Annotated in this window: 51 protein-coding genes (2 of these 51 cut by a window edge); 29 read left to right on the top strand and 22 right to left on the bottom strand. The window is 72.9% G+C overall.

Going from position 1 to position 57334, the window contains the following annotated elements:
* Together A4R25_RS18320 and A4R25_RS18315 are read right to left on the bottom strand one after the other, a co-directional pair.
* Positions 1-1101, bottom strand: the 5' portion of a protein-coding gene (locus A4R25_RS18320) for an NADP-dependent succinic semialdehyde dehydrogenase (RefSeq protein WP_064447512.1). It extends 312 nt beyond the left edge of the window; only the first 1101 of its 1413 coding nucleotides appear in the window; the start codon lies at positions 1099-1101; its stop codon lies off the left edge, out of view.
* 12 nt (positions 1102-1113) lie between these two features.
* Complete coding sequence (locus A4R25_RS18315; RefSeq protein WP_043325060.1) at positions 1114-1377, bottom strand: DUF6343 family protein; 264 nt, start codon at positions 1375-1377, stop codon at positions 1114-1116.
* 163 nt (positions 1378-1540) lie between these two features.
* On the opposite strand from A4R25_RS18315, the gene A4R25_RS18310 reads away from it, so the two are divergent.
* Together A4R25_RS18310 and A4R25_RS18305 are read left to right on the top strand one after the other, a co-directional pair.
* Entirely contained in the window at positions 1541-2134 is a 594-nt protein-coding gene (locus A4R25_RS18310; RefSeq protein ID WP_043325061.1) for an antibiotic biosynthesis monooxygenase, read from the top strand.
* Between the two features lie 100 nt (positions 2135-2234).
* Positions 2235-3077 carry a GDSL-type esterase/lipase family protein gene (locus tag A4R25_RS18305; RefSeq protein ID WP_043325062.1) on the top strand — a complete coding sequence of 281 codons (843 nt, stop codon included), beginning with the start codon at positions 2235-2237 and terminating at the stop codon, positions 3075-3077.
* A gap of 44 nt (positions 3078-3121) precedes the next feature.
* Here the strand turns inward: A4R25_RS18305 and A4R25_RS18300 are convergent, their stop codons facing one another.
* The 3 genes from A4R25_RS18300 to A4R25_RS18295 all read right to left on the bottom strand — a co-directional run bounded on the left by A4R25_RS18300 (position 3122) and on the right by A4R25_RS18295 (position 4987).
* The gene (locus A4R25_RS18300) at positions 3122-3862 is read right to left on the bottom strand and encodes an EcsC family protein (RefSeq protein WP_064447511.1); all 741 of its coding nucleotides are present in this window, start codon (positions 3860-3862) and stop codon (positions 3122-3124) included.
* Between the two features lie 39 nt (positions 3863-3901).
* A complete protein-coding gene (locus A4R25_RS31500) occupies positions 3902-4048 on the bottom strand; it encodes a hypothetical protein (RefSeq protein ID WP_166456378.1) in 147 nt (48 codons plus the stop codon).
* A gap of 93 nt (positions 4049-4141) precedes the next feature.
* Positions 4142-4987, bottom strand: coding sequence for a hypothetical protein (locus A4R25_RS18295; RefSeq protein ID WP_064447510.1), 846 nt, complete (start codon positions 4985-4987; stop codon positions 4142-4144).
* Positions 4988-5380: 393 nt separating this feature from the next.
* Between A4R25_RS18295 and A4R25_RS18290 the strand changes: the two genes are divergently transcribed.
* Genes A4R25_RS18290 through A4R25_RS18280 form a run of 3 tightly spaced genes read left to right on the top strand, consistent with a single transcriptional unit; the run spans position 5381 to position 7476 of the window.
* Positions 5381-6301, top strand: a complete 921-nt coding sequence (locus tag A4R25_RS18290) for a proteasome assembly chaperone family protein (protein WP_043325065.1) — start codon at positions 5381-5383, stop codon at positions 6299-6301.
* 37 nt (positions 6302-6338) lie between these two features.
* Positions 6339-7136 carry an exodeoxyribonuclease III gene (locus A4R25_RS18285; protein ID WP_043325066.1) on the top strand — a complete coding sequence of 266 codons (798 nt, stop codon included), beginning with the start codon at positions 6339-6341 and terminating at the stop codon, positions 7134-7136.
* A 25-nt stretch (positions 7137-7161) separates the two neighbouring features.
* Positions 7162-7476 carry an antibiotic biosynthesis monooxygenase gene (locus tag A4R25_RS18280; protein ID WP_043325067.1) on the top strand — a complete coding sequence of 105 codons (315 nt, stop codon included), beginning with the start codon at positions 7162-7164 and terminating at the stop codon, positions 7474-7476.
* 103 nt (positions 7477-7579) lie between these two features.
* Here the strand turns inward: A4R25_RS18280 and A4R25_RS18275 are convergent, their stop codons facing one another.
* Positions 7580-8329, bottom strand: coding sequence for a class F sortase (locus tag A4R25_RS18275; protein WP_370446798.1), 750 nt, complete (start codon positions 8327-8329; stop codon positions 7580-7582).
* A 293-nt stretch (positions 8330-8622) separates the two neighbouring features.
* Positions 8623-9204 (bottom strand): hypothetical protein, encoded by a 582-nt coding sequence (locus A4R25_RS18270; protein ID WP_043325069.1) that lies wholly within the window; start codon positions 9202-9204, stop codon positions 8623-8625.
* Between the two features lie 79 nt (positions 9205-9283).
* Between A4R25_RS18270 and trmB the strand changes: the two genes are divergently transcribed.
* The 4 genes from trmB (at position 9284) to A4R25_RS18250 (ending at position 14829) form a co-directional block, all read left to right on the top strand.
* Positions 9284-9970, top strand: coding sequence for a tRNA (guanosine(46)-N7)-methyltransferase TrmB (trmB, locus tag A4R25_RS18265; protein WP_064447508.1), 687 nt, complete (start codon positions 9284-9286; stop codon positions 9968-9970).
* A gap of 61 nt (positions 9971-10031) precedes the next feature.
* Complete coding sequence (locus tag A4R25_RS18260) at positions 10032-12536, top strand: RNA helicase (protein ID WP_064447507.1); 2505 nt, start codon at positions 10032-10034, stop codon at positions 12534-12536.
* A 119-nt stretch (positions 12537-12655) separates the two neighbouring features.
* Positions 12656-13303: a hypothetical protein gene (locus A4R25_RS18255; protein WP_043325072.1), complete on the top strand. Its 648-nt coding sequence runs from the start codon at positions 12656-12658 to the stop codon at positions 13301-13303.
* 266 nt (positions 13304-13569) lie between these two features.
* Positions 13570-14829, top strand: coding sequence for an Nramp family divalent metal transporter (locus A4R25_RS18250; protein WP_064447506.1), 1260 nt, complete (start codon positions 13570-13572; stop codon positions 14827-14829).
* Between the two features lie 56 nt (positions 14830-14885).
* On the opposite strand, the gene A4R25_RS18245 is transcribed toward A4R25_RS18250, so the two are convergent.
* From A4R25_RS18245 to A4R25_RS18230, 4 genes are all read right to left on the bottom strand, one after another.
* Entirely contained in the window at positions 14886-15830 is a 945-nt protein-coding gene (locus A4R25_RS18245) for an ABC transporter substrate-binding protein (RefSeq protein WP_043325074.1), read from the bottom strand.
* Positions 15831-15862: 32 nt separating this feature from the next.
* Positions 15863-16705 carry an ABC transporter ATP-binding protein gene (locus A4R25_RS18240; RefSeq protein ID WP_064447505.1) on the bottom strand — a complete coding sequence of 281 codons (843 nt, stop codon included), beginning with the start codon at positions 16703-16705 and terminating at the stop codon, positions 15863-15865.
* Positions 16702-17694: an iron chelate uptake ABC transporter family permease subunit gene (locus A4R25_RS18235; protein ID WP_231915569.1), complete on the bottom strand. Its 993-nt coding sequence runs from the start codon at positions 17692-17694 to the stop codon at positions 16702-16704. Before A4R25_RS18235 ends, A4R25_RS18240 begins: the two co-directional genes overlap by 4 nt.
* 149 nt (positions 17695-17843) lie before the next feature.
* Positions 17844-18890, bottom strand: coding sequence for an iron ABC transporter permease (locus A4R25_RS18230; RefSeq protein ID WP_064447503.1), 1047 nt, complete (start codon positions 18888-18890; stop codon positions 17844-17846).
* A gap of 102 nt (positions 18891-18992) precedes the next feature.
* On the opposite strand from A4R25_RS18230, the gene A4R25_RS18225 reads away from it, so the two are divergent.
* The gene (locus A4R25_RS18225) at positions 18993-19352 is read left to right on the top strand and encodes a YciI family protein (protein ID WP_013285335.1); all 360 of its coding nucleotides are present in this window, start codon (positions 18993-18995) and stop codon (positions 19350-19352) included.
* A 35-nt stretch (positions 19353-19387) separates the two neighbouring features.
* Here the strand turns inward: A4R25_RS18225 and A4R25_RS18220 are convergent, their stop codons facing one another.
* Complete coding sequence (locus A4R25_RS18220) at positions 19388-19855, bottom strand: cytidine deaminase (protein ID WP_231915568.1); 468 nt, start codon at positions 19853-19855, stop codon at positions 19388-19390.
* A gap of 142 nt (positions 19856-19997) precedes the next feature.
* Here A4R25_RS18220 and hrpA point away from each other — a divergent pair, with 142 nt between their 5' ends.
* A complete protein-coding gene (gene hrpA / locus A4R25_RS18215) occupies positions 19998-23993 on the top strand; it encodes an ATP-dependent RNA helicase HrpA (RefSeq protein ID WP_064447501.1) in 3996 nt (1331 codons plus the stop codon).
* A gap of 36 nt (positions 23994-24029) precedes the next feature.
* Here hrpA and A4R25_RS18210 read toward each other — a convergent pair whose 3' ends face one another.
* Entirely contained in the window at positions 24030-25685 is a 1656-nt protein-coding gene (locus A4R25_RS18210; RefSeq protein WP_064447500.1) for a D-glucuronyl C5-epimerase family protein, read from the bottom strand.
* 101 nt (positions 25686-25786) lie between these two features.
* A complete protein-coding gene (locus tag A4R25_RS18205) occupies positions 25787-26725 on the bottom strand; it encodes a LysR family transcriptional regulator (RefSeq protein WP_043325079.1) in 939 nt (312 codons plus the stop codon).
* 35 nt (positions 26726-26760) lie between these two features.
* Here A4R25_RS18205 and A4R25_RS18200 point away from each other — a divergent pair, with 35 nt between their 5' ends.
* The 8 genes from A4R25_RS18200 to A4R25_RS18165 all read left to right on the top strand — a co-directional run bounded on the left by A4R25_RS18200 (position 26761) and on the right by A4R25_RS18165 (position 35103).
* Positions 26761-27492 (top strand): succinate dehydrogenase cytochrome b subunit, encoded by a 732-nt coding sequence (locus tag A4R25_RS18200; RefSeq protein WP_176722908.1) that lies wholly within the window; start codon positions 26761-26763, stop codon positions 27490-27492.
* A 1-nt stretch (position 27493) separates the two neighbouring features.
* Positions 27494-29431, top strand: a complete 1938-nt coding sequence (locus A4R25_RS18195; protein WP_043325081.1) for a fumarate reductase/succinate dehydrogenase flavoprotein subunit — start codon at positions 27494-27496, stop codon at positions 29429-29431.
* On the top strand, positions 29428-30180 hold the full coding sequence (locus tag A4R25_RS18190; protein WP_030499798.1) for a succinate dehydrogenase/fumarate reductase iron-sulfur subunit: 753 nt from the start codon (positions 29428-29430) through the stop codon (positions 30178-30180). Before A4R25_RS18195 ends, A4R25_RS18190 begins: the two co-directional genes overlap by 4 nt.
* A gap of 143 nt (positions 30181-30323) precedes the next feature.
* Positions 30324-31508 (top strand): zinc-dependent alcohol dehydrogenase, encoded by a 1185-nt coding sequence (locus tag A4R25_RS18185; RefSeq protein WP_064447499.1) that lies wholly within the window; start codon positions 30324-30326, stop codon positions 31506-31508.
* Positions 31505-32446 (top strand): SDR family NAD(P)-dependent oxidoreductase, encoded by a 942-nt coding sequence (locus tag A4R25_RS18180; RefSeq protein ID WP_064447498.1) that lies wholly within the window; start codon positions 31505-31507, stop codon positions 32444-32446. Before A4R25_RS18185 ends, A4R25_RS18180 begins: the two co-directional genes overlap by 4 nt.
* A gap of 83 nt (positions 32447-32529) precedes the next feature.
* Positions 32530-33675, top strand: coding sequence for an MBL fold metallo-hydrolase (locus A4R25_RS18175; RefSeq protein WP_064447497.1), 1146 nt, complete (start codon positions 32530-32532; stop codon positions 33673-33675).
* A 109-nt stretch (positions 33676-33784) separates the two neighbouring features.
* Positions 33785-34462 (top strand): sugar transferase, encoded by a 678-nt coding sequence (locus A4R25_RS18170; RefSeq protein WP_064447496.1) that lies wholly within the window; start codon positions 33785-33787, stop codon positions 34460-34462.
* Positions 34459-35103: a NeuD/PglB/VioB family sugar acetyltransferase gene (locus A4R25_RS18165; RefSeq protein ID WP_064447495.1), complete on the top strand. Its 645-nt coding sequence runs from the start codon at positions 34459-34461 to the stop codon at positions 35101-35103. The genes A4R25_RS18170 and A4R25_RS18165 overlap by 4 nt, the downstream gene beginning before the upstream one ends.
* Before the next feature lie 7 nt (positions 35104-35110).
* Here A4R25_RS18165 and A4R25_RS18160 read toward each other — a convergent pair whose 3' ends face one another.
* Both A4R25_RS18160 and A4R25_RS18155 read right to left on the bottom strand, forming a co-directional pair.
* Positions 35111-36622 carry a deoxyguanosinetriphosphate triphosphohydrolase family protein gene (locus A4R25_RS18160; RefSeq protein WP_064447548.1) on the bottom strand — a complete coding sequence of 504 codons (1512 nt, stop codon included), beginning with the start codon at positions 36620-36622 and terminating at the stop codon, positions 35111-35113.
* A 48-nt stretch (positions 36623-36670) separates the two neighbouring features.
* On the bottom strand, positions 36671-38125 hold the full coding sequence (locus A4R25_RS18155) for a D-glucuronyl C5-epimerase family protein (RefSeq protein WP_069089936.1): 1455 nt from the start codon (positions 38123-38125) through the stop codon (positions 36671-36673).
* 210 nt (positions 38126-38335) lie between these two features.
* Between A4R25_RS18155 and A4R25_RS18150 the strand changes: the two genes are divergently transcribed.
* Together A4R25_RS18150 and A4R25_RS18145 are read left to right on the top strand one after the other, a co-directional pair.
* The gene (locus tag A4R25_RS18150; protein ID WP_064447547.1) at positions 38336-40846 is read left to right on the top strand and encodes a Tex family protein; all 2511 of its coding nucleotides are present in this window, start codon (positions 38336-38338) and stop codon (positions 40844-40846) included.
* Between the two features lie 431 nt (positions 40847-41277).
* Positions 41278-41712, top strand: coding sequence for a hypothetical protein (locus A4R25_RS18145; protein WP_043325086.1), 435 nt, complete (start codon positions 41278-41280; stop codon positions 41710-41712).
* Here A4R25_RS18145 and A4R25_RS18140 read toward each other — a convergent pair.
* The gene (locus A4R25_RS18140) at positions 41675-42685 is read right to left on the bottom strand and encodes a DUF389 domain-containing protein (RefSeq protein ID WP_043325087.1); all 1011 of its coding nucleotides are present in this window, start codon (positions 42683-42685) and stop codon (positions 41675-41677) included. The genes A4R25_RS18145 and A4R25_RS18140 overlap by 38 nt on opposite strands.
* Positions 42686-42801: 116 nt before the next feature.
* Between A4R25_RS18140 and A4R25_RS18135 the strand changes: the two genes are divergently transcribed.
* The 4 genes from A4R25_RS18135 (at position 42802) to A4R25_RS18120 (ending at position 46861) form a co-directional block, all read left to right on the top strand.
* Positions 42802-44238: a D-glucuronyl C5-epimerase family protein gene (locus tag A4R25_RS18135; RefSeq protein WP_197494925.1), complete on the top strand. Its 1437-nt coding sequence runs from the start codon at positions 42802-42804 to the stop codon at positions 44236-44238.
* A gap of 142 nt (positions 44239-44380) precedes the next feature.
* Positions 44381-45082: a sugar transferase gene (locus tag A4R25_RS18130; RefSeq protein ID WP_051611081.1), complete on the top strand. Its 702-nt coding sequence runs from the start codon at positions 44381-44383 to the stop codon at positions 45080-45082.
* Positions 45079-46218, top strand: a complete 1140-nt coding sequence (locus tag A4R25_RS18125; RefSeq protein WP_043325088.1) for a DegT/DnrJ/EryC1/StrS aminotransferase family protein — start codon at positions 45079-45081, stop codon at positions 46216-46218. Before A4R25_RS18130 ends, A4R25_RS18125 begins: the two co-directional genes overlap by 4 nt.
* Before the next feature lie 4 nt (positions 46219-46222).
* Positions 46223-46861, top strand: a complete 639-nt coding sequence (locus A4R25_RS18120) for an acetyltransferase (RefSeq protein WP_043325089.1) — start codon at positions 46223-46225, stop codon at positions 46859-46861.
* A 49-nt stretch (positions 46862-46910) separates the two neighbouring features.
* Here the strand turns inward: A4R25_RS18120 and wecB are convergent, their stop codons facing one another.
* Complete coding sequence (wecB, locus tag A4R25_RS18115) at positions 46911-48023, bottom strand: non-hydrolyzing UDP-N-acetylglucosamine 2-epimerase (protein WP_231915574.1); 1113 nt, start codon at positions 48021-48023, stop codon at positions 46911-46913.
* A 223-nt stretch (positions 48024-48246) separates the two neighbouring features.
* On the opposite strand from wecB, the gene A4R25_RS18110 reads away from it, so the two are divergent.
* From A4R25_RS18110 to A4R25_RS18100, 3 genes are read left to right on the top strand one after another with little or no spacing between them, the layout of a single operon-like run.
* Positions 48247-49296, top strand: a complete 1050-nt coding sequence (locus A4R25_RS18110; RefSeq protein ID WP_043325091.1) for a polysaccharide biosynthesis protein — start codon at positions 48247-48249, stop codon at positions 49294-49296.
* On the top strand, positions 49293-50597 hold the full coding sequence (locus A4R25_RS18105; protein WP_051611083.1) for a glycosyltransferase family 4 protein: 1305 nt from the start codon (positions 49293-49295) through the stop codon (positions 50595-50597). Before A4R25_RS18110 ends, A4R25_RS18105 begins: the two co-directional genes overlap by 4 nt.
* Positions 50594-51499 (top strand): SDR family oxidoreductase, encoded by a 906-nt coding sequence (locus A4R25_RS18100; protein ID WP_051611085.1) that lies wholly within the window; start codon positions 50594-50596, stop codon positions 51497-51499. The genes A4R25_RS18105 and A4R25_RS18100 overlap by 4 nt, the downstream gene beginning before the upstream one ends.
* A 40-nt stretch (positions 51500-51539) precedes the next feature.
* Here the strand turns inward: A4R25_RS18100 and A4R25_RS18095 are convergent, their stop codons facing one another.
* From A4R25_RS18095 to A4R25_RS18085, 3 genes are all read right to left on the bottom strand, one after another.
* The gene (locus A4R25_RS18095; protein ID WP_051611087.1) at positions 51540-52841 is read right to left on the bottom strand and encodes a glycosyltransferase; all 1302 of its coding nucleotides are present in this window, start codon (positions 52839-52841) and stop codon (positions 51540-51542) included.
* A gap of 95 nt (positions 52842-52936) precedes the next feature.
* On the bottom strand, positions 52937-54301 hold the full coding sequence (locus A4R25_RS18090; protein ID WP_064447492.1) for a lipopolysaccharide biosynthesis protein: 1365 nt from the start codon (positions 54299-54301) through the stop codon (positions 52937-52939).
* Positions 54302-54304: 3 nt separating this feature from the next.
* Positions 54305-55714 (bottom strand): O-antigen polymerase, encoded by a 1410-nt coding sequence (locus A4R25_RS18085; RefSeq protein ID WP_043325093.1) that lies wholly within the window; start codon positions 55712-55714, stop codon positions 54305-54307.
* 197 nt (positions 55715-55911) lie between these two features.
* On the opposite strand from A4R25_RS18085, the gene A4R25_RS18080 reads away from it, so the two are divergent.
* Positions 55912-56841, top strand: a complete 930-nt coding sequence (locus A4R25_RS18080; RefSeq protein ID WP_064447491.1) for an NAD(+)/NADH kinase — start codon at positions 55912-55914, stop codon at positions 56839-56841.
* 3 nt (positions 56842-56844) lie between these two features.
* Here A4R25_RS18080 and pgm read toward each other — a convergent pair whose 3' ends face one another.
* Positions 56845-57334 carry the end of a phosphoglucomutase (alpha-D-glucose-1,6-bisphosphate-dependent) gene (gene pgm / locus A4R25_RS18075; protein WP_064447490.1) on the bottom strand. 1154 nt of this gene lie beyond the right edge of the window, so 490 of the gene's 1644 nt are visible here — the last part of the coding sequence; its start codon lies beyond the right edge, outside the window — the gene reads right to left on this strand; its stop codon occupies positions 56845-56847.

Here is a 57334-nt window from a genome sequence, read left to right as displayed (position 1 = left end):
GACCGGCCCGAACACCTCCTCGGACCACATCCGCATCTCCGGGCGCAGGTCGGTGACCACAGTCGGCGGGTAGTACCAGCCGTCCCCGGCCGGCTTCTCACCGCCGCAGAGCACCGTCGCGCCCTGGTCCACCGCGTCGGTGACCTGGGCGTGCACCTCGTCGCGGCCACGCTCGCTGGCCAGCGGGCCGACGTCGGTGCCGTCGTCCATCGGGTCGCCGACGCGCAGCGCCGCCATCCGGGCGGCGAACTTCTCGGCGAACGCGTCGAACACGTCGGTGTGCACGATGAACCGCTTCGCGGCGATGCAGGACTGACCGTTGTTCTGGCAGCGGGCGGTGGTGGCCACCTCGGCGGCGGTGTCCAGGTCGGCCGAGGGCATCACCACGAACGGGTCGCTGCCGCCCAGCTCCAGCACCGTCTTCTTGATCTCCCGGCCGGCGATCTGGGCGATGGACCGGCCGGCCGGCTCGCTGCCGGTGAGCGTGGCGGCGCGTACCCGGGGGTCGCTGAGGATCCGGTCGACCGCGTCGGAGCCGACCAGCAGCGTGGTGAACGCGCCCTCGGGGAACCCGGCCCGCCGGAACAGGTCCTCCAGGTAGAGCGCGGTCTGCGGCACGTTCGAGGCGTGCTTGAGCAGGCCGGTGTTGCCGGCCATCAGGGCCGGGGCGGCGAAGCGCATGACCTGCCACAGCGGGAAGTTCCACGGCATCACCGCGAGCACCGGGCCGATCGGCTGGTAGCGCACGTACGCCCGCCTGGCCTTGACCGCGGCGGCGTCGGCGGGCTCGTCGGCGAGCATCGCCGGCGCGTTGTCGGCGTAGAAGCGGCAGGCGGTGGCGCACTTGGTGACCTCCGCCTTGGCTGCGGCGTACGTCTTGCCCATCTCGGTGGTCATCAGCCGGGCCGTCTCGTCGCGCTCGGCGTCGAGCCGGTCGGCGGCGGCGGTGAGCCACCGGGCCCGCTGCGCGATGGTGGTCTCACGCAACTGCCGGAAGGCCAGGTCGGCCCGCTCGATCGCGGCGTCGATCTGCTCGTCCGACATCGCGTCGTACGTCTTGAGCACCTGTCCGGTGGCGGGATTGGTGGTGGCGATGGGCATGTCGTCCTCCTGTCACTCGAACAGCGAGTGCCGCACGCCCGGCTCCTCCCGGCGGCGCGCGGCGCGGCGGCGCTGGATCACGACCAGGTCGACCACCGCCACCACGGCGAGCAGCGCGCAGACCACGCCCAGCCAGGCGATGCCGGCGGCGAACGCGAGCACCGCGAAGACGGTCATCACGACCAGACCGAACGTCGCCAGCACGAGCCGCAGGTTCAGGGCGCTGTTCGCGTGGCCGACCGTGCCGCGGGCGCGCCGGGGTTGTGATCGGGTCATTCCTGGGGCCTACCCCGGCACGGGCGGGGATAACCGGCCGGGCGGGAACGCCGGTGATCCGGGACACCCGGCGGGCGGTCGCCGGATGCGCGCTGCGGGCGGGTGCGTTACTTCGGGGTGCCGGTTTCCGGCGGAGATCCCGCGGGCCGGTGGAGAGGATGGCATGACCACGACGCAGGCCGTACCCGTGACCGTCGCCGTGTCCCGGCGCGCCGACCCCGCGCGTACCGACGAGGTGGTGGCGTGGATGCGGGCCGGTACGGCGCTCGCGGAGAGCTTCCCGGGCTTCCTCGGCGCCGGTTTCGTCCGCAGCGCCCCCGGTTCCGGCGAGTGGCACGTGATGTACCGCTTCGCCGACGCGGACACGCTGCGCGGGTGGGAGGACTCGCCGCAGCGGCGCTGGTGGCTCAGCTCGGCGCAGGGCATCGTCGAGCACACCCGGGTCGAGCGGCGCACCGGCATCGAGGGCTGGTTCGACCCGCCGGTGGACCACGTGGTCGAGACGTTCGGCGAGCCGGAGCCGGCCGCGCCGCCGCGCTGGAAGCAGGCGGTCACGATCTGGCTGGCGTTCTTCCCGCTGAGCCTGGCCGCCACGCTGCTGACCGCCCGGTTCCTCGCCGACGTGCCGCTGGCCGGGCGGACGCTGCTGATGACGCTCGTGCTCACCCCGCTGATGACCTACCTGGTGCTGCCCCGGATCACCCGCCTGCTGCACCGGTGGCTGCACGGCCGGCCTGCGCCGACCCGACAGATGTGAACGACAGTGGTCTATGCCTGATAGCCGACAGAACCGCTTCCGGGACCCCGCCGGGGCATAGGGTCGACGCGCCCGTTGCCGCCGCCCGACGGGGGAACCCATGCCTCGACGCTGGATCGCCGCCCTGGCCTGCCTGGCGGCGCTCGTCGCGCTCGCCTGTGACGGCTCCGGCGAGGCGTCGCCCCGGCCCTCCGGCACACCCCGCCCCGGCGAGCCCCGGGTCCTCACGGCGCTCGGGGACTCGGTCAGCACCGGCTACGGCTCCTGCCTGGTGCTGGTGAGCTGCGAACGCAACTCCTGGTCGACCGGGGACGGCCTGCGGGTGGAGAGCATCTACCGGCGGCTGCGCGCCGACGCGCCGGGCCTGCGGGCGTACAACCGGGCCGCGCCCGGGGCCCGCGCGTCCGCGCTGACCGGCCAGGCCCGGTCCGCGGTACGCGACAAGGCCGACCTGGTCACCGTGCTGATCGGCGCGAACGACGCCTGCCGGGGCGACGTCGACGACATGACGCCCGTCGCCACGTTCCGCGACCAGGTCGACGCGGCGCTGGGCGTGTTGCGCGAGGGCCGGCCGAAGGCCCGGGTGCTGATGGTCAGCATCCCGGACCTGCACCGGCTCTGGCAGATCGGGCACACCGAGCCCCGCGCCGTGCGGGCCTGGTCGCGTGGCGTCTGCCCGGCGCTGCTCGCAGACGCCACGTCGACCGCGCCCGCCGCGGTGGCCCGCCGGGCCCGCGTCCGGGACCGGATCGAGGCGTACGACGGTCAGCTCCGTGCCGCCTGCCGGGCGTACGGGTCACGCTGCCGCTGGGACGGCGGCGCGGTGCACCGTCACCGCTTCACGCTGGACCAGGTGAACGCGCTGGACTGGTTCCACCCGAACGCGGCCGGGCAGGGCCGGCTGGCCGAGGTGGCCTGGAACGCGTCCGGCTGGGCGAGCTGACCGGCGCGGGCCGCCCGGACGGACGGGCCCGGGGCCGAGGAGGGTCAGGGCTGACGCGGGCCGGGAAGCGGCCGGGGACCACCGGCCCGGTAGAGGGCGCGCGTACGGTCGGCCAGTTCCTTCGTGGCCGACGAGTTGGCCCAGGTGCCGAGCACGATCGCGGCGCCCGGCACGACCTTGGCGAACATCCGCTTGGCGGCGCGTACCCCGGCCATCCGGGCCAGCCGGACACCGAGCTGGAGCATCACCCGGCCCAGCGCCCGATCGGCGGCGGAGCCGAACAACGCGCCGGCCCGCTCCCGGCCGGCGGCCACCCCGAGCGCCAGGCGGGCGGTCTGGGCGGCCTTGTGCACCCGCTGGAGCACCAGTAGATCGGTGGCCCGGTCGACGTGCGTCGGGTCGGCGCCGTACGCGGCCGCCACGTGCAGCACCAGCCGGGCCTGGGTCCAGGCCAGCACGCCCACGTCGATCACCGCGCCGGGCAGCCCGGCGGCGCCGGAGACCGCGCCGGAGAGCCGGGCGTGGTTGACGAACTTGCGGACCGCCTGGTCCGCCAGCTGTTCGGGCGGCGCGTCCGGCCGCAGGGCACGTTCCCGGGCCGCCCACTGCGCGGCCTCCGGCCCGAGCCGGCGAACCGCCTCCAGGGCCAGGTGCTCCGGGGCGTACTGCGGGTCCTCCCGCATCCGGTCCCAGAGCTTGGCCGGTGGCGCCTCGGGCGCGTCCACCGGCGGGGCGGGGGCGGCGGGGACGGCGTCGGGCTCCCCGACGGGGGCGGGGTCGGTCACGAAGGGCTCCGGGGGCTCGTGCGGCGGGGGTGACGCGGGTCAGCGCCGGCGCGACTGCAGCCGGGTCGCGATCTGCCGCAGCCGGGCCTGGTTCTCCGGCTTGGACATCTCACGCCGGCCGCGGTCGACCAACTGCTGGCCCCGCGGCGACCGCAGGAAGGCGGTGATCCGTTGCATCAGCGACATGGTGTCCTCCGTCCCGCGGTCCCCTTCATGTGTACCTGGGACCGGCAAGCCCCGTGATACCCGAATCGACCCTTCGGCAACCACTCGTCCGGCTCAGCCCAGGATCTCGGCCACCACCTCGCCGGCCCGCCACTCGTGCTGGGCGTACGCGTCCGGGAACGCCGAGATCTGCACCGCCTGGGCGGCCACCGACAGCGGCAGGTCCTGCCAGCCGGGGATCTCCTCCAACGCGGACAGGAAGGCCTTCGTCGCGTACTCCGGGTCCATGAGCTGCTCGACGGTGCCCCAGCCGCTGCTCGGCCGCTGCTGGAACAGCCCGACCGAGTCGTGGTCCCAGCCGATGGCCTGGTGCGGGTAGTTCTGCGACTCGGGCAGCACGCCGCTGGCGTAGTTGAGCAGCGTGCTCTCCTGCATCGCGGTCGCCACCGCGATGACCAGGGCCCGGCGCGGCACGCCCATCTCCTTGCCGGCCTGCACGATCTTCTTGGCGTTGTTCATCTGGGTCCGGTCCAGGCCGGCGACCGGGACGATCTGCCGGACCGTCTTCGTCGGCTTCGGCTTGGGCTTGGCGGTCGCCTTCGGGCTCGCCGTCGCGGACGGGGCGGCGGTGGTCGGCGCGGTGGTCGGGCGGGCGCTCGCGCGGGAGGCGACGTCGGCCTCCGCGCGCTCGGCGACCTCCGCCGAGGGCGCCGGGGCGGCGGCGCGCTCCGGCGCGCCGAAGCCGGCCTGGCTGACGCCGACCAGGCCGAGGCAGCAGGCCGCGCCGGTGGCGACCGCGAGCCTGGTCCGGCCGGGCCGGGGGTTCATGGGGGCCCAGAAGCGGGTACGCCGGAAGAGTCCCTGGAGCCTCGTCGAACGGTTGGTGGAGGGGGTATCGTCCGAACGGTCAGCCGGGCGGCCGGGGCCGAACGGGTCGTCGAGGGTGCCGTCGCTACGCATCCGACGAGGCTAGGCAGGGCAAACCGGGATCACCCAGGCCTGTCGAGTGGCCCTCGCCACACTTCGGCCGACCCGGGCCGGACACTCGCGGCCTGCCGCGCCCAGCCGACGACAGACCTCGGGAACCCGGCGAATCACCCGCCGGCCACGCGCCGAAACTCTCCCGGCACGAACCTCGTAGATGTCCCGGTCCCGCCCGGTGATCGACTAACTCGTCCGTTCGGACGATCCGGATGTCGGCCGCCGGACCGGGGCGTAGCCGAATCGTGATCACCATCCGGGCATCAGAGGTGTCCGTAACGGAATGGACCACACCCCCCGGTACGTTTGCCGAACCGGGGAGACCGCACGTTCGGCGCTCCCCCGTACGCGTCGACAGGGAGGACCCCACCGGTGCTCGATCCACACGAGCTCTACGAACTCACCGACGAGCTGCCCGAGCTCGGCCAGCCGGTGCTGATCCAGGCGCTCACCGGCTTCGTCGACGCCGGCAACGCCACCCGGCTCGCCCGGGAACAGCTGCTCACCTCGCTCGACGCCCGGACGATCGCCCGCTTCGACGTCGACCAGATCTTCGACTACCGCTCGCGCCGCCCGGTGATGACGTTCGTCGAGGACCACTGGGCCGACTACGACGCCCCGGCGCTGGAGCTGCACCTCCTGCGCGACGACGACGAGACCCCGTTCCTGCTGCTCACCGGCCCCGAGCCGGACCTGCAGTGGGAGCGTTTCGTGGCCGCCGTCGCCGGCCTCTGCGCCCGCCTCGACGTCCGGCTCACCGTCGGGCTCAACTCGATCCCGATGGCGGTGCCGCACACCCGGCCCAGCGGCGTCACCGCGCACGCCACGCGCAAGGACCTGATCGCCGGCCACGAGCCGTGGCTGCAGAAGGTGCAGGTGCCGGCCAGCGTCGGCCACCTGCTGGAGTACCGCCTCGGCGAGCAGGGCCGCGACGCCCTCGGCTTCGCCGCGCACGTGCCGCACTACGTGGCCCAGGCCGAGTACCCGGCCGCCGCCGAGGCGCTGCTGTCCGCCGTGTCCCGCAGCACCGGCCTGCTGCTGCCGGTCGAGGACCTGCGCACCGCCGCCGAGGCGGTCCGGGTGGAGATCGACCGCCAGGTCACCCAGACCGAGGAGGCGGCCACGCTGGTGCAGGCGCTGGAGGAGCAGTACGACGCGTTCGCCCGCGGCCGGGGCGAGAAGAGCCTGCTCGCCGGCGAGACCGGTCCGCTGCCCACCGCCGACGAGCTCGGCGCCGAGCTGGAGCGCTTCCTGGCCGAGCAGACCCGCCCCGGCGACACCCCGGAGCGCTGAGGCGGCGGGACGGGCGGCGATGCGGCAGGCTGGGGCCATGCGCCTGGCGACCTGGAACGTCAACTCGGTGAAGGCCCGCCTGCCCCGGCTGCTCGACTGGCTGGCCACCACGAAACCCGACGTCGTGTGCCTGCAGGAGACCAAGTGCCCGGACGGGGCGTTCCCGGTCGCCGAGGTGGGCGAGCTGGGCTACGAGGTGGCCAGCCACAGCGACGGCCGGTGGAACGGCGTCGCCGTCCTGTCCCGGGTCGGGCTCGCCGACGTGGCGGTCGGCTTCCCGGGCGAGCCCGGCTTCCCCGAACCCGAGGCCCGCGCCATCTCGGCCACCTGCGACGGGCTGCGGGTCTGGTCGGTGTACGTGCCGAACGGCCGCACGCCGGACGACCCGCACTACGCGTACAAGCTGGCCTGGTTCGCGGCGCTGCGCGACGCCCTGGAACCGGAGGTCGCCGGGCCCCTGCCGGTGGCCGTCTGCGGCGACTTCAACGTCGCGCCCACCGACGCCGACGTCTGGGACCCCGCGCTGTTCGCCACCTCCACCCACGTCACCCCGGCCGAACGGGCCGCCCTGGCCGCGCTGCGTGACCTCGGGCTGGAGGACGTGGTGCCGACGCCGATGAAGGGGCCGCACCCGTTCACGTACTGGGACTACCGGGCCGGGATGTTCCACCAGAACAAGGGCATGCGGATCGACCTGGTGTACGCGAGCGCGCCGTTCGCGCGCGCGGTCCGCTCCGCGTACGTGGACCGGGAGGCCCGCAAGGGCAAGGGTCCCTCGGACCACGCCCCGGTCGTGGTCGACGCCGACCTGACGCCGGCCGTCGAGACGTTCTGAGTCCGAGGCTCGTTAGGGTGGACGTATGGCAGTCGTGAAGATCAACGCGATCGACGTCCCGCCCGGCGCCGGCGAGGAGCTGGAGAAGCGGTTCGCGGCCCGGGCCGGCGCGGTGGAGAACTCCCCCGGTTTCCTCGGCTTCGAGCTGCTGCGCCCGGTCGCCGGGGAGAGCCGCTACTTCGTGTACACCCGCTGGGAGAGCGAGGAGGCGTACCAGGCGTGGGCGCAGGGCCCGTCCCGGGCCGCGCACGCCGAGGGCGGCGAGCCGCGCAAGCCGGTCGCCACCGGCGCGAACCTGCTGGAGTTCGAGGTCGTCCAGCAGGTCCCCGCCAAGCCCTGACCCCTCCCCCTCCCCATCCCCCTTCTCCGTCGATCATGAAGTTGGCGGCGCTCGACGTCCGTTTTGTCACCGCCAACCTCATGATCGACGGGGCGGTGGCCCGTCAGGATGCCAGGGACGCGAAGACGATCACGTTGTCCTGGTACCCGGTGCGGCCGCCGACCCACTCGCCGCCGCAGGTGATCAGGCGCAGCTCGGCCGGACCTGAGTCGCCGTAGACCCGCGCGGCGGGCAGGTTCGACTTGTCGAAGTACTCGACGCTGTCCACCTTGAACGTCACCACGCTGCGGTCCGCGCGGGTCACCTGGATCCGGGCGCCCGGTTTGAGCGAGCGCAGCCGGTAGAACACGGCCGGGCCGCTCTTGGTGTCGACGTGGCCCACGATGATCGCCCGACCCGGGTCGCCGGGCACCGCTCCCCTGTCGTACCAGCCGGTCTGGTCGTGCTCGGTCAGCGGCGGTACGTCCACCGAGCCGTCCTTCGCCTGCCCGACCGGGGTGACCGGCGCGTTGACCTTGATGGCCGGCACCGCCAGGCGTACCGGCCGGCTCGCCGGCTTCCGGGCCGGAGCGGCAGCGCTCGCCGGGGCCGCCGCCGCGCCCGAACCGCCCGATCCGCTCGACTCGGTCGACGCGTCGGCGAAGTCGAACGGCCCGGCCGTGCGCCCCAGCCCGGCCCCGGTGGCGAACACACCGACCAGCACCAGAACCACTGCCAGCGGCTTCGACCAGGAGCCCCGGCCCCGGTCCCGCCCGCCCGGCGATGCCGGTGGCGGCCCGGCGGGGCGTGGGCGCAGGGCCGGCGGATCGGCCGACGGCGGATACCACGGTCGCGACGCGGCGGGCGGCGGCATCCACGGCCGCGCCCCGGACACCGGCACGGCAGACGACCCGGTCCCGGCGGACGATCCGGTCCCGGCGGACGGACCTGTTTCGGCGGCAGACCCACTCCCCGAGCGCGGGCCGGTCCGGGGCGCGGCGGCCGGATCAGCCCTGGAGAACCGGGCGGCGTCGGCGGGCGGCCCGGCCCGGGACGGCCGGGCCGAGCCCGTGGGCGGCGCGGCGGGCGGGGGCAGAGCCACGAACGGCCAGCCGGAGCGCCGGGATGCGGCGGGCGGCGGGACGAAGTGCTCGGCCATGGCGGGCCTCAGCGTCCGGCGGCGCCACGGGCGTGGCGGCGGGACGCGGCCACACCGAGCCCGGCGCCGACCATGGTCACCGCCAGTCCGACCGGCACCAGCAGGCCGCCGAGGCCGGGACCGGCCGTGCCGCCGAACCCGGTCGCCGGGCCGCGGCTGGGCAGGTGACTGGGCGGGTGGGTCGGCTGCCGGGTGGGCTGCCCCTGCTTGACCACCTGGAGCATGGTGGAGGCGGTCTCCCCGCCCGGGCACTCCAGCTTGACCCGGTAGTTGCCGGGCCGGGTGCGCTCGTGCACCATCGGCGTGGCGGTGAGCAGGCCGCGCTGCGGCTGCACCTGGATCTTGCCGAACGCGTCCGAGGTGACGATCGCCGGCACGGTGTTGTTCCGGCAGCTCGCCCGGATGCCGACCAGGTAGCCGGGCGACACGGTGCCCGGGGTGACCTCCACGAAGATCACGTCGGCCGGGGGCTGTTCCGGCACCGGCTCGGCGGCGCGCGGCGCGGCCTGGGCGGGCAGCGCGCCGACCAGCGGGGCGGCGCACGCGGCGACCGCGACCAGCAGCGCCTCACGTACCCTGAACGACCCCATGACCCCTCCCGGCGTACGGGATGAATCCTCTCACCCCCGGCCGCACATCACATCCGATCCGGGCTAGGCTCGGCTCGTTGTGACCCTCACCGACCTTCCCGCCGCCCGCATCCGCACCTTCCATCCGCGTCGCGGGCGGATGAGCGACCGGCAGCGCGACGCGCTGGACCGGCTCTGGCCCGCGTACGGCCTCAGGATCGCCGCCCTCGACGGGCCGTGCGATCCGGCGGCGCTGTTCGGACGGCGGGCGCCGCTGGTGCTGGAGATCGGCTCCGGCATGGGCGACGCCACCGCCGCCATGGCGGCGGCCGACCGGGACCGACACTATCTGGCGGTCGAGGTCCATACGCCGGGAATCGCCAACCTGCTCGACCTGGTGGAACGCCACGGTCTGGACAACGTACGGGTGGCCGAGGGCGACGCGCTGGACCTGGTCCGGGCCATGCCGGAGGGCTGCCTGGACGCGGTGCACGTCTTCTTCCCGGACCCGTGGCCGAAGACACGCCACCACAAGCGGCGGATCATTCAGCCGGCGCACGTGGCGCTGCTGCGGTCCCGGCTGGCCCCGGGCGGCACGTTGCACTGCGCGACGGACTGGGCGCAGTACGCCGAGTCGATGCGCGAGACGCTCACCGCCGACCCGGAGCTGGTCGACGTACACGGCGGCTACGCGCCGCGTCCGGCGCACCGGCCGGTGACGAAGTTCGAGCGCCGCGCGCTGACCGCGGGCCGGGAGGTCTTCGACCTGATCCACCGGCGGCGCTGAACCCGTTGCGCTGAACCCGGTTGGCGCGGCGCGGTGTGATCCAGGCACGATGGGAGCCGCCATGACTCTCACCGCCGCGCTGCCGAAGACCGCCGATCCCGACACCCTCTACGACGCGTTCGCCTCCTGGGCGTCCGAGCGCGGCCTGAATCTCTATCCCCATCAGGAGGAGGCGGTCATCGAGATCGTCTCCGGCGCGAACGTGATCATGAATACGCCGACCGGCTCGGGCAAGAGCCTGGTGGCGATCGCGGCGCACTTCGCGGCGCTGGCCGACGACCGCACGACCTTCTACACCGCGCCGATCAAGGCGCTGGTCTCGGAGAAGTTCTTCGCGCTCTGCGAGGTCTTCGGCGCCGAGAACGTCGGCATGCTCACCGGCGACGCCAGCGTCAACGCGGACGCGCCGATCATCTGCTGCACCGCGGAGATCCTGGCCAACCTGGCGCTGCGCGAGGGCCGCCGCGCCGACGTCGGCCAGGTGGTCATGGACGAGTTCCACTTCTACGCCGAGCCGGACCGGGGCTGGGCGTGGCAGGTGCCGCTGATCGAGCTGCCGCAGGCCCAGTTCGTGCTGATGTCCGCCACGCTCGGCGACACCACCCGCTTCGTCGACGACCTGAGCCGGCGTACCGGGCGGCCGACCGCCGTCGTCCGCTCGGCCGAGCGGCCGGTCCCGCTCCTCTTCTCGTACGCGACCACGCCGCTGCACGAGACGCTGGAGGAGCTGCTGGAGACCAAGCAGGCCCCGGTGTACGTGGTGCACTTCACCCAGGCCGCCGCGCTGGAACGCGCCCAGGCGCTGATGAGCGTGAACGTCTGCACCCGCGCCGAGAAGGACATGATCGCGCAGGCGATCGGCAACTTCCGGTTCACCTCCGGCTTCGGCAAGACGCTGTCCCGGCTGGTCCGGCACGGCATCGGCGTGCACCACGCCGGCATGCTCCCGAAGTACCGCCGCCTGGTCGAGACGCTCGCCCAGGCCGGCCTGCTCAAGGTCATCTGCGGTACGGACACGCTCGGCGTCGGCATCAACGTGCCGATCCGCACCGTGCTGTTCACCGGCCTCTCGAAGTACGACGGGGTGCGGACGCGCCTGCTGAAGGCCCGCGAGTTCCACCAGATCGCCGGCCGGGCCGGGCGGGCCGGATTCGACACGCTGGGCCGGGTCGTGGTGCAGGCCCCCGAGCACGTGATCGAGAACGAGAAGGCCCTCGCGAAGGCCGGTGACGACCCGAAGAAGCGCCGCAAGGTGGTGAAGAAGAAGCCGCCGGAGGGCTCGATCGGCTGGGGTGAGCCGACGTTCCAGCGCCTGGTCGAGGCCGAGCCGGAGCCGCTCACGTCCAGCTTCCAGGTCAGCCACTCGATGCTGCTCAACGTGATCGGCCGCCCGGGCGACGCGTTCGCCTCGATGCGGCACCTGCTCACCGACAACCACGAGGACCCGGCCGCGCAGCGCCGGCACATCCGCCGGGCCATCGCCATCTACCGCGCGCTGCGGGCCGGCGGCGTGGTCGAGGAGCTGCCCGAGCCGGACGAGACCGGCCGCCGGGTACGCCTCACCGTCGACCTCCAGCTCGACTTCGCGCTCAACCAGCCGCTGTCACCGCTGGCGCTGGCCACAGTGGAACTGCTCGACCGGGAGTCGCCGTCGTACGCGCTCGACGTGCTCAGTGTGATCGAGTCGATCCTGGACGACCCGCGCCAGGTGCTGTCCGCGCAGCAGTTCAAGGCCCGCGGCGAGGCGGTCGCCGCGATGAAGGCCGAAGGCATCGAGTACGAGGCACGCCTCGAACTGCTCGACGAGGTGACCTGGCCCAAGCCGCTGGCGGAGCTGCTGGAGTCCGCGTACGAGATGTACCGGCAGGGCCACCCCTGGGTCGCCGACCACCAGCTCTCCCCCAAGTCGGTGGTCCGCGACATGTACGAGCGGGCCATGACGTTCCCCGAGTACGTCCAGTTCTACGGGCTGTCCCGCTCCGAGGGGCTGGTGCTGCGCTATCTCGCCGACGCGTACAAGACGCTGCGGCAGACCGTCCCCGAGGACGCGAAGACCGAGGAGCTGGTCGACCTCATCGAGTGGCTGGGCGAGCTGGTCCGCCAGGTCGACTCCAGCCTGATCGACGAGTGGGAGCGGCTGCGCAACCCGTCGGACGTGGCCGAGGTCGCCGCCTCGCTGGACGACCGGCCGCCGGCTGTCACCCGCAACGCGCGGGCGTTCCGGGTGCTGGTGCGCAACGCGATGTTCCGTCGCGTCGAGCTGGCCGCGCTGCGCCGCTGGGACCTGCTCGGCGAGCTGGACGCCGGCGACGGCTGGAACGCCGACGCCTGGGCCGACGCGCTGGAGCCGTACTTCGAGACGTACGACGCGATCGGGGTGGGGCCGGACGCGCGCGGGCCGGCGCTGCTGATGATCGAGCAGGGCCGCGAGAAGTGGACCGTACGGCAGATCCTGGACGACCCGGACGGCGACCACGACTGGGGCATCAGCGCCGAGATCGACCTCGCCGCCTCCGACGAGATCGGCGCGGCGGCGGTCCGGATCACCGACGTCGGCCAGCTGTAGGACTACGCGAAAAAGGGCCGCCCGGGATGTCCGGGCGGCCCTTTTCGTGCCCTGGGCGATGTCAGACCCGTCGATTAGAATGTATGTACTAATCGAGCTGTTGACCTGGGAGGATGCTCGTGACTGCGCCCACCTCCGCAACCCCTGTCACCCCCTACGCCACCCTCCTCGGATTCACCCGGTACGTCGACCGCACCGGGCCCACCAAGGCCACCTTCGTCGGCGGGCTGCGCCGGCAGCGGGCCAGCCGGCACGGCTTCAACCCGCACGGCCAGTTCGTCAAGGCGCTCAAGGCCGACGTCGCGTTCCACACCGGCGGCACCCACCTCGCGCAGGTCGCCGATCTGGTCAAGCCGCGCTGGCGCCCGCTCTACGAGGCGCTGGTGCCGGGCGCGACCCGCTGGCTGCAGTCGCTGGGCGAGCCGGCCGGCGTCGACCTGGCGCAGACCCGCGACGCGCTGGCGATGCTGGGTGACCTGCCCGTGAAGATCAACCCGCAGTTCGGTGTGCGGTACGCCGACGGCCGGGCCGAGGCGATCCGGCTGCACTTCGACGAGGCGCCGCCGAGCGAGGAGGCGACCCTGGCCACGCTGCACCTGATGGCCCGGCACATGGACGCGGTGCTGCCGCACGCCGAGCCGGTCCTGGTCGACGTGCGGCGAGGCGAGGCGCACCGGATGCCCGCCGACGTCAAGCCCGAGCAGATCGAGCAGTGGCTGGCCGGTGAGGCAGCCGCGTTCCGCGCCATCTGGTCCACCGCCGCCTGACCGACCGATCCGATCCGGCTCACCGCCGCCCCACCGAACGGCCGTCCCGCACCCGGGACGGCCGTTCGGCGTGCTGCGCCCGGGGCGATCGACCGGGCCGGAGCAGCCGCCGCGGCGGGGCGACACCGTCCCTCGTGTGCGCTTTCCCCTCTGGGCTCAGGTTAGTGGCATATGTGAGTAGTAGTCGGGAACAACCCGCCTGACTCCGCCTCGCCCCCGCCGGTCGTCGTCTCGTCCCGCCGCCCGTCGTCCGTCGAGGAGCACCAGTGGTAACAAACGACTCGCCTGTCGTACCCCCACTGCGGACCGCCCGCGCCCCGCGCCCGGTACGCGGACGCCTCATCCTGCTCGGGCCCGCGTTCGTAGCGGCGGTCGCCTACGTCGACCCCGGCAACTTCGCCACCAACTCCACCGCCGGGGCCCGGTACGGCTATCTGCTGGTCTGGGTGGTGGTGGCGGCGAACCTGGCCGCCATGCTGGTGCAGACGCTCACCGCCAAGCTCGGCCTGGCCACCGGGCGCAGCCTGCCCGAACTGTGCCGGGAGCACCTGCCCCGGCCGCTGAACCGGGTCATGTGGGCGCAGGCCGAGCTGGTAGCCATGGCCACCGACCTGGCCGAGGTGATCGGCGGGGCGGTCGCGCTGTACCTGCTGTTCGGCGTCCCGCTGCTGCCCGGCGGCCTGATCGTCGGCGCCGCCTCGTTCGCCATCCTGGCGCTGCGCTCCAGAGGTTTCCGGACGTTCGAGATCGCCATCGCGGTGCTGCTCGGGGTGATCGTGCTGGCGTTCGGGGTCAACCTGGTCACCGCGCAGCCGGACGTGTCCGACGCCGCGGCCGGCCTGCTGCCCCGCATGCAGGGCACCGACAGCATGCTGCTCGCCGCCGGCATCCTGGGCGCGACGGTGATGCCGCACGTCATCTACGTGCATTCGGCGCTGACGCCGAACCGCCTGCCCGCCGAGGGCGAGGCGCAGCGACGGGTGATCGCCAAGGGCCTGCGGGTCGACGTGCTGATCGCGCTCGGCGTCGCCGGGGCGGTCAACCTGGCCATGCTGCTGGTGGCGGCGAGCAGCTTCCACGGCACGTCGATCCCGGGCACCGACACCCTCGAAGGCGTGCACGCCGGGCTCGCCACCACGCTCGGTACGGCCGCGGCGGTCGGCTTCGCGGTCGCGCTGCTCCTGTCCGGCCTCGCCTCCACGAGCGTCGGCACGTACGCCGGTGAGATCATCATGCAGGGCTTCCTGCGCCGCCGGATCCCGCTGCTGATCCGCCGGATGATCACGCTGCTGCCCGCGCTGGCGGTGCTCGCGATCGGCGTCGACCCGACCCGGGCGCTGGTGCTGTCGCAGGTGGTGCTGAGCTTCGGCATCCCGTTCGCGCTGATCCCGGTGGTGATGTTCACCCGGCGCCGGGACCTGATGGGCAGCCTGGTCAACCGGCGGGCCACCACTGCGGCGGCGGTGGCGATCACGGCGTTCGTGGTGGCGCTCAACGCGTTCCTGCTCTGGCAGCTGGCCGCCTGAAACACGCCAGCGCCCGTCCGGCCCCGTGCGGCTGGACGGGCGCTGGTGATCGGGGCTCAGGCGGCCAGGTACTTCTCCAGGTCGTCCAGGATCTTGTTGGCGGCGCCCACGCCGATGCCGGTCATCCAGATCTCGTCGGAGACCACGTGCGCCTTGCCGGCCTTGACCGCGGACAGGCCCTTCCACAGCGTGCCGCCGGTGACCTTGGCCTGCTCGGCGGCGGCCTTCTCGCCGTACGCGGTCACGAACACCACGTCGCCGTCGGCCTCGGCGATGCGCTCCGGGCTGACCCGGTCCATCCGCTTGTCCTCCTTGCCGGCGAGCATCTGCCGCTCGGGGCGGCCCAGGCCGGTGTCGCCGACGACGATGCCGGAGAACGAGTCCGGCCCGTACAGGCGGATCTCGGTCGGCATGAAGCGCACGATGGAGACCTTGCGGGACGCGGCGTCGCCGAGCTTCGCGCCGAAGTCCTTCGCCCGCTTCTCGTACTCGGCCAGCAGGTCCTTGGCCTGCTGCTCCTTGCCCAGCGCCGCGCCGTCGAGGAGGAAGTTCTCCTTCCAGGTGATGCCGACCTTCTCGGTGAAGACGGTCGGGGCGATCTTGGACAGCTCGTCGTAGAACTTCTCCTGGCGGAACTTGCTGCCCAGGATGAGGTCCGGGTTGAGCGCGTTGATCGCCTCCAGGTCCGGCTCGGTGAGCACGCCGACCTCGGTGATGCCGGCGAGCTTGTCCGCGCCGAAGTAGGTGGGCCAGCTCTTCGCCTCACCGGCGGTGGCCGCGCCGACCGGGGTGACGCCGAGCGACAGCGCGGTGTCGATCTTGTCGGTGTCGAGCACGACCACGCGCTTCGGCTCGGCGGGCACCTTCGTGGTGCCCATGGCGTGGGTGATCTCCCGGGTCTCCCCGGTGCCGGCGCCGCCGACGGGATCGCTCTCCCCGCAGGCGGTGAGACCGACGCCGAGGGCGAGCGCGGCGGTGAGTGCGACGGCGAGACGACGCATGGTGTTCCTTTCGGTGGTGCGGGTCGGCGCGCTCAGGCGTCGCCGACAGGGGCGCCGGCCGTGGCCGGCGTGGCGGCCGGAACGGCCGAGGTCTGGGTGAGGGCCGGCACCACGAGCGGGGCGCCGCTGACCGGGCAGGGCATGACCACGCAGTCCAGCCCGAACACGTCGCGGACCAGGTCGGCGGTGAGGATCTCGCGCGGCTCGCCGGCGGCGACCACCGCGCCGTCGCGCATGGCGATCAGGTGACCGGCGTACCGGGCCGCCTGGTTGAGGTCGTGCAGCACGGCCACCACGGTCCGGCCCCGCTCGGCGCGCAGCCGGTGCAGCAGGTCCAGCACCTCCACCTGGTGGGCCAGGTCGAGGTACGTGGTGGGCTCGTCCAGTAGCAGCGCGTCGGTGTCCTGGGCCAGCGTCATGGCGATCCACACCCGCTGGCGCTGGCCGCCGGAGAGCGTGTCCACCGCCCGGTCGGCCAGCCCGGCGACATCGGCCAGCCGCATGGCTTCCTCGACCGCCCGGCCGTCCTCGGTCGACCACTGCCGCCACCAGCGCTGGTAGGGCTGCCGGCCGCGCCCGACCAGGTCGGCCACGGTGATCCCCTCGGGCACCAGCGGGCTCTGCGGAAGCACGCCGAGCCGCCGGGCCACGTCCCGGGTGGGCAGGGCCCGGATCGCCGCGCCGTCGAGCAGCACCGCGCCCCGCCGGGGCGTGAGCAGCCGGGCCATGGTGCGCAGCAGCGTCGACTTGCCGCAGGCGTTCGGGCCGACGATCACGGTGAACGTGTCGGCCGGCAGGTCGAGGTCCAGTCCGTCCAGCACGGTCCGGCCCTCGTAGCCGACGACCAGGTCGCGGGTGGACAGCAGCGCGGTCACGAGCGCCTCCCTCGGGTGCGCAGCAGCACGAAGATCAGGTACGGCCCGCCGATCGCCGCGGTCAGCACGCCGGCCGGCAGTTGGGTGGGCGCCAGCAGCCGCCGGGCGCCCAGGTCGGCGAGCACCAGCAGCAACGCGCCCAGCAGCGCGGCGCAGAGCAGCGGCGGTCGTTCGGTCCGGGCCAGCCGGCGGGCCACCTGCGGGGCCACGAGCGCCACGAAGTCCACCGCGCCCACCTGGGCGGTGACCATCGCGGCGGCCAGCACGCCGGTGCCGGCCAGGCCGATGCGCCGGGCCACCGGCCGCAGGCCGATCCCCCGCGCGGTGTCGTCGTCGAGCGTGCTGCTGCGCAGCGCCCAGCCGGCCCAGAGGAGCACCGGCAGCAGCACGGCGAGCGTGCCGGCGATCCAGGCCGCCTCGCTCCACCCCTTGCCGGCGAGCGTGCCGATGAGCCAGATCTGCGCGCGCAGCCCGTCGATCGGGTCGGCGGTGAGCATGACGACCTCGATCAGCGCCCGGAACGCGAACGCCACCGCCACGCCGGCGAGCACGAACCGCTGGGCGGCCAGGCCGTGCCGGGCGCCGAGCGCGAACACCAGCACCGCCGCGGCCAGGCCGCCGAGCAGCGCCGCCGGCGCCACCAGCACCGCCGCCGCCCCGCTGGTCAGCGCGATCGTGGCGGCCAGCCCGGCGCCCTGGGTGACGCCGATGACGTCGGGGCTGGCCAGGGGGTTGCGGGCCACGCTCTGGATCAGCGTGCCGGCCACGCCGAAGGCCGCACCGGCCACCGCCGCGAGGACGGCGCGGGGCAGTCGCAGGTCGCGCACCACGAGGTCGTACGGGGTGCCCGCGCCGGAGAGCGACCGCACCACGTCGACGGGGGCCACGTACGGCGTCCCCAGCGACAGGCTGATCACCACCGCGAGGCAGAGCAGCACGAACAGCACCAGCGCCAGAACGACAGGACGCCACCGGAACGGCACCGCCACCGCCGCCCCGACCCGCAGAACCCCGCGCCCGGCCCCCAGCGGCCCACGTCGTTGATCTTGCACTTGCTGCCCCGACGGCGCCGGGATCGCCCCTTTCGCCGGGGCGGCAAGTGCAAGATCGCGGGAGTCTGTGCGGGGGACCGGGGTGGTCATGTCGTCACCGTTTTGGCTCGGTGGACCAGGTAGGCCAGCAGCGGGGCGCCGAGCAGGGCGGTGATGATGCCCGCGGGGATCTCGCCGGGCGGGGCGACCAGGCGGCCCGTCACGTCGGCCGCCAGCACCAGCGCGGGGCCGAGCAGCGCGGCGACCAGCAGCGTCCACCTGTGGTCGGCGCCCACGAGCGCCCGGGCCAGGTGCGGCACCGCCAGCCCGACGAAGGCGATCGGCCCGGCGGCGGCCACGGCGGCGCCGGTGAGCAGCACGCCACCGCCGCCGGCGGCCAGCCGGACCAGGGCGACCCGGTGGCCGAGCCCTCGCGCCACGTCGTCGCCGAGGGCCAGCGCGTCCAGGCCACGGGCGGCCAGCAGGGCCAGCAGCACCCCGGCCGCCACGAACGGGAGCACCTGACCGGCGACGCCGACGCCCCGGCCGGTCAGCCCGCCGACCACCCAGAAGCGGTACTCCTCGAACGTGCGGGCGTCGATGCTGAGCAGCGCGTACACGATGGCGCCGAGACCGGCGTCGATGGCCGCGCCGACGAGCGCGAGGGTGACCGGGCTGGCGCCGTCGCGGGCGCGGTTGGCGACCGCGAACACGAGCAGCCCGGTGAGCAGCGCGCCGGCGATGCCGAACCAGACGTACCCGGCGAGCGTGCCGACCCCGAACACGGCGATGGCCAGCACCACGCCGAACGAGGCCCCGGCGCTGATGCCGAGGATGCGCGGCTCGGCCAGCGGATTGCGGGTGACCGCCTGGAACAGCACCCCGGCCAGCGCCAGCGCGAGGCCGACGACCAGCCCGAGGACGGTACGCGGCAGCCGCATGTCCCGGACGACAGTGGTCGCGTCGCCGCCGTCCGGGGACACCAGCGCGTGCCACACCTGGTCGACCGGGATGTGCCGGCTGCCGAGCGCCAGGCTGGCCAGCAGCGCCAGCAGGAGCAGCAGCGCCGCCGCCAGGGTGACCGCGATGCGGCGGGGTGCGCCACGGCGGGCGGGGGCCCCGGCCCGCGCGGGCCGGACGGCGACGGTGGTCACGGGGTGGCACGCCTTCCGGTTAGGTACGCCTCACCTTAGCTGACCTGGTAAGGCGCACCTAACCCGCCGGTGTCGATGCCCGGCAACCCCTAGCCTGAGGGCATGCGATTCGACAGGCACACGGTGGTGCTCCTGGTCCGCCCGGACGACGCGCCGGACCTGCCGCAGGACGCGCTCGACCGGATCCAGGACGCCCACCTGGCGCACCAGGCCGGGCTGGTGGAGCAGGGCGCGGTGCTCGCGGCCGGGCCGTTCCTGGACGGCGACGACGGACGCGTCCGCGGTTTCGTGGTGCTGTCGGTGGACCCGCAGATGGCCCGCGAGCTGTACGCGAACGACCCGGCGGTCCGCGCGGGCCGGCTCGTCGCGCAGGTCAGCAGCTGGATGGTGCCGGAGGGTCAGGTCCGCTTCGAGCAGGTGCCGGTACCCCGCTCGATGCTGGAGGCCGCCGCCGGCGACTGAGCGTTGCGGCTCAGCGCGCCGGACCGGAGCGCCGGTCAGTCCTCGGCGGCCTGCCGGACACCCGGCACCACCGGGGTCGGCCACAGCGGGGCACGCGGCCCGGCCGGCACCTCGACCTGCTGGTCGGACCAGACGTACGTCTCGGGCAGCAGGTCGGCGATCGGGACCGCGCGCAGCCCGTCGGGCGGGCCGACGATCACCCGGATCGACGGGAAGTAGTCGAGCAGCACCTGACGGCAGCGCCCGCACGGCGGGATGACGCCCCGGCCCCGGTCCCCCACCGCGACGATCGTCTCCAGCTCGCCGGCGCCCTGGGTCGCGGCGGCCCCGATTGCCACCACCTCGGCGCACGGACCGCCGGTGAAGTGGTAGACGTTGACGCCGCTGAACACCCGGCCGTCGGTGCTGCGTACGGCGGCGGCGACGGTGTGGTTGTCGCTGCGGCAGCGCAGCTTCGCCACGGCGGTGGCGGCCTGCACGAGCGCCCGGTCGGTGTCCCGCATGATCATCCCCGCCCCTCGTCGGCCCCGTCGGCCCCCGTCGGCGGCAACTTTATCCCCGCCGGGCGGCCCGCCGGTGACGGCGCGCCCGTCGCCGGTAACCCGGGGGCGGTCCGCCGCGCGGCTGCCTATCCTTGGCGACGACATGCAGAAGCCAGCCGTACCCGCCGCCCCTGACACCGCCCGCGACCTGCACCGCCGCCTCGCCCCGCTGATGTTCCGCGACCAGCGCCGCCTCCAGCGGCGGCTCGACGGCGTGCGGCGGCTGCGTGACCCGCAGCGGCGGGACGCGGCGCTGGCCGAGATCACGGCCGAGGTGACCCGGGCGGAGGCGCGCCTGGAGTCGCGTCGCGCGGCCGTGCCGGCGATCACCTACCCGGCGCAGTTGCCGGTGAGTGAGCGCAAGGACGACATCGCGGCCGCGATCCGCGACCACCAGGTGGTGATCGTGGCCGGTGAGACCGGCTCCGGGAAGACCACCCAGCTCCCCAAGATCTGCCTGGAGCTGGGGCGCGGGATCACCGGCCTGATCGGGCACACCCAGCCCCGCCGGCTGGCGGCCCGTACGGTCGCCGACCGGATCGCCGACGAGCTCGGCACCGAGCTGGGCGACGTGGTCGGCTACAAGGTGCGCTTCACCGACCAGGTGGGCGAGAACAGCCTGGTCAAGCTGATGACCGACGGCATCCTGCTGGCCGAGTTGCAGACCGACCGGATGCTGCGGCAGTACGACACGCTGATCATCGACGAGGCACACGAGCGCAGCCTCAACATCGACTTCATCCTCGGGTACCTCAGGCAGCTCCTGCCCCGCCGGCCCGACCTCAAGGTGGTCATCACCTCGGCGACCATCGAGACCGACCGGTTCGCGAAGCACTTCGCCGACGCCGAGGGCAACCCGGCGCCGGTGGTCGAGGTGTCCGGACGCACCTATCCGGTGGAGGTCCGCTACCGGCCGCTGGTCGAGGTGACCGAGGCCGAGGAGGAGGACGAGGCCGACGAGGAGAACGTCCGGGACCAGATCCAGGCCATCGGCGACGCGGTCGAGGAGCTGGCCGCCGAGGGGCCGGGCGACATCCTGGTGTTCCTCAGCGGCGAGCGGGAGATCCGCGACACCGCCGACGCGCTGGGCAAGCTGGTCCAGAAGAAGCGGTCGCTGCTCGGCACCGAGATCCTGCCGCTGTACGCCCGGCTGTCCACCGCCGAGCAGCACCGGGTCTTCGCCGCGCACTCCAACCGCCGGGTGGTGCTGGCCACCAACGTCGCGGAGACCTCGCTGACCGTGCCGGGCATCAAGTACGTGGTGGACCCGGGCACCGCCCGGATCTCCCGCTACTCCAGCCGGCTGAAGGTGCAGCGGCTGCCGATCGAGCCGGTCTCGCAGGCCAGCGCCAACCAGCGCAAGGGCCGCTGCGGGCGTACCTCGGACGGCATCTGCATCCGCCTCTACGACGAGCAGGACTTCGACTCCCGCCCCGAGTTCACCGACCCGGAGATCCTGCGCACCAACCTGGCCTCGGTCATCCTGCAGATGACGGCGATCGGGCTCGGCGACGTCGCCGCGTTCCCGTTCATCGACCCGCCGGACCGGCGCAACATCACCGACGGCGTGAACCTGCTGCACGAGCTGGGCGCGCTCGACCCGGCCGAGACCGACCCGGCGAAACGGCTCACCGCGCTGGGCCGGCGGCTGGCACAGCTCCCGGTCGACCCCCGGCTGGCCCGGATGGTCCTGGAGGGCGAACGCAACGGCTGCGCCACCGAGGTGGTGGTGATCGCCGCCGCGCTGTCCATCCAGGACCCGCGCGAACGCCCGGCCGACAAGCAGGCCCAGGCCGACCAGGCGCACGCCCGGTTCGCCGACAAGGAATCCGACTTCGTCGCGTACCTGAACCTGTGGCGCTACCTGCGGGAGAAGCAGCGGGAGCTGTCCTCCAGCGCGTTCCGCCGGATGTGCAAGGCCGAATACCTCAACTACCTCCGGGTACGCGAGTGGCAGGACATCGTCAGCCAGTTGCGCCAGGTGCTGCGAACCTCGGACAAGGGTGAGGGCCGGCGCGGCGCCGGCGCCGACCTGCCGGAGGAGATCGACACCCCGAAGGTGCACCAGTCGCTGCTGCCCGGCCTGCTGTCGCACCTCGGCCTCAAGGACGCGCAGAAGCACGAATACCTGGGCGCGCGAGGCGCGAAGTTCGGGATCTTCCCCGGGTCGGCGCTGTTCAAGAAGCCGCCGCGCTGGGTGATGGCCGCCGAGCTGGTGGAGACGTCCCGGCTGTGGGGCCGGGTGGCCGGGCGGGTCGAGCCCGAGTGGGTCGAGCCGCTGGCCCAGCACCTGGTCAAACGCAGCTACAGCGAGCCGCACTGGGAGAAGAAGCAGGCCGCCGTGATGGCCTACGAGAAGGTCACGCTGTACGGCATCCCGCTCGTCACCTCGCGCAAGGTGAACTTCGGGCGGATCGACCCGGTGCTCAGCCGGGAGCTGTTCATCAGGCACGCCCTGGTGGAGGGCGACTGGCAGACCCACCACCACTTCTGGCGGGACAACCAGAAGCTGCTGACCGAGATCGAGGAGCTGGAGAACCGGGCCCGGCGCCGCGACATCCTGGTCGACGACGAGACCATCTTCGCCTTCTACGACCAGCGCATCCCCCCCGACGTGGTCTCCGGCCGGCACTTCGACTCGTGGTGGAAGAAGACCCGCCGGGAGCAGCCGGACCTGCTCACGTTCACCCGCGAGCTGCTCGTCAACGACGGCCGGGGCGGGGTGGACGAGGAGGACTTCCCGGACGAGTGGCGGGCCGACGGCGTGACGCTGCCGCTGACGTACACGTTCGACCCGACCGCGCCGACCGACGGCGTCACTGTGGACATCCCGCTGCCGCTGCTCAACCAGGTGCCGGCGGAGAGCTTCGACTGGCAGGTGCCCGGGCTGCGCGAGGAGCTGGTGATCGCGCTGATCCGGTCGCTGCCCAAGCCGGTGCGGCGCAACTTCGTGCCGGTGCCCGACTACGCGCGCGCCGCGCTGGCCGCGATCACGCCGGGCGAGGAGCCGCTGCTGGCCGCGCTGACCCGGCAGCTGCGCCGGATGACCGGCGTGACAGTGCCGCCGGACGCCTGGGACCCGGGGAAGCTGCCGCCGCACCTGCGGGTGACGTTCCGGGTGCTCGGCGAGGACGACAAACCGGTCGCCGAGGGCAAGGACCTGCCGGCGCTGCAACGCGAGCTGCGCCAGGAGGTACGGCAGGTCGTGGCCGCCGCCGCGCCGGACGTGGCCCGTTCCGGGCTGACCGAGTGGTCGATCGGCGCGCTGCCGCGCACCATCGAGCAGGTCCGCGCCGGCTTCGCGGTGACCGCGTACCCGGCGCTGGTGGACGAGGGCGCCACCGTCGGGGTGAAGGTGTTCGACTCGGCCGCCGAGCAGGAGGCCGCGCACTGGGCGGGCACCCGCCGGCTGCTGCGGCTGACGCTGCCGTCGCCGGCGAAGTTCCTCCAGGGGCGGCTGAGCAACGAGGCGAAGCTGGCGCTGTCCCGCAACCCGCACGGCAGCGTGCCGGAGCTGATCGAGGACGCGGCCGGGGCGGCGATCGACAAGCTGATCGGCGACGCGGGCGGCCCGGCCTGGGACGCCGAGGGCTTCGCCGCGCTGCGCGACAAGGTGCGGGCCGACCTGGTGGACACCGTGGTCGAGGTGATGGACCGGGTCCGCCGGGTGCTGGCCGCCGCGTACACGGTGGAGCAGCGGCTCGGCGCGACCCGCAACTTGGCGGTGGTGGCCGCGCTGGCCGACATCCGTGCCCAGCTCACCGGCCTGGTGCACAAGGGCTTCATCACCGAGACCGGCTACGCGCGCCTGCCCGACCTGCTGCGCTACCTGACCGCGATCGAGCGGCGGCTGGACCGGCTGCCCGGCAACCCGCAGCGCGACAAACAGCAGCAGGACCGGATCGCGGTGGTGCAGAAGGAGTACCAGGACATGCTCGCCGCGCTGCCCCCGCCGCGGCGCGCGACCCCGGCGGCCCGCCAGATCCGCTGGATGATCGAGGAGCTGCGGGTGAACGTGTTCGCCCAGGCCCTCGGCACCCCGTACCCGGTCTCCGAGCAGCGCATCTACCGGGCCATGGACGACGCCGAGGGCCGCTGAGCCGCCGCGCCGGCCGACGCCGGCGCGGCGGTCCGGTCAGCGGCGGATCACCGCGCCGAAGCCGAGCCAGCGACCGGCGTACGGCCCCTCCACGAGGCGGACGTGCTCGCGGCCGTTGAGCACCGAGCGGCCGTCGATGGCCACCGCGTCACCGACCCGGTAGGTGGTGGGCACCGACTTCATCAGCCCGGCGGCGTCGATCGAGTACGCCGGTGGCGCGTCGACGGCTATCGTGCCGGGCCGGTGCAGCTTGTAGCCGAACCCGGCGCAGATGCCGACCTGGTACCGGTAGGGCGAGTACTCCTGCACGTAGTAGCCGGCCAGGGTGCCGGCGGTGATCGCGTACCAGATCCCGGTCTGCCGCATGATCTTCACGCGGTCGCCGGAGGGCGCGGCGCTGGCGCGGGCCAGCGTCATCTTCGTCCGCGCGGTCACCGTGCCGGCGCTGTTGAACTTGTACGCGGTGTGCGTGCCGGAGGAGAACCGGATGTTGCCCTTCACGCCGTAGGGCGGGTAGTCGGTGTACCAGAGGTCGGCGAGCTGGGCCAGGTACGTGTCACCGGTGATGGCGTACTGCTGGACGAACTGGAACATGTGGGTGGAGTGGTACTGGCCGGCGTCGATGCCGTGGGTCAGGCAGTAGCGGCTGCGCCAGTGCCGCACCCGGGTCTTCTCCCACACGTCCCGGTAGGTGGTGATCGCGCCCTGCAGCATGAGTTTGGCGTCGGCGTTGCGGGTGAGCACCCAGTAGTCGTACAGGCCGTACGCGGAGAACATGTGCCCGTTGTAGGTGCGGTCGCCGCGGACCGCCTTCGGGTGCGGGTACTCCTCCAGCCACAGCAGACCGTCGACCACGTACACGCCCCACGGCTGGCCGGCCACCGCGGGCAGCAGGTACGAGGCGAAGGTGGCGTCCGCGGCGCCCTTCCACTTCGTCTCGCCGGTGCGCTGGTAGAGCCGGGTGAACAGGCTCAGCGCCTGCCCCTGGGCCATCATCGAGTACCAGGGCGCCGGGTAGAGGTCGGGGCCGCCGTGCAGCCGGTGGTCGAACGGGTACGGATAGAACCACGCGCCGGAGCGCAGCGTGCGGCGGTCGATCAGGCGCTGCGCCTGCCGCTTCGCCCGGTCCAGGTATGTCAGGTTCCCGGTGATCCGGTGGGCCTCCATCAGGTGCAGGCCGTACTGCGCCTGCGCGACCGGGTGGTCGTAGAGGCGGCCGCCGAGGCGCACCATGCGCACCCCGGTGGAGTCGTGCACACCGGGATCGACGAGCGGGACCGGCGAGGTCATGTGGTAGGGCTCGATGCCGATCGGCAGTTCCCGGATCTCGAAGTCGTCGTACCGGAACTGGAACGGCACCGACGCCGCGCCGGCGTACCGGCGGGTCGGTCCGCCGACGCGGCCGGCGCCCGGGGTGGAGGCCGCGCGCGGGGCCAGCCGGGGCATGTCCCGGGCCGGGATCGCGGACAGGTTCGGCAGTGGCTCGACCGGCCCCGGCGGGCCGATCTCCAGGGCCGGGTCGATGACCGGGTCCGCCGGCGCCAGGAGCGAGGTCGCCGGGGACGCCGCGGCCCAGGCGGGGCCACCGCCGAGCAGCGGGACCGAGGCGGCGGCCAGGGAGCCGGCGACGACGGCACGCCGGCTCAGTGCGGGTGTCGGGCCGGCGGCCCCGGACGGGTCTTGATGGCGCATGCGAACCTCCCGTGTCTTCACATGCCGGGCATCAGCCTTCCCATGCTGTTCCGGTCGGCCGGGACGAGCAAGGACATCCGTCGCGACATGTCGGAGATCCGTCAAATGGCGGCAAGCGGCTCGACACCGGCGGGGAGCTGGTCGGCGGCGGTGGCGTCGTGGACGTACTCCAGGAGGATGCGGCGCAGCTCGCGCCCGGCGTGGGTGGGGACCACGTCGCGGCGGCGGGCCACCGCGATGGTCCGGCGGACCCCGGGCGGTACGAGCCGGGTGACCCGGATGCCGGCGCGGCGGGCCACCACGATGCCGGGCACCAGCGCGACGCCGAGCCCGGCCTCGACGAAGCTGAGCACGGCGTCCATCTCTCCGCCGTCGACGGACAGGGTCGGCTCGAACCCGGCCGCCCGGCACGCCTGGAGCGTGGCGTCGCGCAGGTCGTAGCCCTCGCGGAACATGACCAGCGGCTGGTCGCGCAGGTCGGTGATGCGCAGCTCCCCGGCTTCCGAGGCGCCCGGCAGCGGGTCGACCGAGGCGACCACCAGGCTCTCGCGCAGGATCGGGTCGGCGCGCAGCCCCGGGTCGGTGCCGGCCGACGGCATGATGATCAGGGCGAGGTCGAGGTCGCCGCGGAGCAGGTCCCGGACGAGATCCTGCGAGCCGCCCTCCTCCACGCGCAGGTCGATCGTGGGGTGCGCGTCGCGGAACCGGCGCAGCACCGGCGGGGCGAGCGAGGTGGCCAGGCTGGGCGTGGCGCCGAGCCGGACCCGGCCCCGGCGCAGCCCCACCAGTTCCTGCACCTCGCGGGTGGCGGTCTCCACGTCGGCGAGGATCCGCTTGGCCAGCGGCAGCAGCACCTCGCCGGCCGCGGTGAGGGTGATGTTGCCCCTTACCCGTTCGAACAGCGGGGCCCCCAGGTCGGCCTCCAGCGCGTGAATTTGCTTACTCAACGAGGGCTGGGTTATGCCGACAAGATCGGCCGCCTGGGTGAAATGTCGTACTTCGGCGACCGCCACGAAGTACCGAAGCTGATGGAGCTGCATCTACATAGCCTACGGCTATCAATGCTGCGATTTCGATGCATTGGACGCCTGATCGAAGTGCTCCTAGCGTCGTTCGCGTGGTAATCACGAAAACTCGGTCGCCCATCCGCTCCAATGTCGGCCTCAAGGCCGTCATGGCGGTGACGGGCATCATTCTGGTGCTGTTCCTGATCGCGCACATGCTCGGCAACCTGAAGATCTTCACGGGCGAGACCTCGTTCGACCACTACGCGCACTGGCTGCGCGACATCGGCACGCCACTGCTGCCGACGACGTGGTTCCTGTGGATCCAGCGCACCGTGCTCACCGTCGCCGTGCTGGGGCACATCGGCGCGGCCACGCTGCTCGCGATGCGGTCCCGGGCCGCCCGCCCGGTGCGGTACGCGCACCGCCGCAAGATCCACGTGAACTACGCGGCCCGCACGATGCGCTGGGGTGGTGTGATCATCCTGCTCTTCGTGATCTACCACATCCTCGACCTGACCACGGGTCACCTGAACCCGCAGGGCGACCCGGCCAACCCGTACGGCAACGTCGTCGCCGACTTCGCGCCGGAGCGGTGGTACGTCACGCTCTTCTACACCCTCGCGCTGGTGACCCTCGGCTTCCACCTGCGCCACGGCGCGTTCAGCGCGTTCCGCAGCCTCGGCCAGCAGACCCCGAAGGGCGAGCGCCGGGCCAGGATCGCCGCGCTCGTCTTCGCCGTCGCGCTCGTCGGCGGCTACCTGCTGGTCCCGTTCGCCGTGATCACCGGATTGGTGTCCTGACATGGATCTGTACCGCGAAGGCGACCCGATCGCCGACACCCGGGCCCCGGACGGCCCGATCGAGACGCGGTGGGAGCGCCACCGCTTCGAGATGAAGCTGGTCAACCCGGCCAACCGCCGCAAGATGACGGTGATCGTGGTCGGCACCGGCCTGGCCGGCGGTTCCGCCGCCGCCACGCTGGCCGAGCAGGGCTACCAGGTGCGGTCCTACTGCTACCAGGACAGCCCGCGCCGGGCCCACTCGATCGCCGCGCAGGGCGGCATCAACGCCGCCAAGAACTACCGCAACGACGGCGACTCGGTGCACCGCCTCTTCTACGACACGGTCAAGGGCGGCGACTTCCGCTCCCGCGAGTCGAACGTGCACCGGCTGGCCGAGGTGTCGGTCAACATCATCGACCAGTGCGTGGCGCAGGGCGTGCCGTTCGCCCGCGAGTACGGCGGCCTGCTGGACACCCGCTCCTTCGGCGGCGCGCAGGTGCAGCGCACCTTCTACGCCCGGGGCCAGACGGGCCAGCAGCTGCTGCTCGGCGCGTACCAGGCGCTGGAGCGGCAAATCGGCCTGGGCAACGTGGAGATGAACGCCCGCCACGAGATGCTCGAACTGGTGATCGTCGACGGCCGGGCGCGCGGCATCGTGGTCCGCGACATGGTCACCGGCGAGATCAGCACCGAGATGGCCGACGCGGTGGTGCTCGCCACCGGCGGCTACGGCAACGTCTTCTACCTCTCCACGAACGCCAAGGGCTGCAACGTCACCGCCTCCTGGCGGGCGCACCGCAAGGGCGCGTACTTCGCCAACCCCTGCTACACGCAGATCCACCCGACCTGCATCCCGGTCTCCGGCGACCACCAGTCGAAGCTGACCCTGATGAGCGAGTCGCTGCGCAACGACGGCCGGGTGTGGGTGCCCAAGGCCAAGGGCGACCAGCGCAGCCCCCGGGAGATCCCCGAGGACGAGCGGGACTACTACCTGGAGCGGATCTACCCGTCCTTCGGCAACCTGGTCCCCCGCGACATCGCCTCCCGCGCCGCGAAGAACGTCTGTGACGAGGGACGCGGCGTCGGCCCGACCGGCCTCGGCGTCTACCTCGACTTCGCCGACGCGATCAACCGGCTCGGCCGCAAGGCCATCGAGGCCAAGTACGGCAACCTCTTCGAGATGTACGAGCGGATCACCGGCGAGGACCCGTACGAGGTCCCGATGCGGATCTACCCCGCCGTGCACTACACGATGGGTGGCCTCTGGGTCGACTACGACCTGCAGTCGAGCATCCCCGGCCTGTTCGTGATCGGTGAGGCCAACTTCTCCGACCACGGCGCGAACCGGCTCGGCGCCTCGGCGCTGATGCAGGGCCTCGCGGACGGCTACTTCGTGCTGCCGAACACGCTCGCCAACTACCTGGCCTCCTCCGGCCCGCTGGACAAGGTCGACGCGAGCCACCCCGAGGCGGTCGCGGCGCGTACCGACGTCGAGGACCGGATCAAGCGGCTGCTCGCGATCAACGGCGACCGCACCGTGGACTCGTTCCACCGTGAGCTGGGCCAGATCATGTGGGAGCACTGCGGCATGGAGCGCTCCGAGGCCGGGCTGCGCAAGGCGATCGACGAGATCCGCGCGCTGCGCGAGCAGTTCTGGCAGCGGGTGCGCGTGCCGGGCGACGGCGAGGGGCTCAACCAGTCGCTGGAGAAGGCCGGCCGGGTGGCCGACTTCTTCGAGCTGGCCGAGCTGATGTGCATCGACGCGCTGCACCGCGAGGAGTCCTGCGGCGGTCACTTCCGGGCCGAGCACCAGACGCCCGACGGCGAGGCGCAGCGCGACGACGACCGGTTCGCGTACGTGGCGGCCTGGGAGTACACCGGCACCGGTGAGCCCGTGCTGCACAAGGAAGACCTGACCTTCGAATACGTCCACCCCACGCAGCGGAGCTACAAGTGAACCTGACCCTGCGCATCTGGCGCCAGCACGGCCCCGAGGACAAGGGTCGGATGGTGACCTACCCGGTGCAGGACGTGTCCCCGGACATGTCCTTCCTGGAGATGCTCGACGTGCTCAACGAGCGGCTGATCCTCGACGGCGAGGAGCCGGTCGCGTTCGACCACGACTGCCGCGAGGGCATCTGCGGCATGTGCAGCCTCATGATCAACGGTGAGGCGCACGGCCCGCAGCGCGGCACCACCGCCTGCCAGCTGCACATGCGGCAGTTCTCCGACGGCGACACGATCGACATCGAGCCGTGGCGGGCCCGGGCCTTCCCGGTCGTCAAGGACCTGGTGGTCAACCGCAACGCGTTCGACCAGATCATCGCCGCCGGCGGCTACGTCACCGCGCCGACCGGCAGCGCACCGGAGGCGCACTCGGTGCCGGTGCCGAAGGCCGACGCCGACGCCGCGTTCGAGTCGGCCGCCTGCATCGGCTGCGGCGCCTGCGTGGCCGCCTGCCCGAACGGCTCCGGCATGCTGTTCACCGCCGCGAAGATCACCCAGCTCTCGCTGCTGCCGCAGGGCCAGCCGGAGCGCTACACCCGGGTGATCGGCATGGTGGACGCGCACGACGAGGCCGGCTTCGGCGGCTGCACGAACATCGGCGAGTGCGCGGCGGCCTGCCCGAAGGGCATCCCGCTGAACACCATCGGCCGGCTCAACCGGGACTACCTGAAGGCGACCGCCAAGCGCGCCGGCTCCTGACCGGACACGGCACGACCCACGCGACCGCCGCACCCCGCATCCAGGGGTGCGGCGGTCGCGCTCGTACGGGGGCCGCCGCCGATTCAAGCCGCCTCTCGCGGGTAGCAGTCCGATGGACGGCACCGGAGAGGGGACATACAGGCATGAAGGCACTGACCTGGCACGGCAAGCGGGACGTTCGCGTCGAGGACGTCCCGGACCCCCGGATCGAGGAGCCGACCGACGCGATCGTCCGGATCACCTCGACCGCCATCTGCGGTTCCGACCTGCACCTGTACGAGGTGCTCGGGCCGTACCTGAAGCCCGGCGACGTCCTCGGGCACGAGCCGATGGGCGTCGTCGAGGAGGTCGGGCCCGGGGTGACCCGGCTCAAGAAGGGCGACCGGGTGGTCGTCCCGTTCAACATCTCCTGCGGCTCGTGCTGGATGTGCGAGCGGCAGCTCTACGCCCAGTGCGAGACCACGCAGGTCAAGAGCCAGGGCAAGGGCGCGTCCCTGTTCGGCTACACCTCGCTGTACGGCTCGATCCCCGGCGGCCAGGCCGAGTACCTGCGCGTGCCGCAGGCCCAGTTCGGCCCGATCACGATCCCGGACACCGGCCCGGACGAGCGCTGGCTCTACCTCTCCGACATCCTGCCAACCGCCTGGCAGGCGGTGAAGTACGCGGACGTCCCGCCCGGCGGCACGCTCGCCGTGTTCGGGCTCGGCCCGGTCGGGCAGTTCAGCGCCCGGATCGGCCGCCACCTCGGCGCGGGCCGGGTGATCGGGCTGGACCTGGTCCCCGAGCGGCTGGAGATGGCCCGCCGGCACGGCATCGAGGTGCTCGACGTCAGCCAGCTCGACGACGTGCCCGGCACGCTCATCGACCTGGTCGACGGGCGCGGCCCGGACGCGGTGATCGACGCGGTCGGCATGGAGGCGCACGGCGCGCCGCTGGGCAAGATGGCCCAGACCGCCGCCGGGCTGCTGCCGGACAAGCTGGCCCAGGCGATGACCGACAAGGCCGGCGTGGACCGGCTCGTGGTGCTGCACGCCGCGCTCAAGGCGGTACGGCGCGGCGGCACCGTGTCGATCTCCGGCGTGTACGGCGGCGAGCAGGACCCGATGCCGCTGATGGAGATGTTCGACAGGGGCATCCAGCTGCGCATGGGCCAGTGCCACGTACGCCGCTGGGTCGACGAGATCATCCCGCTGCTGGAGCGCGACGACGACCCGCTGGGCGTCGAGGACCTGCGGACCCACCGGCTGCCGCTGACCGACGCGCCGCGGGCGTACGAGATGTTCCAGAAGAAGGAGGACGGCTGCGTCAAGGTCGTGCTCGCGCCGTGACCCGGACGGTGGTCGTCACCGGCGCGACCAGCGGGATCGGCCGGGCGACCGCCCTGGAGCTGGCGGGCCGCGGGGACCGGCTGGTCCTCGCGGCCCGCTCCCCCGCCACGCTCGACGAGGTGCGCGACGAGTGCCGGGCCGCGGGCGCGCGGGCGATCGCCGTACCGATGGACGTGACCGAGCCCGGCGCGGTGGCCGCGCTCGCCGACGCGGCGCAGGCCGAATACGGCCGCGTCGACGCCTGGGTGCACACCGCCGCGGTGATGGCCTACGGCCGTTTCGACGAGACGCCGGCCGAGGTGTTCGACCAGGTGGTCCGCACCGACCTGCTGGCCGCCGCGGCGGTGGCCCGGGAGGCGCTGCTCCGGTTCCGGGCCGGCGGCGGCACGCTCGTGCTCACCGGCTCGGTGCTCGGGCACATCACCGCGCCCTACATGAGCGGCTACGTGGCCGCCAAGTGGGGCCTGCAAGGGCTGGCCCGCACGCTCCAGCAGGAGGCACGGGAGACGCCGGGCGTCGCGATCTGCCTGGTCAACCCGGGCAGCGTGGACACACCCGTCTACCGGCAGGCGGCCAACTACCTCGGCCGGGTCGGCCGTCCGCCGCCGCCGATCGCCTCGCCCGAACGGGTGGCGCGGGCCATCGCGCACTGTCTCGACCGGCCGCGCCGCGAGGTGTCGGTGGGGCGGCTCAACGTGGTGATGCGCTTCGGCTTCACCGCCCTGCCCGGGGTGTACGACGCGCTGGTCGGACCGCTGATGCGCCGGGCCGGGCTGACCCGGCAGCCGATCGCCGCCCACCGGGGCATCGTGTTCACGCCGAACCCGGCCGGTGAGGCGGTCCGGGGCGGGTGGCTGCCGGAGGTGTCCCAGGTGGTCCGGGCCGTGGGCGGACGCGCGGCGACTGTGGCGTCCGCGGTACGCCGCCGGCTGCCCTGACCGTGGCGTGGGTGGCCGGGCGTGCGGGCGGACCGGGACGACTGTGGTTACCGTGTACGGCGGGACACGGCGGAGGGACGAATATGCGGGAAGCAACGGGGCAGGAGCCGGACCGGACGCGCGGCGGGCGGGTGTGGAAGCTCGCCGGGCTGGCCGCCGTCGCCGGGCTGGCCTGGGCGGCGCGGCACGTACCGGCGCAGCTCGGCGGACGGCTCACCGGCGCCCGGGCGGAACGGGCGGCCCGGTCACCGCGCTTCCGCGACGGCACCTTCCACAACCCGGCCGGCGCCAGCGCCACGATGGTCGCCGACCCGGGCCGCAACCTGCTCCGGGAGCTGGTCTTCGGCAAGCAGAAGCGGCGGCCGGGCAGCCCGGTGCCGCTGCTGCGCCCCGGCGCCGCGCCCGCCGCCGACCCGGCCCGCGAGCTGAACGTCGTCTGGTACGGCCACGCCTCCACGCTCGTCGAGATCGAGGGACACCGGGTGCTGCTCGACCCGGTGTGGAGCGACAGGTGCTCCCCGTCCGGGCTGGTCGGCCCGCGGCGCATCCACGAGCCGCCGGTCCGCCTCACCGACCTGCCCCCGCTCGACGCGGTGCTGCTCTCACACGACCACTACGACCACCTCGACATGGAGACCGTCCGCACGCTGGCCGATCTCCAGTCCGCACCGTTCGTGGTGCCGCTCGGCGTCGGCGCCCACCTGGCCCGCTGGGGCGTACCCGAGCACCGGATCGTCGAGCTGGACTGGTCGGAGAGCCACCGGGCCGGCGGGCTGACGCTCACCGCCACCGCCGCGCAGCACTTCTCCGGGCGCGGACTGCGCCGCGACGGCACGCTGTGGAGCTCCTGGACGATCACCGGTACGCACCGGAAGGTCTTCTACACCGGCGACTCCGGCTACTTCGACGGATACGCCGCGATCGGCGCCGAGCACGGCCCGTTCGACGTGACGCTGATGCAGATCGGCGCGTACGACAGGGCGTGGCCGCACATCCACATGTTCCCGGAGGAGGCGGTCGCCGCCCACCTCGACGTACGCGGCGGACTGCTGGTGCCGGTGCACTGGGGCACGTTCAACCTGGCCCTGCACGACTGGTCCGAGCCGGTGGACCGGCTCTGGGCCGAGGCGAAGGCGCGCGACGTGCGGCTCGCAGTGCCGCGCCCGGGCGAGCGGGTGGTGGTCGACGAGCCGCCGGCGGTGGACGGCTGGTGGCAGTCGGTCGCCTGAGCCACGCCGAAAAATTCGGACAAGGCAATCTTCTGCGCATATTTGCGTACTCTGTTCGCTGACGAGTCAGCGGCCGGAGGACAGCATGCAGGTTCGCCTATCCCCAGGCGTGGAAGAGCCCCGCACACCCACACCGCAGGCAGGCGTCGCCGCCACCGTCAAACGGGGTGTCGACGTCGTCGTCTCGGCGACCGCCCTGCTGGTGACGGCACCGATCCTGGCCGCGGTGGCGGTCGCGGTGCTGCTCGGCATGGGCCGCCCGGTCCTCTTCCGCCAGCGGCGCATCGGCCGGTACGGCGGGGAGTTCACCATCCTGAAGTTCCGGTCCATGGCGGGCGGCGGCGACGGCTTCTCCCCCGGCGACGACCAGGCACGGCTGACGCCCCTGGGGCGTTGGCTGCGGGCCACCAGCCTGGACGAGCTGCCCAGCCTCTGGAACATCCTGCGCGGCGACATGAGCCTGGTCGGCCCGCGCCCGTTCCCGACCAGCTACCGCGACCTCTACACGCCGGAGCAGTTCCGCCGGCACGACGTCCGGCCCGGCCTCACCGGGCTCGCGCAGGTCAACGGCCGCAACGAACTGGGCTGGGCGGAGCGTTTCGCCTACGACCTGCGCTACGTGGAGCACTGGAGCCTGCGGCTGGACGCCCGCATCCTGGCCCGGACCGCAGTCGCGGTGCTGCGGCGGCAGGGCATCAGCGCGCCCGGCGCCGCCACCGCGCACGAGTTCCGTGGCACCGCCGCGGAGGATCCGGTGGCGGCGACCGCGGGAAGCGGGTCCCGGTGACCCTCGACCTCGTCGTCGTCGGGTGCGGCGGCCACGGCCGGGAGATCGCCCAGATCGTGGCGGCGGTCAACGAGTCCGCCGCTCGACCGCCGTGGCGGCTGGCCGGCTTCGTCGACGACAACCCGTCCGAGCGGAACCGCAAACGCGCCGAGTCGTGTGGCGCGCCGTACCTGGGGACCGTGGCGGCGCTCGGGCAACTACCACCGCAGACCCACGTCGTCCTCGGCCTGGGCGACCCACGTGTCCGGCAGAAGGTGGGCGCGCGGGTCGACACGTACGGCAGGCCGGCGGCGAGTCTCGTCCACCCGGACGCCACCGTCGGCCCGGACCTGGTGTCGGCCGAGGGCCTCGTGGTGTTCGCCGGTGGCCGGATCACCACCAACGTCACCGCCGGGCGGCACCTGCACGTCAACCAGAACGCCACACTCGCGCACGACTGCGTGGTCGGCGACTACGTCTCCCTGCACCCGCTCGCGGCCGTGTCGGGCGATTGCCGCCTCGACACCGCCGCGCTGATCGGAGCGGGAGCGGTGGTGCTCCCCGGCCTGCGGGTCGGCGCCGGCGCGACGGTCGGCGCCGGCGCGTGCGTGGTACGCGACGTGCCGCCGGAGATCGTGGTCAAGGGAGTACCGGCCCGCTGAGCGGTCCTCAGAGCACGAAGGCGTCGGTCCAGAGCGCGCCGGAACGGCCCGACAGCGCGTCCAGCATGGCCACCGCCTGACCGTCGGTGAGCTGCGCGACGAAGTCGACGATCGCCCGGCCCCGGGCCCGGCCGATCCGGTCCGGGGTACGCGGGTGCAGCTCCGCCTCGGCCAGCTCCACCAGGTCGTGCAGCCGTCGCGGCAGCCGGGACTCCTCGTCCGGGTCCAGCAGCCACTCCCAGAGCGCCTCCACCAGCGTGCCCAGCAGCCGGGCCTGGCCGCGCTGGTGCAGCGCCAGGTCCGGGCGGGCCAGCACGAACCGGTGGTGCACGAACTTGAGCACCTGCACCTCGTGCCACTGCGCCTTGGCCAGCAGCACGTACCCGGATCGGACGTGCGGCTCCGGGGTCACCGTGATGGCGTCCACGAAGCGGGTGGACCAGCGCGCGGAGAACCGGGCGACGTACTGCTCCGCCTCGATCGAGCCGTCGAACGGCAGCGCCAGCAGCCCCTCCACCAGCTCCTCGCGGACGTGTTCGACTGCGGCGGCGAACGCCTCGTCGTCGGCGATCCAGCCGTCCTTGCGGTGCAGTTGCCGGCGCAGCCGCTCGATCGCCGCGCCGGGGCGCCGGCCCGCCGCCTCCAGCGCGGACGCGGTGATCGACCGCAGGTGCCCGCACTCGCGCTGCCAGGCCATCAGCTCGGCCGCCACCGCGCCCTGCTGGAGCACGCCGACGCGGTAGAAGTCCTCCACGTCGTGGATCGCGTACGCGATGTCGTCGGCGGTGTCCATCACCGACGCCTCGGGCGTCTGCTGCCAGTCCGGGATGCGGCCGGCGAACGGCTCCCGCGCCTGACGCAGGTCGTCCAGCTCGGTGCGGTACGCGCCGAACTTCACCGACCCGCTCTCCGGGTCCTCCGGCGGGGCCGCCGCGCCGCGGGGCGCCGGGTCGAGGTGCCGGGGGTGCGGGTCGGGATGGTCCAGCCGGGTCCACGGGTACTTCAGCATGGCGGCCCGGACCGCCGCGGTCAGGTCCAGCCCGGTGGTCGCCGCGCCGCGGATCTCGGTGCTGGTGACGATCCGGTACGACTGGGCGTTGCCCTCGAAGCCGTCGGCCAGCCCGAGCCGCTGCCGGGCCAGCCGGTCCAGCACCCGCTCCCCCAGGTGCCCGAACGGCGGGTGGCCGAGGTCGTGCGCGAGCGCGGCGGCCTCCACCACCTCCGGGTCGCAGCCGCCGAGCTTGTCCAGCAGGTCCCGGTACGCCGGGTCGGCCATGAGCCGCTCGGCGATCGCCCGGGCCACCTGGGCGACCTTGAGGCTGTGGGTGAGCCGGTTGTGCACCAGCAGCCCCGACCCGCCGGGACTGATCACCTGGGTGACGCCGTTCAGCCGGGCGAAGAACGGCGAGCCGACGATCCGGTCCCGGTCGGCCCGGAACGGGCCGGCCGCCAGGTCGCCGAGCGCCCGGGCGCTGCCCCCGAAGAGCCGCCGGGCCCGCGGATCCGCAGGTGCCTCCATGATCGCCACGCTAGCGCAGCGACTCGCCCGGCGCGCCGCGACCTGTGGCTAGGGCAGCGGGGGCGCGTCCCCCAGCACCAGCCCGGGGGCCGCCGGCAGCCAGTAGCCCAGGTAGGTGCCGGCGGTGACCTGGTAGCTCAGGCGGCCGTTCACCCAGGCACTGGCCCCCATCGGCGCGCCCGAGGTGCGCGGGAAGGTGACGGTCTTGGACCCGACCACCTGCCACCTGCTGTCGTAGGCGTAGCCGGTGTAGGTGCCGGGCTCCACGGTCAGCAACCGGGTGGGCGCGTACGTGTGCTGGACGAACTTCCCGGCGAGCCACCGGTTCGCGGCGTCCTCCGCGACGAACATGCCGGCGAACACGCCGTTGGCCATGCGGTAGTAGACGCCCCGGCCGGTCACCCGGACGCGCTGGTCGGCGGTGGCGGTGGAGAAGCGGATCAGATTGATCGACTTCTGCGCGACGATCCGGCCGGCCGCATCGAACTGGTAGGCGACGTGGGAGCCGGGACCGAACCACACGATGCCGTCGACCGGTGGGTACGGATAGTCGGCGCGCAGCACGTCGGCGTACGCGGCGAACACGCCGGCATGGGTCAGCTGGTGCAGCGAGAGCATCTGCTGGGTGTGCACCTGGTGGTAGCTCGGGTAGGAACGCGCGCAGCCGACCGAGTACCGGCTGGCCCACTGCGGGACGCGCAATATGGCCGGCACGTACCGCCGCACCGTCGTGGCCGTCCCGTCCATCAGGCTCACCGCCCGGCTGTCCCGGGTGATCCGCCAGTAGTCGTACACGCCGTAGAACGCGTAGATCATGCCGTTGAGGACCCGTTCCCCGCGCACCCCCGGGCTGTCCGGGTATTCCTCCAGCCACAGGTAGCCGTCCGCGTCGGTCCAGCTGACCCAGGGCACGCCGAGCTGCGGTTCGAGCGTGAGGCTGAGGAACGTGCGGTCCGCCGCCGTACGCCACGTGGCGTCGCCGGTCACCTCGTACAGCCGGACGAACAGGCTGAGCAGCTCCCCCTGCGCCATGGCGCTGTACCAGGGCGCCTGGAGCACCAGCCCGGTGCACCGGGGCAGGTCGAAGGGGTACGAGTACCACCACGCCCCGCGGGACTCCACCTTGCGGTCCAGGTTCCGCCGGGCCTGCGCGATCGCCCGGTCCAGGAAGAAGCGGTCACCGGTGACCTGGTAGGCGTTGAGGTTGTCCAGCCCCCAGTCGGCCTGGACCACCGGGTGGTCGTAGAGGACGCCCTGCCAGTTGAAGAGCCGCACCCCGGAGGCGTCGTGCGCCAGCGGGTCGGTCCGCGGGACTGTCATCTGCCGCGAGGTCGGTGAGACCGAGCCGGGCAGCAGGCGCGGCAGGTAGCCGTCCCGGGCGTACGCGCTGAGCGTCGCGCTCCGCTCGGGGAGGGCCGCCGCCGCGCCGGTCACCGGCGTTCCCGCCAGGCCGAGGGCGAGCACCGCGGCCACCGGCGCGCGCCAGGACAGGCGGATCCTCATGGGACCTCCAAGGTCGGGATTGTGCCTCCCATCCCAGCAACCTCTTGTCGCTTTTGCCACCCTCGTTTCATCATGCGTGGAATAGACGTACATAACGTGAATATTTCTGACTGTTAGGGATCCTCCGCCGGACGCGGACGGGCGCGGACGCCGGCGTCGCACCGGGACGGCAGAATGCACGGGAACCCACCCGAGAAGGCGGATCAGATCGTGACCCAGTCAGTGCACCAGCGGATCGCCGAGGAACTCGGCGTCGCCGAACGTCAGGTGCGGGCAGCAGTCGAGCTGCTCGACGGCGGCGCCACAGTGCCGTTCATCGCCCGCTACCGCAAGGAGGCCACCGGCCTGCTCGACGACGCGCAGCTGCGCACACTGGAGGAGCGCCTGCGCTACCTGCGCGAGCTGGACGAGCGGCGCGCGGCGGTGCTGGAGTCGATCCGCAGCCAGGGCAAGCTTGACGAGGCGCTGGAGGCGCAGATCCTCGCCGCCGACTCGAAGTCGCGCCTGGAGGACATCTACCTGCCCTACAAGCCGAAGCGGCGCACCCGCGCGCAGATCGCCCGCGAGGCCGGGCTGGAGCCGCTCGCGGACACGCTGCTCGCCGACCCGGCGCAGGACCCGAAGGCGGTCGCCGCCGGGTTCGCCGACCCGGACAAGGGCGTCGCGGACGCCGCCGCCGCGCTGGACGGCGCGCGGGCCATCCTGATCGAGCGCTTCGCCGAGGACGCCGACCTGATCGGCACGCTGCGCGAGCAGATGTGGTCGCGGGGCCGGCTGGTCTCCCGGGTACGCGAGGGTCAGGAAACCGCCGGGGCGAAGTTCGCCGACTACTTCGACTTCGCCGAGCCGTACCCGAAGCTGCCCTCGCACCGCATCCTCGCCATGTTCCGGGGCGAGAAGGAGGGCGTGCTGGAGCTGACCATGGATCCGGAGGCCGACGGGGACGCCGACGTGAACCCGGGCCCCAGCCGGTACGAGGCCGCCGTGGCGGGACGCTTCGGCGTCAGCGACCAGGGACGGCCCGCCGACAAGTGGCTGGCCGACACGGTGCGCTGGGCCTGGCGTACCCGGATCCTCATCCACCTCGGCGCGGACCTGCGGATGCGGCTGTGGCAGGCGGCCGAGGAGGAGGCCGTGCGGGTCTTCGCCACCAACCTGCGTGACCTGCTGCTGGCGGCGCCGGCCGGCGCGCGTCCCACCATGGGTCTGGACCCGGGCCTGCGCACCGGTGTGAAGGTGGCGGTCGTCGACGCCACCGGCAAGGTGGTCGCCGCCGACACGATCTACCCGCACGAGCCGCGCCGGCAGTGGGACGCCTCGCTGCACACGCTCGCCACGCTCGCCGCCGCGCACGGCGTCGAGCTGGTCGCGATCGGCAACGGCACCGCCAGCCGGGAGACCGACAAGCTCGCCGCCGACCTGATCAAGCAGCACCCGGAGCTGAAGCTGACCAAGGTGGTGGTCTCCGAGGCGGGCGCGTCGGTCTACTCCGCCTCCGCGTACGCCTCGCAGGAGCTGCCCGGCCTGGACGTCTCGCTGCGCGGCGCGGTGTCGATCGCCCGCCGTCTCCAGGACCCGCTGGCCGAGCTGGTGAAGATCGACCCGCGGTCGATCGGCGTCGGGCAGTACCAGCACGACCTGTCCGAGGTGAAGCTGTCCCGCTCGCTCGACGCGGTGGTCGAGGACTGCGTCAACGCGGTCGGCGTGGACGTCAACACCGCCTCCGCGCCGCTGCTCACCCGGGTGTCCGGCATCGGCGCCGGGCTGGCCGAGAACATCGTGCTGCACCGCGACGCCAACGGGCCGTTCCGCACCCGGGCGGAGCTGAAGAAGGTGCCCCGGCTCGGGCCGAAGGCGTTCGAGCAGTGCGCGGGCTTCCTGCGCATCCCCGGCGGTGACGACCCGCTGGACTCCTCCAGCGTGCACCCCGAGGCGTACCCGGTGGTGCGTCGCATCCTCTCCTCCACCGGGCAGGACCTGCGCGCGCTGATCGGCAAGTCGGCCATCCTGCGCGGCCTGCGCGCGACCGACTTCGTCGACGACACGTTCGGCCTGCCCACCGTCACCGACATCCTCGCCGAGCTGGAGAAGCCGGGTCGTGACCCGCGTCCGGAGTTCCGTACCGCGACGTTCGTCGAGGGCGTGGAGAAGATCAGCGACCTGACGCCCGGCATGGTGCTGGAGGGCGTGGTGACGAACGTGGCCGCGTTCGGCGCGTTCGTCGACGTGGGCGTGCACCAGGACGGGCTGGTGCACGTCTCGGCCATGTCGCACACGTTCGTCAAGGACCCGCGCGACGTGGTGAAGTCCGGCGACGTGGTGAAGGTCCGGGTGCTCGACGTGGACGTGCCGCGCAAGCGGATCTCGCTGACGCTGCGGCTGGACGACGAGGCGCCAGCCGGCGGCGGGCGCCCGGCGGGCGGCGACGGCCGACGGGACCGGGGCGGTCAGGGCGGCGGGCCACGCGGCGGCGGCCAGGGACGCATCGGCGGCCAGCAGAACGGGCAGCGCGGTGGTGGCCAGCAGGGCGGCCAGCGCGGCGGCTCGGGCGGCGGGCAGAGCGGAGGCGGCCAACGCGGCGGCTCGGGCGGCGGCGGGCAACGCGGTGGCGGACAGGGCGGCACGTCGCGCGGTGGCCAGCAGCAGCGGCCCGGGCGCGGTGGCGGCGCCCCGGTCAACGACGCCATGGCGGAGGCGCTGCGCCGCGCCGGCCTGGCCTGACACGTCCCGCTGCCGGGCCGAGGTCACGAACGCCTCAGCCCGGCAGCCCCGCCGGGGAACAGCGACGCGCCGGCCCGTGTCGCGGTCAGGCGCCCCGGCAGGGCGACGGCCGCGGGGACGGGCCGAGGCACCGGCATCACACCCTTGATCAACACAATCTCGCCGAGGTGGTGGCATCAGAGGCTCCGCGACACCACCACTTCGGCGAGCTGGAGTTGATCACACCGGGCAGCGCGCCGGGAAAGGGACGGGTCACGCCTGCCGGAGCCGCGAACACCACTCACCAGGCGCGTTGTTGACCAAGGAGTTCGTGGCCTGTTCAGGGCGTTCGACTGACACAAACCCCTTGATCGCCGCAGCCTCGGCGGTGCGCGCGCCGGGCCCGACGGCCTGTGCGCCGGGCGGGGCCGGTTCCGCGTACCCTCGCGGTCGTGGGCGGTGAGGACGACGAGCGGTGGCGGGAGCGGCGACGCCACGCGGTGCGGGCGCACGCGGAGGCCGCCGCCCGCGAACGCGAGGCCGAGCAGGCGGAGGCCGCGGAGCTGGTGGCCCGGTTCGCCGCCGAGGCGCTGCGGCGCGGGCTGCGCGCCGGCCGGCTGACCGCGACCGGGCACGACGGGCGCGGTCGCTACCGCACGCGGATCACCGGCTGGTACGTGGACCGGGCGCACAGCCGCGCGGTGGACACCGACGGGCGTTTCTACCTGCTCACCGTGCCGCCGGGCCTGCGGGCGCGGCTGCTCGGGGCGGACCCGCCGCCCAGTCCGCCGCCGCTGGTGGTCGGCCGGGGCGGCCGGGACGGCGAGTCGGTGCCGCTGGCGACCCTGCTCAGCCGTCGTCTCGACGCGGGCGACGACTGGCGCTGACCGGGGCCGGACGCCGGTCTGCCCGCTGCCGGGGCACCGCGTGCGCGGCCCGCCGGGCGACGTGCCGCCACCAGCACAGCTGGACCACGAGCGTGAGCAGCCCGGCGAGCACGATCGCGGCCAGGTTGATCACCAGTTGGAGGGCGGAGCCGGCGGCCTCGTGCCACACGCCGTACGCGGACGCGACGGCCACGTTCGCCGCCGCCGGCACTGTGGTCACCGAGATCAGCACACCCACGAGCGAGCCGGACTTCTTCGAGGTCAGCGACAGCATGCCGGCCACGCCGGCGAGCAGGCCCACCACCCAGGACAACGCGTCCGGACGCCAGATGAAGTCGGTCATCGGCCGTTCCGCCAGCAGCATGTCCCGGTCGACCAGGCCGGCCGCGGTGAGCGCCCAGGTGCTCAGCGCGGTGGCCGCCATGGCGACGAGGAAACCGACCGTCAGCGCCTTGACCGAGTGACCGACCACGCGCGGCTGACGCCGCAGCAACGCCACGCAGAGCGCGGCGAGCGGACCGAACTCGGGGCCGACCACCATCGCGCCGACGATCAGGATGGGCTGGTCCAGCAGCACGCCGATCCCGGCGATCATGGTGGCCACCACGATCAGGGCGAGGAACGTGCCGGTGAGCACCGTCTGCTCGCCGGTCTTCGCGGCGATCTCGTCCCACACCACGGCGTCCTCCCCGTGGCCGGGGGCTTCCTCGGCGGCCCGGTCGGCCGCCTCGGACAGGGTCAGCTCGACGTCGTCGGCGGCGATCCCGCCGCGTACGTCCACGTCGAGGTCCTGCAGGCGGCGCAGGACGTGGTCCGCGCTCTCCCGGACCACGTCGCAGAGGATCAGGTCGCCGGCGGGCCGGCGGGCGGCCCCGGTGAGAACTACCAGGTGGGTCACGCCGGGCTCGGCGCCGAGCAGGTCCACGACGGCCGACGAGCGGTCGCCCGGCGCGATGATTCGCAGGTGCAGCACCGGCGCACTCTACTGCGGGGCGACAACGCGCAGAAGCATGTCGGAAAGCCGATATTTTCCACGGCTCTGGCGAATCTCGTCCCTACCGTCACCTTATGGGCACCCAGTTCTCCCACATGAGAAAGACTTTGCTGGCACTGGCGCTGACCATGGGCGCCGTGGCCTCGACAGCCGGTCCGGCGGAAGCGGCCGGCGTCCCGGCGGTCCGCGGCGCGGCGGACGTGAGCGGCTATGCGCGCGACGGGTTCCGGCCACAGTTCATCCCGGACGCCGGCCTGCCGTACAACGACAGCGCGCTGGCGCCGCGGGTGGATCCGAACCCGCACGACGAGCACGGTGTCCGCCTGTTCCAGTACAACGGACAGACGTACGACCATCCCGTCGCCCAGGCGCAGTGGGGACTGAGCAACCTGCGCACCTATCTCGCCAACCGCGACCGGCTCTTCCTCGACCGGGCGGTGGCGCAGGCTCAGCGGAACATCGACCGCAGGGTCGAGTCGCGCTCGGCCTGGTGGTACCCCTACGAGTTCGACTTCCCCCGGTGCGCCCAGATGCCGGTGATCCACGCGCCGTGGTTCAGCGCGATGGCGCAGGGACAGCTGCTCAGCCTCTTCACCCGCCTGGCGGCGGTCACCGGGGAGCAGAAGTGGCGTCAGGCCGCGGACCGGACCTTCGCCAGCCTCCTGCTTCCGCCGGAGACCGGGCTGCCCTGGGCCAGCTGGGTGGACGACGCCGGGCACCTGTGGTTCGAGGAGTACCCGCTGACGCCGGGAGTGACCGGCGAACGCGTGCTGAACGGCCACATCTTCGCGCTCTACGGCGTGTACGACTACTGGCGGCACACCTCGGACCAGCGGGCCGCCGCCCTGTTCGACGGCGCCGCCACCACGCTGCGCCGGCACGTGCCGACCACGTTTCGCGCGCCGCAGTGGGCCAGCCGCTACTCGATCGGCTGTCCCTCCTCGTACGCGGGCTACCACCCTGTGCACATCGGACAGCTGCTGAAGACGTACGAGATGACCCGCGCTCCGGTCTTCGCCGCCATGGCCGACCTGTTCCGCGAGGACTACCCGGCGCCGGCCGTGTCCGGCACCGTCATCTTCTCCGGTGGGGCGCACGTCGGCTACCGGTTCTCCTCCGCAGGCGCGGTGCTGGAGCAGAAATCCCTGACTCTGTCCCGGCAGTCCCAGGCGAACGCCGACCAACGCGTCCGCATCCTCGGGCGCGGCATCTACTACCGGATCACGAACGGGGCCTTGGCCGGGTTCCTCATTCCTGAGACGCCAGGCGAGCGATATCTGCTCGGCGCGGTCGTGCGGCACACCTACACGCCGCAGCGGACCCTGTCGTTCGGTCCCGGCACCTACACCGCGCACATGTACGGGCCGGGCTGGCAGGTCACCGAGAGCAAGACGTTCACCTTCCCCCGCAGCTCGGCCGCGCCGTTCGGCGCGACCGCCTGGGTGAACGGGACGATGAGCTACCAGATCACGGCCGGGGTGTACGCCGGGTATTGGCTGCCGGCCGCCGACGGGTTGACGCCCGCCACCTGACCAGGCGAAGTGTCGATCTCCCGCACCCGTGTCCTCGCGCGGTCCCGCACGGTTGATCCGAGAGATCGGTACCACCTGTTCCCGATCGCGGCTTCCTGCCGCGCCCGGACGGGTGGTCGGGTACCTGTGCGGAGGTGGGGGCATGTCGCTTCCCGATGTGCGTCACGGATCGCTCTCGACCGGCCGGTCCGACCGGTCGAAGCGGTTCCTCGACGTGCTCGCGGCCGTCGTTCTGCTCGCGGTGACGGCACCGGTGCTGGCGACCGTCGCCGTTCTGGTGGCCGTCCGGCTGGGCCGCCCGGTGCTGTTCCGCCAGCGGCGCGCCGGGCGCCACGGCGCGCTATTCGAGGTGGTCAAGTTCCGGACCATGCGGGAGCCGGACCACCGGCGTGGCCTGGTCTCCGACGCCGACCGGCTGACGCCGTTCGGTCGCCGGCTCCGCGCCACCAGCCTCGACGAGTTGCCCACGCTCTGGAACGTGCTCCGCGGCGACATGAGCCTCGTCGGCCCGCGCCCCCTGCTGCCGGAGTACCTGGGCCGCTACACCCCCGCCCAGGCGCGCCGGCACGAGGTGCGACCCGGCGTCACCGGCCTGGCCCAGGTCAGCGGCCGCAACGAGCTGAGCTGGGAGGACAAGTTCGCCCTCGACGTGGAGTACGTCGACAACCGCTCACTGCGGTTGGACCTCGCGATCCTCGCCGCCACCGTCCGCACCGTGCTGCGGCGGGAGGGCATCTCGGCAGCCGGCTCGGCCACCGCGCCGGAGTTCCTCGGAACCGTGCCGGACGGAGCGGCGGCGGGAGACACCGCGCGTACCACGGTGCGGCCGGGCAGGCTGTCATGAGCGGCCTGGTCCACCTGTCCGCGCCGGACGTCGGTCCGCTGGAGGAGTCCTACCTGATCGCCGCGCTGCGTTCCGGCTGGGTGGCGCCCATCGGCCCCGACCTCGAGGAGTTCGAGCGGGAGATCGCGTCGCGGGTCGGCACGCGGGGCGCGGTGGCGGTCAGTTCCGGCACCGCCGCGCTGCACCTGGGCCTGCTCGGCGTCGGCGTGAGCGCCGGAGACGCGGTGGTCGTACCCACGCTGACATTCGTCGCCACCGCGAACGCGGTCCGGTACACCGGCGCACGGCCGGTCTTCGTCGACTGCGACCCGGGCACCGGGAACATCGACGTGTTGCTGCTGGCCGAGGCGCTGGACCGGCTACGCGGCCGGGGCGAACGGGTGGGCGCTGTCGTTCCGGTGGACATGTTCGGCAGTTGCGCCGACTACACCCGGCTGCTTCCGATCTGCGCCGAGGCGGGCGTACCGGTGGTGGAGGACGCCGCGGAGGCACTCGGGGCGACGCACCGCGGCCGGCCCGCCGGCTCGTTCGGGCGGGTCGGCGCGCTCTCCTTCAACGGCAACAAGATCATGACCACCTCCGGCGGTGGCATGCTCGTCTCCGACGACCTGTCCCTTTTGGCCCGCGCCCGGCATCTCGCGACGCAGGCACGCGAGCAGACGCCCCACTACGAGCACCGCGAGACCGGGTACAACTACCGGCTCAGCAACCTGCTCGCCGCCCTCGGCCGCGCGCAACTCGTACGGCTCGACGGCATGATCGGCCGGCGCCGGCGTCTGCGGAACCGCTACGCCGAGCTGTTCGCGTCCGTTCCGGGCGTCGAACTCGTCGGTGCGGCCGACGACACCTCGAACTGCTGGCTGACAGTGATCCGGGTACGCCCCGACCGCGCCGGATGGCAGGCGGCCGAGCTGGCTGAACAGCTGCGGAAGCGGGACATCGAGACGCGGCCGGTCTGGAAGCCGATGCACCAGCAGCCGGCCTTCGCCGGGGCGGAGAGCGTCCTCAGTGGCGCCGCCGACGACCTGTTCGTCCAGGGGCTGACCCTGCCGAGCGGCAGCGCGCTCACCGAGCCGCAGATCAGCACGGTGCTGGCCGCGATCGGCGAGTTCCTGTCCGCCCGGATCGGGACGTAGCCGCATGACGCCCCTGCTGATCGTGGGGTGCGGTGGCCACGGGCGGGAGCTGCTGACCATCGCCCGGGCGGTGGTGGCGGCCGGCGGACCGGACTGGCAGCTGATCGGCTTCGTCGACGACCACCCCTCGGAGGAGAACCTCAAGCGGGTGCAGCGCCTGGACGTGCCGTACCTCGGCGGTGTCGCGTGGCTGCGCGAGGCACCGCCGCAGACTCATCACGTCATCGGCATCGGTGACCCGAGGATCCGCCGGGCGGTGGCGGCGAGGATCGACGCCTATGACCTTCCGGCCGCCAGCCTCGTGCACCCGGACGCCACCATCGGCCCGGACAACCGGTACGGCCCGGGGTTCGTCGCCTTCGCGGGCGCACGTGTCACCACGAACGTCACCATCGGCCGGCACGTCCACCTCAACCAGAACGTCACCGTCGGGCACGACAGCACCCTCGGCGACTTCGTGTCAGTCAACCCGCTCGCCGCCGTCTCCGGTGACTGCCACCTGTCCGAGGGCACGCTCGTCGGCACCAACGCCGCGGTGCTCCAGGGCCTGCGGGTCGGCCGGGACAGCACCGTCGGCGCCGGTGCCTGCGTGGTACGCGATGTCGGCGAGCGGACGGTCGTGAAGGGTGTGCCGGCCCGCTGATCCGGCGCTCCCGCGGCGGGCGGCGCCGGCACCGCCCGCCGTATCGGGGTCAGCGACGGATGCCCGCCCAGTCGTGGTGCCGACGGACCGTGGAGAGAATGAAGTCGACCACCCGGCGTGACGTGTCGGTGACCTGGTAGTCGGCCGGACAGGGCACGCCCTCCGCCTGGTGCTGGCGGACGGTCACCCGGACCGCCTCGGTCACGCCCGCGGGATCAAGCCCGGTCATGATGATGCCTCCGGCGTCGAGGGCCTCCGGACGCTCGATCGACTCCCGGAGCGTGACGGCGGGGAATCCCAGGATCGCCGCCTCCTCGCTGATCGTCCCGCTGTCCGACAGCGTGCAGTACGCGCTGGTCTGCAGGTGGACGTAGTCGGGCAGGCCGAAGGGCTCGTGGAAGACGATGCCGTCGAGCAGGTCCGCCTCCGGCGCCAGCGCCTCCAGCCGGTTGCGCGTGCGGGGATGCGTGGAGACGAGGACCGGGAACCCCCATTCGTCCCGGACCGCGTACAGGCATTCCAGCAGCCGGGCGAGCCGGTCCGGGCGGTCGACGTTCTCCTCGCGGTGCGCGCTGACGAGGAAGTACCGGCCCGCGTTCAGCCCGAGCCGGCTCAGCACCGTGGACGCCGCGATCGCGGGCCGGTAGTGCTCCAGCACCTCCCGCATGGGCGAGCCGGTGTGCAGGATCCGCCGTGGATGCAGGCCCTCGGCCAGGAGGTTACGACGCGCGTGTTCGCTGTAGACCAGGTTGAAGTCGGCGATGTGGTCGACGAGGCGACGGTTGGTCTCCTCCGGCACGTTCAGGTCGAAGCACCGGTTGCCCGCCTCCATGTGGTAGACCGGCACCTTCATCCGCCGCGCCATCAGGGCGCCGATGCTGCTGTTGGTGTCCCCGAGAACGAGCAGGGCGTCCGGGCGCAACTCGGCGATCGCGGACTCCATGCCGATCAGCACGCCACCGAGTACGCGCCCCAGGGACGCGGTGTCTACCTGCAGGAAACGATCGGGCTCGCGGATCCGCAGTTCCTTGAAGAAGACGTCGGAAAGAGTGCTGTCCCAGTTCTGCCCGGTGTGCACGAGCACGTGCTCCACAGTGTCGTCGAGGCGCGCGATCACCCGGGAGAGCCGGATTATCTCCGGCCTGGTCCCCACCACCGTCATCACCCGTGTCATGAACTGCCTTTCGCCCAGCCGGCCCAGCTTCCACCAGCGACCTCTGCTCGTTGGATCAACGAGCAGGCGACGCGCCCGGTGGCGGCCGGACGGGAGCAGCCGACGGATTACGCCGCTTATTGCCGCTATCTCCAGCTTTGGCTCGTTATGAGGAAGTAACGTGCAGTTGCGATGTGAGCTCCCGTCAGGCACGGGGGAGACTGGAGGAGATGTGGCTTCCTCGCTTTCGGGCCGGCGCTTCCTGATCACCGGCGGCACCGGCTCGTTCGGCCAGACCATGGTCGTCCGCCTGCTGAAGGCCGGCGCCGAAGAGGTACGGGTGCTCAGCCGTGACGAGTCCAAGCAGGACGCGATGCGGCACCGGCTCCGGGACGACCGGGTCCGCTACTACGTCGGCGACGTCCGCGACCACGACAGCACGCTGAAGGCCACCCGGGGAGTCGAGTACGTCTTCCACGCGGCGGCTCTCAAGCAGGTGCCCTCCTGCGAGTTCTTCCCGCTCGAAGCGGTCCGGACCAACGTCCTGGGCAGCGCCAACGTCGTGGACGCCTGCGAGCGCAACGGCGTCGAGGCGCTGGTGCTGCTCAGCACCGACAAGGCCGTCTACCCGGTGAACGCGATGGGCATGACCAAGGCGCTGATGGAGAAGGTGGCGCAGGCCCACGCGCGCAACAACCCCGGTGCCCGTACCCGGGTCTGCTGCGTCCGGTACGGCAACGTGATGTACTCCCGCGGCTCGGTGATCCCGCTGTTCGTCGAGCAGATCCGCGGCGGCGTGCCGCTCACCGTGACCGAGCCGACGATGACCCGCTTCCTGATGTCGCTGGAGCAGTCGGTCGAACTCGTCGAACACGCCTTCCACCACGGCCAGCCGGGTGACGTGTTCATCCGCAAGGCGGACGCCTGCACGATCGAGGACCTCGCCGTGGCCCTGTGCAACCTGTTCGGCGTGCCGGCGAAGTTCGACGTGCTGGGCATCCGGCACGGCGAGAAGCTGTACGAGACGCTGGCCAGCCGCGAGGACCTGGCCCGCGCCGAGGACTTCGGTGACTTCCTCCGGGTGCCGGTGGACAGCCGCGACCTGAACTACGGCCTGTACTTCGACGAGGGCGACACGAACCGGGAACACCGCGTCGACTACCACTCCCACAACGCGCGCCGGCTCGACGTCGCGGAAGTGATGGAACTGCTGGTCAGCCTGCCGGAGCTGCGCGCGCAGCTCGACCAGGCCGGCCTGCCGACCGCCGCCGCTCCGGCATGAGCGCCGACCTGGACCGCGGTGGCGTCGACGCCACCCGGATCGCCCTCGTCACGCAGTGGTTCCCGCCGGAGCCGACAGGCATCCCGCTGGGCATCGCGCGGTCGCTCGAAAACCGCGACTTCGCGGTGGACGTGCTGACCGGGGTGCCGAACTACCCGACCGGCGTCGTGCCCGCCGGCTACCGCGCGCACCGGCGGAGCGTGGAGGACCTCGACGGGCTGCGCGTGCTGCGCGCCCCCCTCTACCCGAGCCACGACCGGTCCACCGTCAGGCGGGCCGCCAACTACCTCAGCTGGGCCGCCTCCTCCACTGTCGTCGGTCGCGGGCTGCTGCGCTCGGCGGACGCGAGCCTGGTCTACGGCTCCCCCATCACCGCGGCCACCGCTGCGATGGCCGCCCGGATGCGCTGGCGGACCCCGTACGTCCTCATGGTGATGGACCTCTGGCCGGACTCGGTCTTCGCCACCGGCTTCCTCACCGAGGGCGCGGGCAGACGGCTGGCGGCCGCCGCTCTCGGCGGGCTGACCGACCGCGTCCACCGCTGGGCCGACCACATCACCGTCCCCTCCCCCGGCCTACGGAGGACGCTGATCGAGCGAGGCATCCCGGCGGACAAGGTGTCGGTCGTCTACAACTGGGCCGACGAGAAGGTCATGCAGCCGGCCGAGCCGGACCCGACGTTCCGGGCCCGGCTCGGCCTCGGCCGGGACGACTTCGTCGTCATGTACGCCGGCAACCTCGGCGCCGCGCAGCGCCTCGACGTGGCGGTCACGGCGATGGAGCATCTGCGGGACCTGCCCGACGTACACCTCGTACTCGTGGGTGGCGGAGTGGAACGGGAGTCGCTGCGGGAACGGGTCAAGGCCGGCGGGCTCGCCACGGTGCACTTCGCCGACCAGATCGCGCCGGAGCGGATCGCGGCCGCCATGGCGGCCGCCCAGTTGCAGTTGATCTCGCTCGCCGACGAGCCGCTGTTCCACATCACCCTCCCGGGGAAGGTGCAGGCGATCCTGGCGAGCGGCCAGCCGGCTCTGGTGTGCGCTCCCGGTGACGCCGCCCGAATCGTGACCGGCGCCGAGGCGGGGTTCGCGGCGCCTCCCGGCGATCCCGCCGCGCTGGCGGCGGTGATCCGGCAGGCCCGCTCCACCCCACCAGACCGGCTGCGCGACATGGGCCACGCCGCCCGGCGCCACTATCTGGCCCACATGAGTGAAGAGATCAACGCGCAGGTGCTCGCCGATCTGCTGACCGACGCCGTCCGGCGGCGCGGCGACGGCCGCGGCCGGAGGAGGAAGCCATGACACGCGTACTCGTTCTCGGTGTCACCGGGATGCTGGGGCACACCCTCCTGCGGGAGTTCGACCGGGATCCCGGCATCGCCGTGCACGGCGCCTGCCGGACCGTCGACCTGACCGGCCTGCTGCCGCCCGGGCTCGCCGCCCGGGTGGAGACGGGCGTGGACGCGGACGACGTCGACGGCGTCGACTCGCTGCTCCAGCGCGTACGGCCGGACGTGGTGGTCAACTGCGTGGGAGTCGTCAAACAGCGTCCGGAGGTGCAGGACGCCGTCGGTACGGTACGGCTCAACGCGCTGTTCCCCCATCTGCTGGCCCGCCTGTGCCAGACGGCGGGCGCGCGTCTCGTCCACGTCAGCACGGACTGCGTCTTCTCGGGTGACCGCGGCAACTACGTCGAGACCGACCTGCCCGACCCACCCGACCTGTACGGGCGGTCGAAGCTGCTGGGCGAGGTCGGCGGCCCGCACGCGCTGACGCTCCGGACCTCGATCATCGGTCACGAGCTCGCGTCGAGCCGTTCCCTGGTCGACTGGTTCCTCAGTCAGGTGGGCACGGTGCGTGGCTACACCAAGGCCGTGTACAGCGGCGTGACCACCGTGGAACTCGCCCGCGTCCTGCGCACCGTGGTGCTTCCGCGTACCGATCTCGCGGGGCTCTACCACGTCGCGGCGGCGCCGATCACCAAGTACGACCTGCTTCGGTTGGTGGCGTCCGAATACCGGTGGACGGGCGACATCGTCCCCTACGACGGCTTCGTCTGCGACCGGTCGCTGTCGGCCGAGGCGTTCGCCGCCGCGGCCGGCTACCGGCCGCCCTCCTGGCCGCAAATGGTCGCCGAGTTGCGTGCCGCCCGGTCCCGCTGGCAACTGCCGGCGGGCGTGACGGGGACGGGCGCGACGGCCTGAGCCGTGGGCGCCGCCCGGCGGCGCGGCGCCCACGGTCCGATCAGGTACGAGCCCGACGTGCGCCCGCAACGTCGGAGAGAAGGTCCAGGTAGCGCGCCAACTGGTCGTCCCGGTACAGCCCGTCGAGCGCGGACGGCGGAATCTCGGCGAGGCGTCCGTTCCGGTCCTTCTCGGCCAGCCAGATCCGCAACTGCTCGGCGATGCGCGCCGGGTCGCTGAGGACGACGCCGGCGTCACGGGAGCGCAGGATGTCCGCCACGATTCCGGTCGGGTGCCCGATCATGAGGATGGGACGCCGGGCACGCAGGTAGTCGAAGAACTTCCCCGGCACCGTGCCGGCGTCGCGCGGGTCGTTCCACATCACCAGCACCAGGACGTCGGCCTCCGCCTGCACCCGCCACGACTTCTCCGCCGACACCTCACCCAGGTTGGTCACCGAGTCCGAGACGCCGGCGCGCTCGGTGGCGGCCTGCGCCACCCCGTTGTCCTCACCCGCGAAGACGACATGGACACGCCGGGCCTCGGGGCCGAGGAGCGCCACCGCGTCCAGCAGTGGCGAGGGATCTCGCTTCCCGGGGTTGAGCCGCCCGGTGTGCGTCAGCGTCAGGGGCGGCGATCCGTACGCGTCCACGGTGGTTGGTTGCTCGGCCGGCCCGCCCACCGGGCCTGGTGGGCGCGGGTCGATGCCGTTCATGACCACAGTCGTGCCGATCCCGAACGTCGAGCGCATGATGTAGGCCAGCGGCTCGGAGATCGTGACGCATGCGGCGGCGGACCGGAGCAGGCGCCGTTCCATCCAGTGGTCGAGCTTCCGCCGTATCCGGGTCCGGCCGTACGGCCAGTAGTCGTTGCCGACCGTCCACAGGTCACGGTAGTCCGCCACCCACGGCACCTTCAGGCGGCGGGCGATGGCAGCGGCGACAAGATACGCCGACGCCGGCGGGCCGGTCACCATCACGACGTCGGGTCGCCAGTCCCCCCGGTCGCGCAGGAATGCGCGCACGGCGGGCACGACCCAGTTCACGCAGGCGTCCGGGATCAGCACCTCGCGTCCCAGCGTCCCCAGGACGGTCAGCGCCGGACGGCGGCCCACCCTGGCCTGGGCCTCCGCCCGGCGTACCGAGGACACGACCCGGGTCGAGTCGGGCACCGGCGCCACCCGGAGAACGTCGCTCTCGGGCACGCCGGATGATCCGGCGCTGGGCGGCGTCGCCGTCAGGACGCGGACGTCCCACCCCTGGGCGGCGGCGAAGCGCGCCAGCTCACCGGGCCGGCGGGCGCCGACCGATTCCGACGGCGGGAAGACGTACGCGATGATCAGAACGCGGGGTCGCGGATGCAACTCGGGCTCGCCTCTCAAAGGTCACTGTTTCTCCCCGTGTTCAACGACCTGAGGCGTACGCGGTGATGCCGACCTTTTGTCGTCATGTGGGCGGTTCACACCGGCTCCCGGGCCCGCCTCGGCGTCGTCGCGCCCGCGTCCGGCCGGTCCGCGACGCGCGCGTGCGCCCGTACCGTCGTCAGCGAGAGCAGCCAGCAGGCGGTGTAGGACACGGCGGCGGCGATCCCGAACGCCCAGACGGCGGCGAGAGCCGACCCGCCGAGCAGCCAGGTGCCCGCGACCGCGCCGACGACGACCACGACCCGGCCGGTGTCCCAGGCGAGTTGCAGATTCTGCCGGCCGAACACGACCAGCGTCTGCGACAGCGGGGACGCGACCAACTGCGCGGCCACGCCGACGGCCAGAGCCTGCGCGTAGGCGCCACTGCTCGCCCACTGGGCGCCGAACACCAACCGGAAGATCGCGGGCGCCGCCAGGAGCGCGACGACCGCCGCCGGAACCGCGATCATGATCAGTTGCCGGCTCGCCCGGAGGAACATCGCCCGGGCCTGCTGCGGCGCCTCCCGTGCCAGCCGGGCGAGTTCGCCGAGGTAGACCTGGGCGACAGCGGTGCCCGCCAGGGCCACCGGCGCCGCCAGGACCCGCTGGGTGAGCCCGAGCCATCCGGCCACGGTGCCGCCGTACCAGAACGCGATGAGCAGGACCGGAAGCTGGTTTCCCAGCACGTTGACCAGCCCGGACGGCGCGAGCACGAGCGGGAACCGGCGGTAGCGCCGCATGGTCCGCCACAGCCGCCGGGGATGGAACCCGGCACGTGTCGCGGGATCACGCAGGCGAGCGCCGGGCGCCAGCATCAGCGCACCGGTCACCTGCCCGGCCGCGAGGCCGAGGGAGAGCCCGCCCGCTCGTACGCCGGCCGCGCCGAAGAGCACCTGCGCGGCGAGCGTGGCGACGGCCTGAAGGAAGTTGCGCCGCCCGATCGCGGCGTAACGGCGGTGGCGGACGGCGAGCTGGTTGAGCACCAGGAGGCAGCCCATCGCGGCCGCCGCCCACGGGACCAGCCAGAGCCAGACGCGCAGGGCGGGCTGATCGTAGACGTCGGCGATCGGCCGACCGGCCAGCGCCACCGCCAGCGTGCCGAACGTGCCGGTCACCAGGGCGCAGACGAGCCCGAGCGCCACCAGCGCGTCGGCGTCCCGGTCCTCAGCGGGCAGTGGGACGGCCATCTCCAGGCGCAGTGCCGCGACCGCGCCGACGGTGGCGACCAGCGTTGCGATCACGGTGAAGACGCCGAAGTCCGCCGGCGTGTAGAGGCGCGCCAGAACCGGCGCCGCGGCGAGCAGGAGCACCTGCCCGCCGACGGTGCCCGAGGCGATGCTCAGTACGCCGCGACGCGCTCCGGTCAGACGCGACCGGGAGACGCCGGGGCGTCCTGCCCGCCGAGGCTGTTCGGCGCGCACGCGCTATCGTTCCGCCCCGACCGGTGTGCGTCTCTCCGGCCCGGCCACCGGTCGTCCCGGTTGCCACCTGACCGGCTCGTGGCCCGGGGCGACCGGCGCTGCGGACGCGGCCCGCCGCGCCCGCGCCGACAGCGCCGTCTGCTCCGGCTTGATCCGGCCGCCCCAGTACCAGAGCGCCAGGTAGGCGACGAGCCCGGTGTTGAGGAGCGTCTCCGGACCACCGACAGCCCAGGTCCCCAGGACGACGGTCATGCCGGCGTACCCCATCAGTTCCAGGGAGTTGTAGCTGGGCCGGCGCAGTCCGTTGAAGGTGATCTTCTGCAGCAGCAGGGCGAGGGCCGCCGCGCCCACCAGTACGCCGACAGTGCCGAAGTTGTGGTGGATGGATCCCCACAGCGATGGTGGCGACGTGCCGACCGTCGAGCCGTAGAGCGTCGCGAACACCTCGTTGGCCAGGCTGCTGCCCCGGTCGCCGGGCAGGATGCCGGACAGCGAGCGGAGCCATTCGCCGCCGTGGCGGACAGGTAGCTGCGACGTGTAGTTGAAGGCGGCGAGCCCGGAGAGCTGGTTGTCCTCCATGAAACGCCGGTACAGCTCCCGCGCGGCGGCCGTGACCGGATGCCCGTCCCCGTCGCCGCTGCGACCCAGCACCTGCGTCGCGACGAAGACCACCGGTGCGCCGAGCACCGGGACGAGCAGCACCCACCGGGACATCGCGCGCCCGACCGCGAGGAACGAGTAGACGACAAGGGTCAGCAGGAACAGGAAGAACGCTCCGCGCTGGCCGGTGCCGATGAGCGCCAGTGTCGCCAAGCCGAGCGGGAAGAGCGCGAAGACCCGGCCCGCCAGGCCCCGCCGGTTGAAGAACCACACCGCGAGGACCACGGCCAGCGAGGGCAGCAGGACGTTACGGAACTGGTTCGCGTACCCGGGGAAGAAGTAGTTCTCTCCCGCGTACGACTGGAGCCGGAGCGTGCTGACGTTCTCCGTCTGACCGGTGAGCACTCCCCGCAGGCCCACGACGAAGGCGCTGTAGCCCACGGCGGCGAAGTACGCCGCGGTGGCGGCCATCGACAGCGCCGTCACGATCAGCACGCTGGCCGTCGGGCGCACCAGACGGAACGTGTAGGGCGCGCGGTCGCCCACCTTGCGCGGTACCGAACGTCGGCCGGCCCGCAGGCACATGAACGTCACCATGCTCACCAGGAGGTACACCGCCACCGCGCCGAGCACGAGCCGGCCGTAGAAGGTCTCGGTGGTGGAGTCCGGATCAACCAGTTGCACCGTCCCGAGGGCCATCAGCAGCTGCGAGACGACGAAGAGCCCGTCCGGGGTGAGCAGACCGTACGTGCGAACCGCGACGACGTAGTGCAGGACGGCCAGCAGAACCACCGCGACGAGAAGCAACATCATGACTTGCGGAATCCGTTCATTTTCTGGAGTCGTCCCGTGGGAGCGCGCACGCTCCGCTCGCCCCACCACGGCGGCACACAGGCTCAACGACCGCTCCCCCGGCAGGTCACGCCGCGTCGCGACGGCGACGGCGATCCGGTCTCGACCGGGTGCTTGTACGCCCACCACGCCCACCGTCCGTGTGATGAGCTGTACCGGTGGCGGGAGATGTGCTGGGGCTGGTGCTGCACCCCACCCGGGACGTCTCCGAGGTGGTGCGGATCATCGTGGACTGGGCGGCCCGGCACCGGATCACCCTCGCCGTACGCGCCGAGGACCGTACGCGCGTGCCGGCCGCGGTGGAGGCGGTCGCCGCGGACGAGCTGGCCGACCGCTGCGCCGCGCTGATCAGCATCGGCGGCGACGGCACCATGCTGGGCGCGCTGCGGATGGCCGTACGCGACCCGAAGCCGGTGCTCGGCGTCCACCTGGGCCGGGTCGGCTTCCTGGTCGAGGTGGAGCCGCCGGACCTGCCCCGGGCGCTGGAGCGGCTGGTGGAGCACGACTTCACCGTCGAGTCGCACGCCTGCCTGGCCTGCGACGTCTGCGGCGACGACGTGGTGGCGTTCAACGACATCGCCCTGGTCCGGCAGCCCGGCGCCGGGTTCGTCACGGCCACCCTGGCGGTGGACGGCCAGCGGTACGGCTACTACCGCTGCGACGCGTTGGTGGTGAGCACGCCGGCCGGCTCGACCGCGTACAGCTACGCCGCCGGCGGCCCGTTGATCTCACCGGCCACGGAGGCGATGGTGGTGACGCCGTCGGCGCCGATGGCCGGGATCTCCCGCTCGGTGCTGCTCTCCGCGCACGAGACGGTGCACCTGGAGCTGCGCGCGGACTCGGCGCCGGTGGCGGTGGAGATGGACGGGCTGCTGATCCGGCAGGCGGCGACCGAGGGCTCGGTGCACATCCGGTACGTCAAGGACGCCGGCCGGGTGGTCCGCCTCGACCCGCGCCGCTACCAGGAGCGCAACCAGCTCAAGTTGAGCCTGCTGGACCTGCCGCTGCTGCCGGACCAGCTGCGCGAGCTGTTGCCGGACGGGTTGCGGGAGCAGCTCAACCGCCGGGAGCTGCCCCCGCCCCGGTGACCGTCAGGACGCCCCGAGCACCCCGTCGACGAGCGCCTTGGCCTCCTCCTGGATCCGGGCCAGGTGCTCCGGGCCCTGGAACGACTCGGCGTAGATCTTGTAGACGTCCTCGGTGCCGGACGGGCGGGCGGCGAACCAGCCCGACTCGGTGGTCACCTTGAGGCCGCCGATCGCGGCACCGTTGCCGGGTGCGGTGGTGAGGATCGCGGTGATCGGCTCACCGGCCAGCTGGGTCGCGGTGACCTGCTCCGGCGACAGCTTCGCCAGGACCGCCTTCTCCTCGCGCCCGGCCGGGGCGTCGATGCGGGCGTACGCGGGCGCGCCGAAGCGGTCGGCCAGCTCGGCCCAGTGCTCGCTGGGCGTACGCCCGGTGTTGGCGATGATCTCGGCGGCGAGCAGGCAGAGCAGGATGCCGTCCTTGTCGGTGGTCCAGGTGCCGCCGTCGCGGCGCAGGAACGACGCGCCGGCGCTCTCCTCGCCGCCGAAGCCGACG

It is taken from the genome of Micromonospora sp. NBRC 110037 (assembly GCF_001652995.1).
Classification (GTDB): domain Bacteria; phylum Actinomycetota; class Actinomycetes; order Mycobacteriales; family Micromonosporaceae; genus Micromonospora; species Micromonospora chalcea.
Note: the sequence above shows the minus strand (reverse complement) of the source record. Positions and strands in the feature narration are given on the sequence as shown.

What these genes read in the sequence shown, in the direction of transcription:
- A4R25_RS18315 (WP_043325060.1), bottom strand. Translation starts at nt 1,377, where the DNA reads ATGACCCGATCACAACCCCGGCGCGCCCGCGGCACGGTCGGCCACGCG.
- A4R25_RS18310 (WP_043325061.1), top strand. Translation starts at nt 1,541, where the DNA reads ATGACCACGACGCAGGCCGTACCCGTGACCGTCGCCGTGTCCCGGCGC.
- A4R25_RS18305 (WP_043325062.1), top strand. Translation starts at nt 2,235, where the DNA reads ATGCCTCGACGCTGGATCGCCGCCCTGGCCTGCCTGGCGGCGCTCGTC.
- A4R25_RS31500 (WP_166456378.1), bottom strand. Translation starts at nt 4,048, where the DNA reads ATGTCGCTGATGCAACGGATCACCGCCTTCCTGCGGTCGCCGCGGGGC.
- A4R25_RS18295 (WP_064447510.1), bottom strand. Translation starts at nt 4,987, where the DNA reads ATGCGTAGCGACGGCACCCTCGACGACCCGTTCGGCCCCGGCCGCCCG.
- A4R25_RS18285 (WP_043325066.1), top strand. Translation starts at nt 6,339, where the DNA reads ATGCGCCTGGCGACCTGGAACGTCAACTCGGTGAAGGCCCGCCTGCCC.
- A4R25_RS18280 (WP_043325067.1), top strand. Translation starts at nt 7,162, where the DNA reads ATGGCAGTCGTGAAGATCAACGCGATCGACGTCCCGCCCGGCGCCGGC.
- A4R25_RS18275 (WP_370446798.1), bottom strand. Translation starts at nt 8,329, where the DNA reads ATGCCGCCGCCCGCCGCGTCGCGACCGTGGTATCCGCCGTCGGCCGAT.
- A4R25_RS18270 (WP_043325069.1), bottom strand. Translation starts at nt 9,204, where the DNA reads ATGGGGTCGTTCAGGGTACGTGAGGCGCTGCTGGTCGCGGTCGCCGCG.
- A4R25_RS18260 (WP_064447507.1), top strand. Translation starts at nt 10,032, where the DNA reads ATGACTCTCACCGCCGCGCTGCCGAAGACCGCCGATCCCGACACCCTC.
- A4R25_RS18245 (WP_043325074.1), bottom strand. Translation starts at nt 15,830, where the DNA reads ATGCGTCGTCTCGCCGTCGCACTCACCGCCGCGCTCGCCCTCGGCGTC.
- A4R25_RS18225 (WP_013285335.1), top strand. Translation starts at nt 18,993, where the DNA reads ATGCGATTCGACAGGCACACGGTGGTGCTCCTGGTCCGCCCGGACGAC.
- A4R25_RS18220 (WP_231915568.1), bottom strand. Translation starts at nt 19,855, where the DNA reads ATGCGGGACACCGACCGGGCGCTCGTGCAGGCCGCCACCGCCGTGGCG.
- hrpA (WP_064447501.1), top strand. Translation starts at nt 19,998, where the DNA reads ATGCAGAAGCCAGCCGTACCCGCCGCCCCTGACACCGCCCGCGACCTG.
- A4R25_RS18210 (WP_064447500.1), bottom strand. Translation starts at nt 25,685, where the DNA reads ATGCGCCATCAAGACCCGTCCGGGGCCGCCGGCCCGACACCCGCACTG.
- A4R25_RS18205 (WP_043325079.1), bottom strand. Translation starts at nt 26,725, where the DNA reads ATGCAGCTCCATCAGCTTCGGTACTTCGTGGCGGTCGCCGAAGTACGA.
- A4R25_RS18200 (WP_176722908.1), top strand. Translation starts at nt 26,761, where the DNA reads ATGCATTGGACGCCTGATCGAAGTGCTCCTAGCGTCGTTCGCGTGGTA.
- A4R25_RS18195 (WP_043325081.1), top strand. Translation starts at nt 27,494, where the DNA reads ATGGATCTGTACCGCGAAGGCGACCCGATCGCCGACACCCGGGCCCCG.
- A4R25_RS18185 (WP_064447499.1), top strand. Translation starts at nt 30,324, where the DNA reads ATGAAGGCACTGACCTGGCACGGCAAGCGGGACGTTCGCGTCGAGGAC.
- A4R25_RS18175 (WP_064447497.1), top strand. Translation starts at nt 32,530, where the DNA reads ATGCGGGAAGCAACGGGGCAGGAGCCGGACCGGACGCGCGGCGGGCGG.
- A4R25_RS18160 (WP_064447548.1), bottom strand. Translation starts at nt 36,622, where the DNA reads ATGGAGGCACCTGCGGATCCGCGGGCCCGGCGGCTCTTCGGGGGCAGC.
- A4R25_RS18155 (WP_069089936.1), bottom strand. Translation starts at nt 38,125, where the DNA reads ATGAGGATCCGCCTGTCCTGGCGCGCGCCGGTGGCCGCGGTGCTCGCC.
- A4R25_RS18135 (WP_197494925.1), top strand. Translation starts at nt 42,802, where the DNA reads ATGAGAAAGACTTTGCTGGCACTGGCGCTGACCATGGGCGCCGTGGCC.
- A4R25_RS18130 (WP_051611081.1), top strand. Translation starts at nt 44,381, where the DNA reads ATGTCGCTTCCCGATGTGCGTCACGGATCGCTCTCGACCGGCCGGTCC.
- A4R25_RS18125 (WP_043325088.1), top strand. Translation starts at nt 45,079, where the DNA reads ATGAGCGGCCTGGTCCACCTGTCCGCGCCGGACGTCGGTCCGCTGGAG.
- A4R25_RS18120 (WP_043325089.1), top strand. Translation starts at nt 46,223, where the DNA reads ATGACGCCCCTGCTGATCGTGGGGTGCGGTGGCCACGGGCGGGAGCTG.
- wecB (WP_231915574.1), bottom strand. Translation starts at nt 48,023, where the DNA reads ATGACGGTGGTGGGGACCAGGCCGGAGATAATCCGGCTCTCCCGGGTG.
- A4R25_RS18105 (WP_051611083.1), top strand. Translation starts at nt 49,293, where the DNA reads ATGAGCGCCGACCTGGACCGCGGTGGCGTCGACGCCACCCGGATCGCC.
- A4R25_RS18100 (WP_051611085.1), top strand. Translation starts at nt 50,594, where the DNA reads ATGACACGCGTACTCGTTCTCGGTGTCACCGGGATGCTGGGGCACACC.
- A4R25_RS18085 (WP_043325093.1), bottom strand. Translation starts at nt 55,714, where the DNA reads ATGATGTTGCTTCTCGTCGCGGTGGTTCTGCTGGCCGTCCTGCACTAC.